Source organism: Roseateles sp. GW821-FHT09B06, from assembly GCF_059418245.1.
The window spans coordinates 55,435-110,181 of sequence record NZ_JBWKPM010000015.1 but is presented as its reverse complement, the minus strand read 5'-3'; the positions used below and the strand labels follow the sequence as shown (position 1 = coordinate 110,181).

At 68.8% G+C, this 54,747-nt stretch carries 55 protein-coding genes and 1 pseudogene (2 of these 56 cut by a window edge); 34 read left to right on the top strand and 22 right to left on the bottom strand.

The genetic code is table 11. From position 1 onward, the window contains the following. The 12 genes in view from AC07OQ_RS14725 to AC07OQ_RS14670 are tightly spaced (at most 30 nt apart) and all read left to right on the top strand, a layout consistent with a single transcriptional unit that may run on beyond the window. A protein-coding gene (locus AC07OQ_RS14725) for a CoA transferase subunit A (protein ID WP_495053876.1) crosses the window boundary here: on the top strand, positions 1-654 show its 3' portion. It extends 225 nt beyond the left edge of the window; 654 of the gene's 879 nt are visible here — the last part of the coding sequence; the start codon falls outside the window, past its left edge; it ends in the stop codon at positions 652-654. Between the two features lie 12 nt (positions 655-666). Next, positions 667-1,437 carry a CoA-transferase subunit beta gene (locus tag AC07OQ_RS14720; RefSeq protein WP_495053875.1) on the top strand — a complete coding sequence of 257 codons (771 nt, stop codon included), beginning with the start codon at positions 667-669 and terminating at the stop codon, positions 1,435-1,437. A 2-nt stretch (positions 1,438-1,439) separates the two neighbouring features. Next, positions 1,440-2,333, top strand: a complete 894-nt coding sequence (locus AC07OQ_RS14715; protein ID WP_495053874.1) for an enoyl-CoA hydratase — start codon at positions 1,440-1,442, stop codon at positions 2,331-2,333. Continuing rightward, the gene (locus AC07OQ_RS14710; RefSeq protein ID WP_495053873.1) at positions 2,330-3,409 is read left to right on the top strand and encodes an NAD(P)H-dependent flavin oxidoreductase; all 1,080 of its coding nucleotides are present in this window, start codon (positions 2,330-2,332) and stop codon (positions 3,407-3,409) included. Before AC07OQ_RS14715 ends, AC07OQ_RS14710 begins: the two co-directional genes overlap by 4 nt. Before the next feature lie 20 nt (positions 3,410-3,429). Beyond that, positions 3,430-4,185, top strand: coding sequence for an enoyl-CoA hydratase family protein (locus tag AC07OQ_RS14705; RefSeq protein WP_495053872.1), 756 nt, complete (start codon positions 3,430-3,432; stop codon positions 4,183-4,185). 13 nt (positions 4,186-4,198) lie between these two features. Next, a complete protein-coding gene (locus AC07OQ_RS14700) occupies positions 4,199-5,374 on the top strand; it encodes an acyl-CoA dehydrogenase family protein (RefSeq protein WP_495053871.1) in 1,176 nt (391 codons plus the stop codon). Positions 5,375-5,389: 15 nt separating this feature from the next. Then, on the top strand, positions 5,390-6,460 hold the full coding sequence (locus AC07OQ_RS14695; RefSeq protein ID WP_495053870.1) for an acyl-CoA dehydrogenase family protein: 1,071 nt from the start codon (positions 5,390-5,392) through the stop codon (positions 6,458-6,460). Positions 6,461-6,479: 19 nt separating this feature from the next. Continuing rightward, positions 6,480-7,643 (top strand): acetyl-CoA C-acetyltransferase, encoded by a 1,164-nt coding sequence (locus tag AC07OQ_RS14690; protein WP_495053869.1) that lies wholly within the window; start codon positions 6,480-6,482, stop codon positions 7,641-7,643. Position 7,644: 1 nt separating this feature from the next. Beyond that, entirely contained in the window at positions 7,645-8,520 is an 876-nt protein-coding gene (locus AC07OQ_RS14685; protein ID WP_495053868.1) for an SDR family oxidoreductase, read from the top strand. 30 nt (positions 8,521-8,550) lie between these two features. After that, positions 8,551-9,336, top strand: coding sequence for an SDR family oxidoreductase (locus tag AC07OQ_RS14680; RefSeq protein WP_495053886.1), 786 nt, complete (start codon positions 8,551-8,553; stop codon positions 9,334-9,336). Between the two features lie 7 nt (positions 9,337-9,343). Beyond that, the gene (locus AC07OQ_RS14675) at positions 9,344-9,817 is read left to right on the top strand and encodes a MaoC family dehydratase (protein ID WP_495053867.1); all 474 of its coding nucleotides are present in this window, start codon (positions 9,344-9,346) and stop codon (positions 9,815-9,817) included. A 20-nt stretch (positions 9,818-9,837) separates the two neighbouring features. Further along, the gene (locus tag AC07OQ_RS14670) at positions 9,838-11,040 is read left to right on the top strand and encodes an acetyl-CoA C-acyltransferase (RefSeq protein WP_495053866.1); all 1,203 of its coding nucleotides are present in this window, start codon (positions 9,838-9,840) and stop codon (positions 11,038-11,040) included. Between the two features lie 355 nt (positions 11,041-11,395). On the opposite strand, the gene AC07OQ_RS14665 is transcribed toward AC07OQ_RS14670, so the two are convergent. From AC07OQ_RS14665 to hydA (AC07OQ_RS14630), 8 genes are all read right to left on the bottom strand, one after another. Then, positions 11,396-12,166 (bottom strand): fumarylacetoacetate hydrolase family protein, encoded by a 771-nt coding sequence (locus AC07OQ_RS14665; RefSeq protein WP_495053865.1) that lies wholly within the window; start codon positions 12,164-12,166, stop codon positions 11,396-11,398. Positions 12,167-12,179: 13 nt separating this feature from the next. Then, the gene (locus AC07OQ_RS14660; protein WP_495053864.1) at positions 12,180-13,592 is read right to left on the bottom strand and encodes an amidase; all 1,413 of its coding nucleotides are present in this window, start codon (positions 13,590-13,592) and stop codon (positions 12,180-12,182) included. A gap of 10 nt (positions 13,593-13,602) precedes the next feature. Then, positions 13,603-14,895, bottom strand: a complete 1,293-nt coding sequence (locus tag AC07OQ_RS14655) for a TRAP transporter large permease (RefSeq protein ID WP_495053863.1) — start codon at positions 14,893-14,895, stop codon at positions 13,603-13,605. Further along, positions 14,892-15,557, bottom strand: a complete 666-nt coding sequence (locus tag AC07OQ_RS14650; protein WP_495053862.1) for a TRAP transporter small permease subunit — start codon at positions 15,555-15,557, stop codon at positions 14,892-14,894. Before AC07OQ_RS14650 ends, AC07OQ_RS14655 begins: the two co-directional genes overlap by 4 nt. Positions 15,558-15,607: 50 nt before the next feature. Beyond that, on the bottom strand, positions 15,608-16,657 hold the full coding sequence (locus tag AC07OQ_RS14645; protein WP_495053861.1) for a TRAP transporter substrate-binding protein: 1,050 nt from the start codon (positions 16,655-16,657) through the stop codon (positions 15,608-15,610). Between the two features lie 46 nt (positions 16,658-16,703). Next, complete coding sequence (locus AC07OQ_RS14640) at positions 16,704-16,859, bottom strand: hypothetical protein (RefSeq protein ID WP_495053860.1); 156 nt, start codon at positions 16,857-16,859, stop codon at positions 16,704-16,706. Positions 16,860-17,014: 155 nt separating this feature from the next. Next, the gene (locus AC07OQ_RS14635; RefSeq protein WP_495053859.1) at positions 17,015-17,764 is read right to left on the bottom strand and encodes an aspartate/glutamate racemase family protein; all 750 of its coding nucleotides are present in this window, start codon (positions 17,762-17,764) and stop codon (positions 17,015-17,017) included. Continuing rightward, on the bottom strand, positions 17,761-19,191 hold the full coding sequence (hydA, locus tag AC07OQ_RS14630) for a dihydropyrimidinase (protein WP_495053858.1): 1,431 nt from the start codon (positions 19,189-19,191) through the stop codon (positions 17,761-17,763). Before hydA (AC07OQ_RS14630) ends, AC07OQ_RS14635 begins: the two co-directional genes overlap by 4 nt. A 259-nt stretch (positions 19,192-19,450) precedes the next feature. Between hydA (AC07OQ_RS14630) and AC07OQ_RS14625 the strand changes: the two genes are divergently transcribed. The 6 genes and pseudogenes from AC07OQ_RS14625 (at position 19,451) to AC07OQ_RS14600 (ending at position 24,543) form a co-directional block, all read left to right on the top strand. Next, positions 19,451-20,179, top strand: coding sequence for a maleate cis-trans isomerase family protein (locus AC07OQ_RS14625; protein ID WP_495053857.1), 729 nt, complete (start codon positions 19,451-19,453; stop codon positions 20,177-20,179). A 152-nt stretch (positions 20,180-20,331) separates the two neighbouring features. Beyond that, a complete protein-coding gene (locus tag AC07OQ_RS14620; RefSeq protein ID WP_495053885.1) occupies positions 20,332-21,048 on the top strand; it encodes a GntR family transcriptional regulator in 717 nt (238 codons plus the stop codon). 186 nt (positions 21,049-21,234) lie between these two features. Continuing rightward, positions 21,235-21,379, top strand: a pseudogene (locus AC07OQ_RS14615) (IS481 family transposase); the annotation flags it as partial. Between the two features lie 167 nt (positions 21,380-21,546). Then, positions 21,547-22,587 (top strand): efflux RND transporter periplasmic adaptor subunit, encoded by a 1,041-nt coding sequence (locus tag AC07OQ_RS14610; RefSeq protein WP_495053856.1) that lies wholly within the window; start codon positions 21,547-21,549, stop codon positions 22,585-22,587. 4 nt (positions 22,588-22,591) lie between these two features. Continuing rightward, entirely contained in the window at positions 22,592-23,836 is a 1,245-nt protein-coding gene (locus AC07OQ_RS14605; RefSeq protein ID WP_495053855.1) for an ABC transporter permease, read from the top strand. Further along, positions 23,833-24,543 (top strand): ABC transporter ATP-binding protein, encoded by a 711-nt coding sequence (locus AC07OQ_RS14600; protein WP_495053854.1) that lies wholly within the window; start codon positions 23,833-23,835, stop codon positions 24,541-24,543. Before AC07OQ_RS14605 ends, AC07OQ_RS14600 begins: the two co-directional genes overlap by 4 nt. A gap of 87 nt (positions 24,544-24,630) precedes the next feature. Here AC07OQ_RS14600 and AC07OQ_RS14595 read toward each other — a convergent pair whose 3' ends face one another. The 3 genes from AC07OQ_RS14595 to AC07OQ_RS14585 are packed head-to-tail and all read right to left on the bottom strand — an operon-like array spanning position 24,631 to position 29,085. Beyond that, positions 24,631-26,595, bottom strand: a complete 1,965-nt coding sequence (locus tag AC07OQ_RS14595) for a sensor histidine kinase, YfiR-like protein-associated (protein ID WP_495053853.1) — start codon at positions 26,593-26,595, stop codon at positions 24,631-24,633. Position 26,596: 1 nt separating this feature from the next. Then, positions 26,597-27,115: a TOL_0243 family YfiR-like periplasmic protein gene (locus AC07OQ_RS14590; RefSeq protein WP_495053852.1), complete on the bottom strand. Its 519-nt coding sequence runs from the start codon at positions 27,113-27,115 to the stop codon at positions 26,597-26,599. A 32-nt stretch (positions 27,116-27,147) separates the two neighbouring features. Continuing rightward, positions 27,148-29,085: a TOL_0244 family TonB-dependent receptor gene (locus AC07OQ_RS14585; protein WP_495053851.1), complete on the bottom strand. Its 1,938-nt coding sequence runs from the start codon at positions 29,083-29,085 to the stop codon at positions 27,148-27,150. 436 nt (positions 29,086-29,521) lie between these two features. On the opposite strand from AC07OQ_RS14585, the gene AC07OQ_RS14580 reads away from it, so the two are divergent. Beyond that, a complete protein-coding gene (locus AC07OQ_RS14580; protein ID WP_495053850.1) occupies positions 29,522-29,728 on the top strand; it encodes a hypothetical protein in 207 nt (68 codons plus the stop codon). A gap of 12 nt (positions 29,729-29,740) precedes the next feature. Then, the gene (locus AC07OQ_RS14575; protein WP_495053849.1) at positions 29,741-30,478 is read left to right on the top strand and encodes an NUDIX hydrolase; all 738 of its coding nucleotides are present in this window, start codon (positions 29,741-29,743) and stop codon (positions 30,476-30,478) included. Here AC07OQ_RS14575 and AC07OQ_RS14570 read toward each other — a convergent pair. Beyond that, positions 30,464-30,943 carry a hypothetical protein gene (locus AC07OQ_RS14570; RefSeq protein ID WP_495053848.1) on the bottom strand — a complete coding sequence of 160 codons (480 nt, stop codon included), beginning with the start codon at positions 30,941-30,943 and terminating at the stop codon, positions 30,464-30,466. The two genes, AC07OQ_RS14575 and AC07OQ_RS14570, sit on opposite strands and share 15 nt — an antisense overlap. A 226-nt stretch (positions 30,944-31,169) precedes the next feature. On the opposite strand from AC07OQ_RS14570, the gene AC07OQ_RS14565 reads away from it, so the two are divergent. Next, entirely contained in the window at positions 31,170-32,300 is a 1,131-nt protein-coding gene (locus AC07OQ_RS14565; RefSeq protein ID WP_495053847.1) for an NAD(P)/FAD-dependent oxidoreductase, read from the top strand. On the opposite strand, the gene AC07OQ_RS14560 is transcribed toward AC07OQ_RS14565, so the two are convergent. Continuing rightward, positions 32,288-33,028 (bottom strand): arginyltransferase, encoded by a 741-nt coding sequence (locus AC07OQ_RS14560; protein ID WP_495053846.1) that lies wholly within the window; start codon positions 33,026-33,028, stop codon positions 32,288-32,290. The two genes, AC07OQ_RS14565 and AC07OQ_RS14560, sit on opposite strands and share 13 nt — an antisense overlap. Before the next feature lie 41 nt (positions 33,029-33,069). Then, complete coding sequence (gene aat / locus AC07OQ_RS14555) at positions 33,070-33,819, bottom strand: leucyl/phenylalanyl-tRNA--protein transferase (protein ID WP_495053884.1); 750 nt, start codon at positions 33,817-33,819, stop codon at positions 33,070-33,072. 37 nt (positions 33,820-33,856) lie between these two features. Here aat and AC07OQ_RS14550 point away from each other — a divergent pair, with 37 nt between their 5' ends. Beyond that, positions 33,857-34,213 (top strand): ArsC family reductase, encoded by a 357-nt coding sequence (locus AC07OQ_RS14550; RefSeq protein ID WP_495053845.1) that lies wholly within the window; start codon positions 33,857-33,859, stop codon positions 34,211-34,213. Further along, on the top strand, positions 34,213-34,926 hold the full coding sequence (locus AC07OQ_RS14545) for a riboflavin synthase subunit alpha (RefSeq protein WP_495053844.1): 714 nt from the start codon (positions 34,213-34,215) through the stop codon (positions 34,924-34,926). Before AC07OQ_RS14550 ends, AC07OQ_RS14545 begins: the two co-directional genes overlap by 1 nt. 11 nt (positions 34,927-34,937) lie before the next feature. Here the strand turns inward: AC07OQ_RS14545 and AC07OQ_RS14540 are convergent, their stop codons facing one another. Both AC07OQ_RS14540 and acnA read right to left on the bottom strand, forming a co-directional pair. Next, entirely contained in the window at positions 34,938-35,591 is a 654-nt protein-coding gene (locus AC07OQ_RS14540) for a sensor histidine kinase (RefSeq protein WP_495053843.1), read from the bottom strand. A 143-nt stretch (positions 35,592-35,734) separates the two neighbouring features. Then, entirely contained in the window at positions 35,735-38,590 is a 2,856-nt protein-coding gene (acnA, locus tag AC07OQ_RS14535) for an aconitate hydratase AcnA (protein ID WP_495053842.1), read from the bottom strand. Between the two features lie 234 nt (positions 38,591-38,824). Between acnA and AC07OQ_RS14530 the strand changes: the two genes are divergently transcribed. Beyond that, on the top strand, positions 38,825-39,286 hold the full coding sequence (locus AC07OQ_RS14530) for a hypothetical protein (RefSeq protein ID WP_495053841.1): 462 nt from the start codon (positions 38,825-38,827) through the stop codon (positions 39,284-39,286). 40 nt (positions 39,287-39,326) lie between these two features. Here AC07OQ_RS14530 and AC07OQ_RS14525 read toward each other — a convergent pair whose 3' ends face one another. From AC07OQ_RS14525 to AC07OQ_RS14505, 5 genes are all read right to left on the bottom strand, one after another. Further along, complete coding sequence (locus AC07OQ_RS14525) at positions 39,327-40,583, bottom strand: Zn-dependent hydrolase (RefSeq protein WP_495053840.1); 1,257 nt, start codon at positions 40,581-40,583, stop codon at positions 39,327-39,329. A gap of 11 nt (positions 40,584-40,594) precedes the next feature. After that, the gene (gene hydA, locus AC07OQ_RS14520) at positions 40,595-42,055 is read right to left on the bottom strand and encodes a dihydropyrimidinase (protein WP_495053839.1); all 1,461 of its coding nucleotides are present in this window, start codon (positions 42,053-42,055) and stop codon (positions 40,595-40,597) included. A gap of 17 nt (positions 42,056-42,072) precedes the next feature. Next, the gene (locus tag AC07OQ_RS14515; protein WP_495053838.1) at positions 42,073-43,551 is read right to left on the bottom strand and encodes an NCS1 family nucleobase:cation symporter-1; all 1,479 of its coding nucleotides are present in this window, start codon (positions 43,549-43,551) and stop codon (positions 42,073-42,075) included. Between the two features lie 70 nt (positions 43,552-43,621). Continuing rightward, complete coding sequence (gene preA, locus AC07OQ_RS14510) at positions 43,622-44,929, bottom strand: NAD-dependent dihydropyrimidine dehydrogenase subunit PreA (RefSeq protein WP_495053837.1); 1,308 nt, start codon at positions 44,927-44,929, stop codon at positions 43,622-43,624. A 3-nt stretch (positions 44,930-44,932) separates the two neighbouring features. Continuing rightward, the gene (locus AC07OQ_RS14505) at positions 44,933-46,279 is read right to left on the bottom strand and encodes an NAD(P)-dependent oxidoreductase (protein WP_495053836.1); all 1,347 of its coding nucleotides are present in this window, start codon (positions 46,277-46,279) and stop codon (positions 44,933-44,935) included. 143 nt (positions 46,280-46,422) lie between these two features. On the opposite strand from AC07OQ_RS14505, the gene AC07OQ_RS14500 reads away from it, so the two are divergent. The 10 genes from AC07OQ_RS14500 to AC07OQ_RS14455 all read left to right on the top strand — a co-directional run bounded on the left by AC07OQ_RS14500 (position 46,423) and on the right by AC07OQ_RS14455 (position 54,503). Further along, the gene (locus AC07OQ_RS14500) at positions 46,423-47,130 is read left to right on the top strand and encodes a TetR/AcrR family transcriptional regulator (protein ID WP_495053835.1); all 708 of its coding nucleotides are present in this window, start codon (positions 46,423-46,425) and stop codon (positions 47,128-47,130) included. Between the two features lie 92 nt (positions 47,131-47,222). Next, positions 47,223-47,813 (top strand): LysE family translocator, encoded by a 591-nt coding sequence (locus tag AC07OQ_RS14495; RefSeq protein WP_495053834.1) that lies wholly within the window; start codon positions 47,223-47,225, stop codon positions 47,811-47,813. Between the two features lie 12 nt (positions 47,814-47,825). Further along, positions 47,826-49,289, top strand: a complete 1,464-nt coding sequence (locus AC07OQ_RS14490; protein WP_495053833.1) for an aminotransferase-like domain-containing protein — start codon at positions 47,826-47,828, stop codon at positions 49,287-49,289. Positions 49,290-49,411: 122 nt separating this feature from the next. Continuing rightward, positions 49,412-49,864, top strand: coding sequence for a SixA phosphatase family protein (locus AC07OQ_RS14485; protein ID WP_495053832.1), 453 nt, complete (start codon positions 49,412-49,414; stop codon positions 49,862-49,864). 102 nt (positions 49,865-49,966) lie between these two features. Then, on the top strand, positions 49,967-50,551 hold the full coding sequence (locus tag AC07OQ_RS14480; protein ID WP_495053831.1) for a YbaK/EbsC family protein: 585 nt from the start codon (positions 49,967-49,969) through the stop codon (positions 50,549-50,551). After that, positions 50,548-50,778, top strand: a complete 231-nt coding sequence (locus AC07OQ_RS14475) for a DUF1289 domain-containing protein (RefSeq protein WP_495053830.1) — start codon at positions 50,548-50,550, stop codon at positions 50,776-50,778. The genes AC07OQ_RS14480 and AC07OQ_RS14475 overlap by 4 nt, the downstream gene beginning before the upstream one ends. Then, positions 50,778-51,428 carry a 2-hydroxychromene-2-carboxylate isomerase gene (locus AC07OQ_RS14470; RefSeq protein ID WP_495053883.1) on the top strand — a complete coding sequence of 217 codons (651 nt, stop codon included), beginning with the start codon at positions 50,778-50,780 and terminating at the stop codon, positions 51,426-51,428. The genes AC07OQ_RS14475 and AC07OQ_RS14470 overlap by 1 nt, the downstream gene beginning before the upstream one ends. Before the next feature lie 215 nt (positions 51,429-51,643). Then, positions 51,644-53,314: an MFS transporter gene (locus AC07OQ_RS14465; RefSeq protein WP_495053829.1), complete on the top strand. Its 1,671-nt coding sequence runs from the start codon at positions 51,644-51,646 to the stop codon at positions 53,312-53,314. Positions 53,315-53,375: 61 nt separating this feature from the next. Beyond that, a complete protein-coding gene (locus tag AC07OQ_RS14460; RefSeq protein ID WP_495053828.1) occupies positions 53,376-54,299 on the top strand; it encodes a PfkB family carbohydrate kinase in 924 nt (307 codons plus the stop codon). Between the two features lie 39 nt (positions 54,300-54,338). Beyond that, the gene (locus tag AC07OQ_RS14455; protein WP_495053827.1) at positions 54,339-54,503 is read left to right on the top strand and encodes a hypothetical protein; all 165 of its coding nucleotides are present in this window, start codon (positions 54,339-54,341) and stop codon (positions 54,501-54,503) included. 82 nt (positions 54,504-54,585) lie between these two features. On the opposite strand, the gene AC07OQ_RS14450 is transcribed toward AC07OQ_RS14455, so the two are convergent. Next, on the bottom strand, positions 54,586-54,747 hold the end of the coding sequence (locus tag AC07OQ_RS14450; protein ID WP_495053826.1) for a sensor histidine kinase. Its footprint extends 1,413 nt past the window's final position; only the last 162 of its 1,575 coding nucleotides appear in the window; its start codon lies off the right edge, out of view; it ends in the stop codon at positions 54,586-54,588.

The following is a 54,747-nucleotide window of genomic DNA, read 5'->3' as shown; positions in this document are numbered from 1 at the left end:
CTCGACTTCATCCCGCTGGAGCCCTATTTCCGCCTCGCGCGCCAGAGCGGTGCCCTCGAGGTGATGGAGGTCGACGAGGGCCTGTTCATGCTGGGGCTGAAGGCCGCCGGCATGCGTGTGCCCTATATCCCGACGCGCGTCGGCCTCGGCACCGACGTGCTCAAGCAGAACCCGGCGATCCGCCTGGTCGATTCGCCCTACGACGGCAAGCAATGGGTCGCGATGCCGGCGCTGCCGCTCGACGCGGCGCTGCTGCATGTGGACCGGGCCGACGAGCGCGGCGTCTGCCAGGTCAAGGGCCCCGATCTCTATATGGACGACCTGTTCGCACGCGCGGCCAGGAAGACCTTTGTCAGCTGCGACGAGCTGGTCGACGGCAGCCATTTCGAGCAGGACGACGAGGCCCGCTATGTGCACTGGGAACGCGCCCAGACCAGCGGCGTCGTGCACCTGCCCTGCGGTGCCCATCCGAGTTCCTGTGCGCCGCTGTACGGCTTCGACGTCGGGCATTTCAAGGCCTACGCCGCCAGCGCCAGGGAGCCGGGCGGCTGGCAACAGTATTTCGAGCGCTACGTGGCCTGCACCGAGCAGGAATACCTCGAGCGCGTCGGCGGCGAGGCCGCGGTGCGCGAGCTGCCGCTGCCGGTGTTCTGAAGGAGCGCGACGATGACGACTGAAACAACGCTGGTCGACCGCGTGATCTGCGCCGCCGCGCAGGCCTGGAAGGACGACGGCGAGGTGCTCGCCACCGGCATCGGCATCGTGCCGCGGCTGGCCGCCTCGCTGTGCATGGCCTCGATCAACCGCGATCTGATGATGACCGACTCCGAGGCCTGGATCGTGCGCGAGCCGGTTCCCGTCGGGCCGCGTGGCGACTACCGGGTCAGGCGCGAGAGCCATATGGGCTTCGCGCGCATCTTCGACAACGTCTGGAGCGGCAGGCGCCATGCGATGGTCGGGCCGACCCAGATCGACCGCTGGGGCCAGGCCAATATCTCGATGATCGGCGGCGACTATGCGCGCCCCAGGTCGATGATGCTGGGCGTGCGCGGCTTCCCGGGCAATTCGATCAACCACGCGAACTCCTTCTTCGTGCCCAACCACGGCCCCAAGGTCTTCGTCGCCGGCGAGGTCGACATGGTGGCCTCGGTCGGCTACAAGCCCGAGCGCCTGGCGCGCGGCTGGAGCCTCGACGAGATCGACATCCGCTGCATCTTCACCAACCTCGCGGTGCTGGACTTCGGCGGCCCCGGACGCCAGGCGCGCCTGCTGGCGCTGCACCCGGGCGTGACGGCGCAGCAGGTCCGGGACGCGACCGGCTTTGCGCTGCATGTCCCGGCCGAGGTGGCGACGACGCCCGATCCGACGCCCGAGCAGCTCGCGCTGCTGGCGCGCCTCGACCCGCACAACTTGCGCGCCACCGCGCTGGGGGCCTGAGCATGAGCGAGGAGTTCGTCCAGCGCGAGGACCGCTCGGTCTACGAGACCGACGCGCCGGTGCTCTACGAGGTTCGCGACGGCATCGCGACCGTCACGATGAACCGCCCGGCGTTCAACAATGCGCAGAACTCGCAGATGACCTATGCGCTCGACGCCGCCTTCCGGCGCGCGGTCGACGACGACGCGGTCAAGGTCGTCGTGCTGCGCGGCGCCGGCAAGCATTTCAGCGCCGGCCACGACATCGGCACGCCGGGGCGCGACATCGACAAGCCCTTCGAGCGCACCCATCTCTGGTGGGACCACACCAACAAGCCCGGCGCCGAGCAGCTCTATGCGCGCGAGCAGGAGGTCTACCTCGGCATGTGCCGGCGCTGGCACGACCTGCCCAAGCCGACCATCGCGATGGTGCAGGGCGCCTGCGTCGCCGGCGGCCTGATGCTGGCCTGGGTCTGCGACCTGATCGTCGCCAGCGACGATGCCTTCTTCCAGGACCCGGTCGTGCGCATGGGCATCCCCGGCGTCGAGTATTTCGCCCATGTGCACGAGCTGAACCCGCGCATCGCCAAGGAGTTCCTGTTCCTCGGCGAGCGCATGAGCGCCGCGCGCGCCGCGCAGCTCGGCATGGTCAACCGCGTCGTGCCGCGCGACGGGCTCGAGGCCGAGGCCCACGCGATGGCCGCGAAGATCGCCGCCCAGCCGCGCCTGGGCCTGTCGCTGACCAAGACCGTGATCAACCGCATCGAGGAGATGCAGGGTCTGCGCGGCGCGATGGACCTGGCCTTCGGCTACCACCATTTCGCGCATGCGCAGAGCCAGCTGCTCGGCGCCGGCGCGCTCGGCGGGCATGACGCGAAGTCGATGGTCCAGGCCAACAAGCAGGAGTCGGCGCGATGAGCGCGAATGCCCTGCACACGCCGCTGTGCGATCTGCTCGGCTGCGAACTGCCGGTGATCCAGACCGCGATGGGTTATGTGGCCGGTTCCTCGCTGGTGGCGGCCACCTGCAATGCCGGCGGCTTCGGCTTCCTGGCCGGCGCGACGATCGCGGCCGAGCGCATCGAGGCCGAGATCCTGCGCGTCAAGGCGCTGACCGGCGACAAGCCCTTCGGCCTGAACTTCCACATGTTCCAGCCGAACGCCCAGCAGTTGCTGGACCTGGCGGTCAAGCACCGGCTGCGCGCCGTCAGCTATGGCCGCGGCCCCGACAGATCGGTCATCGGCCGGTTGCGCGACGCCGGCATCGTCTGCATGCCGACCGTGGGCGCGCTCAAGCATGCGCTGAAGGCCATCGAGATGGGCGCCAACGTCATCACGGTGCAGGGCGGCGAGGGCGGCGGCCATACCGGCAGCGTGCCGACGACGGTGCTGCTGCCCCAGGTCGTCGACGCGGTGCGGGTGCCGGTCGTCGCGGCCGGCGGCTTCTACGACGGCCGCGGCCTGCTGGCGGCGCTGGCCTACGGTGCCCAGGGCATCGCGATGGGCACGCGCTTCCTGATGACGCGCGATTCGGGCGTGCCCGAGACGACGTTGGCGCGCTATCTGGCGGCCCGCGACGCCGAGAAGATCGCCGTCTCCCATCTGGTCGACGGCATGCCGCAGCGCATGATCCCGAACGAATACCTGGCGATGCTGGAAAAGGCCTCGCCGCTGAAGCGGCTGCGCATCGCGCTGGGCCTGGCGCTGCAATGGAAGGCCCAGACCGGCATGACCAGCGCCCATGCGCTGAAGGTGCTGTGGCAGGGCCTGCGCAGTGGTTCCGACGGCGCCGGCGGCATCGCCGAGACCGTGATGGCCGCCAACGCGCCGATGCTGCTGCAGCGCTCGATGGTCGAGGGCCGGCCCGCCGACGGCGTGATGTCGGCCGGCCAGGTGGCCGCGCTGATCGGCCGCCTCGACTCCTGCGAGGACGTCATCGCCGGCATCGCGGCGCAGGCCACCGAAAGGCTGCGCGCGCTGGCGCCGGCCGCTTGAAGAAGAAAGTCATCAATCCCATGTCAGAACAATTCACGACCCAGCTGCACGACAACGGCGTTGCCGAGGTGGCGCTGAACCGCCCGCCCGTCAATGCGCTCAACGCCGCCGGCTGGCAGGCCCTGGCGGCCGAGATCGCGGCGCTGGGCGAGAACCCCGCGGTGCGCGTAATCGTCGTCCGCGCCGAGGGGCGCGGCTTCTGCGCCGGCGTCGACATCAAGGAGCTCGCGGCCGACTCCGGCCTGATCGTCGCCGTCAATGCCGGCAACTACGCCACCTTCAAGGCCGTGCACCTGAACCGGGTGCCGGTGATCGCGGCCGTGCAGGGCTTCGTGCTGGGCGGCGGCATCGGCATCTGCGGCGCCGCCGACATCGTCATCGCGGCCGAGGACGCCAGCTTCGGCCTGCCCGAGGTGGACCGCGGCGCGATGGGCGGCGCGGCCCATCTGCAGCGCATGTTCGGCGTGCAGAAGACGCGCTACCTGTTCTTCACCGGCGAGATGATCGGCGCGGCCGAGGCGCTGCGCCTGGGCGCCGTCGAGCGCGTCGTGCCGCGCGGCGAGCTGCGCGACACGGCGCTGGCCATCGCCGCGAAGATCGCCGCCAAGAGCCCGACCATGATCCGCATCGCCAAGGAGGCGCTGACCGGCATCGAGGACGGCAATCTCGAGAGCAAGTACCGCTGGGAACAGGGCTTCACGCTGCAGGCCTATATGAGCCCGGATTCGGCGGAAACGCGGCAGGCCTTCGTCGACAAGCGCGAGGCCAGGTTCTGAGCGGAGCGCGACGATGGAGCTGAACTACACCCCCCAGCAGCGGGCCTTCCGCGCCGAGCTGCGCGACTGGCTGGCCCGCCATGTGCCGCGCGAGGCCTTCGCGAGCTATGACACGCGCGCCGGCTTCGAGCAGCACCGCCGCTGGGAGGCCGAGCTGGCCGCCAGCGGCTACAGCAGCGTCACCTGGCCCCAGGCGCTCGGCGGCCGTGGCTGCGACCTGATCGAGTGGCTGATCTTCGAGGAGGAGTACTGGGCCGCCGACGCGCCGCAGCGCGTCAACCAGAACGGCATCCTGCTGCTCGGGCCGACGCTGATGGAGTTCGGCACGCCGGAGCAGCAGGCGCGCTTCCTGCCGCGCATGGCGCGCTGCGACGATATGTGGGCCCAGGGCTGGAGCGAGCCCAACGCCGGCTCGGACATGGCCGCGATCGCCAGCCGCGCGGTGCCGAGCAGCGATGCGTCGGGCGACCATTACGTCGTCAACGGCCAGAAGACCTGGTCGACGCGCGCGCTGTTCGCGAACTGGATGTTCGGCCTGTTCCGCAGCGACCCGAAGTCGAGCCGCCACCATGGCCTCAGCTACCTGCTGCTGCCGCTCGATGCGCCGGGCGTGACGATCCGGCCGATCCAGGCGCTCAACGGCAAGCAGGCCTTCGCCGAGGTGTTCTTCGACAATGTGCGCGTGCCGGTCGAAAACCGCATCGGCGCCGAGGGCCAGGGCTGGCAGGTCGCGATGGCCACGGCCGGCTTCGAGCGCGGCCTGCTGCTGCGCTCGCCGGCGCGCTTCCAGCGCACCGCGCAGAAGCTGGTGACGCTCTATCGCAAGCACCAGGCCAGCGCCGACCGCGACCCGGCGATCCGCGAGGCGGTGGCGCGCGCCTGGATGGGCGCCGAGGCCTACACGCTGGCCTCCTACCACACGGTCAGCCGCCTGCAGCAGGGCGCCAGCATCGGCGCCGAGTCGAGCACCAACAAGATCTTCTGGTCGGAGCTCGACCTCGAGATGCACGAGACCGCGATGCGCATCCTCGGGCCGCGCGCCGAATACCTGCCCGAGGCGCCCGATGCCGAGGCGGCCGAATGGCTGGAGGGCTTTCTGTTCGCGCAGGCCGGGCCGATCTACGCCGGCAGCAACGAGATCCAGCGCAACATCATCGCCGAGCGGATGCTCGGCCTGCCTAAAGGCTAAGGAAGGTTGAGCAGCATGGACTTTTCATTCACCGCCGACCAGCAGGCCTTCCGCGACTCGATCGCGCGCTTCCTGATGATCGAAGCCGCGCCCGAGAAACTGCGCGAGCAGTGGCAGACCGACGCCGGCCGCTCGCCGGAGCTGCGCGCCAAGTTCACCGAGCTGGGCCTGACGGCCCTGTCGGTGCCCGAGGCCGAGGGCGGCCTGGGCCTGGGCGATCTCGACTGGTCGCTGATGACGCAGCAGCTCGGCTATTTCGCGATCCCAGATTCGCTGCCCGACACCGCCTATCTCGCCGCCGGCCTGCTGGCGGCGCTGCCGCCGGAGCATCCGCTGCGCGCGGCCTGGCTGCCGCGCATCGCCGACGGCAGCGCCCGCATCGCGGTCGGCCACCCGGTCAACCCCTGGGTCGCCGATGCGCACCTGGCCGACCTGCTGCTGCTGGCAAGGCCGGCGCCACAGGGGATCGAATGGCATGCGCTGGAGCCGGCCCGGGTGCAGATCGCGAGCTGCCCCAGCATCGATGCGTCGCGCCGGCTGGCGCAGCTGGCCTGGAGCGGCACGCCGGCCAGCCGCTTCGCCGAGGCGGCGGCCGGGCAGCAGCTGGCCGACGCCGCGCTGGACCGCGGCGCGCTCAGCGTGGCCGGGCAACTGCTGGGCCTGGCCCAGCGCATGCTCGACCTCGGCGTCGACTACGCGGCCCAGCGCAAGCAGTTCGGCCGGCCGATCGGTTCCTTCCAGGCGGTCAAGCACCACCTGGCCGACGTCGTCACCAGGATCGAGTTCGCCAAGCCGGTGCTGTACCGCGCGGCCGTCGCGCTGGCCGAGCAGCAGCCGCAGCGCGCGCTGCGCGTCTCGCATGCCAAGCTGGCCTGCGCCGAGGCGGCGTGGAGCGCCGCGCGCAAGAGCATCCAGGTGCATGGCGCGATGGGCTATACCTGGGAGGTCGATCTGCAGATGTTCATGAAGCGCGCCTGGGCCCTCGATGCGGCCTGGGGCGACCGTGCCTTCCACAAGGCCAGGCTGGCCGACGCGCTGCTGGCCGACGGCGCGCCGCTGGGCCCCGGCGCGACCTTCAACCCCTGAATCTCAACGGAATCTCATCATGGCAGAAGCCTATATCGTGGACGCCCTGCGCTCGCCGACCGGCAAGCGCAAGGGCTCGCTGGCCGCCGTGCATGGCGCCGACCTCGGTGCCCATGTGATCAAGGCCATCGTCGAACGCAATGCGATCCCGGCCGAGGACTACGACGACGTGATCTTCGGCTGCGTCGACACGATCGGCGCGCTGGCCGGCGACATCGCGCGCACCGCCTGGCTGGCCGCCGGCCAGCCGCTGGGCGTGCCCGGCACCACCGTCGACCGCCAATGCGGCAGTTCGCAGCAGGCCGTGCATTTCGCGGCCCAGGCGGTGATGAGCGGCACCCAGGACGTGGTGCTGGCCGGCGGCGTGCAGACCATGAGCAGCATCCCGATCTCCTCGGCCATGCTGGCCGGCCAGCCGCTGGGCTTCACGACGCCCTTCGCCGAGAGCCGGGGCTGGCGCGCGCGCTTCGGCGACGCGCCGGTCAACCAGTTCTATGCCGCTCAGCGCATCGCCGACCATTGGGACCTGTCGCGCGAGGCGATGGAGCTGTTCGCCAAGGAGAGCCACGACCGCGCGCTGCGCGCGATTCGCGAGGGCCGTTTCGACCGCGAGGTGCTTCCTTATCCGTTGGCAGGGGGCGATTTCCGCATGGACGAGACGGCGCGCGACAGCACGCTGGAGAAGATGGCGACGCTGGAGCCGGTCGACCCCAGCTATCCGAAGATCACGGCCGCCGTCTCCAGCTCGACCTGCGATGCCGCGGCCGCGCTGCTGGTCGTGTCCGAGGCGGCGCTGAAGCGCTACGGCCTGAAGCCGCGCGCCCGCATCCACCATCTGAGCGTGCGCGCCGACGACCCGATCTGGCATCTGACCGCGCCGATCCCGGCGACCGAGCGGGCGCTGCAGAAGGCCGGCATGCAGCTGGCGGACATCGATCTGGTCGAGATCAACGAGGCCTTCGCCTCGGTCGTGATGGCCTGGCTCAAGGAGACCGGCTATCCGCACGAGCGCACCAATGTCAACGGCGGCGCGATCGCGCTGGGCCATCCGCTGGGCGCCTCGGGCGCCAAGCTGATGACGACGCTGCTGCACGAGCTGGAGCGCCGTGGCGGCCGCTACGGGCTGCAGACCATGTGCGAGGGCGGCGGCCAGGCCAATGTGACCATCATCGAAAGACTTTGACATGGGAATTTGCGAGCAACGCACCGTCATCATCACCGGCGCCGGCGCCGGCCTGGGCCGCGCCTATGCGCTGGCCTTCGCGGCCGAGGGCGCCAGCGTCGTCGTCAACGACATCCGCCTCGAGGCTGCGCAGGGCGTCGCCGACGAGATCGGGCGCGCCGGCGGGCGCGCGATCGCCAATGCCGGCGACATCACGACGATGGCCGGCGCCCAGGCCATCGTCGACGCCGCGCTGGCGGCCTTCGGCGAGGTCCATGTGCTGGTCAACAACGCCGGCATCCTGCGCGACAAGATGTTCGTCTCGCTGAGCGAGGACGACTGGGACGCGGTGATGCGCGTGCACCTGAAGGGCCATTTCTGCCTGGCCAACCTGCTGGGCCGGCGCTGGCGCGATGCGGCCAAGGCCGGCAGGGCGGTCGACGCGCGCATCATCAACACCAGCTCGGGCGCCGGCCTGCAGGGCTCGATCGGCCAGTCCAACTACGCGGCCGCGAAGGCCGGGATCGCCGGCCTGACCCTGGTGCAGGCCGCCGAGATGGCGCGCTACGGCGTCACCGTCAACTGCCTGGCGCCGGCCGCGCGCACCGCGATGACCGAGGGCGCGATGCCCGGCCTCGTGAAGAAACCCGAGTCCGGCTTCGATGCCTGGGACCCGCTGAACGTGGCCAGCATCGTCGTCTGGCTCGGCAGCCCCCTGTCGGCCCATGTGAGCGGCCGCTGCTTCGAGGCCAAGGGCGGCGAACTGTCGGTCGCCGACGGCTGGCATACCGGCCGCATCGTCGACAAGGGCGTGCGCTGGTCCCCGGCCGAGCTGACGTCGGTGGTGGACCGGCTGATCGCCGAGGGCCGGCCGCCGCAGCAGGTCTACGGCAGCTGAGCTATTTCCAAAGAGAACCCCGTCATGGCAATGAAACCCGCTCCCGATTACGTCCCGGCCCATGGCCTCATGCGCGGCAAGTCCGTGCTCGTCACCGCCGCGGCCGGCGCCGGCATCGGCTATGCCGTCGCCAGGCGCGCGGCCGAGGAGGGCTGCCGCGCGCTGTATGTCTCCGACGTGCACGAGCGCCGGCTTAACGAGGCGGTCGAGACGCTGCGGCAGGAGACCGGCCTGGCCGCCGTCTACGGCCGGCTCTGCGACGTCAGCCGGCAGGAGCAGGTCGACGCGCTGGTGGCCGCGGCCGAGGACCGGCTCGGCGGCGTCGACGTGCTGATCAACAACGCCGGCCTGGGCACCTCCCGTCGCGTCGTCGAGATGCCCGACGACGAATGGCACAAGGTGATCGACATCACGCTGACCGGCACCTTCCGGATGACGCGCGCGATGCTGCAGCGCATGCAGCCGCGCGGGCGCGGGGTGATCGTCAACAACGCCTCGGTGCTGGGCTGGCGCGCCCAGGTGGAGCAGGCCCATTACGCCGCCGCCAAGGCCGGCGTGATGGCGCTGACGCGCTGCGCCGCGATGGAGGCAGCCGAGTTCGGCGTGCGCATCAATGCGGTCGCGCCGTCGATCGCGATCCATGCCTTCCTGAAGAAGTCGGCCAGCGAGGAGCTGCTCGACCAGCTCGCCGCCAAGGAGGCCTTCGGCCGCGGCGCCGAGCCCTGGGAGGTGGCCAATGTGATGGTCTTCCTGGCCAGCGACTATTCGAGCTATATGACCGGCGAGATCGTCTCGGTCAGCTCGCAGCGCGCCTGAGTTCGCGATGAGCGCACGATTCGATTCCATCGCCGCGGTGCTGGGCGCCGTCGGCCGGGACCTGGGCGCGACCGACTGGATCATGATGACGCAGCCGCGCATCGACACCTTCGCCGACGCGACCGGCGACCACCAGTGGATCCATGTCGACCCGGTGCGCGCCCAGGACGGCCCCTTCGGCGCCTGCGTCGCCCATGGCTATCTGACGCTGGCCCTGGCCAATTTCTTCCTGCCCCAGCTTGTCGCCTACGACCGGCTGAAGATGGGCGTCAATGTCGGCTGCGAGCGCGTGCGCTTCCCGGCGCCGGTCAAGGTCGGCGCGCGCATCCGCGGCCGCGGCACCGTGATCTCGGCCGAGCCGGTAGCGCTGGCCGGCGCCGACGGCGTGCAGGTCGTCGTGCGCATCAGCGTCGAGATCGAGGGCGCCGACAAGCCCGGCTGCGTGGTCGACACGATCAGCCGCCTCTCCTTCCATTCCTGATTCCCAACGAACCCGCCTTTATGAACGAAGCCGTCATCGTCTCCACCGCCCGCACGCCGATCGGCAAGGCCTATCGCGGCGCCTTCAACGACACCGAGGCCCCGGTGCTGGGCGGGCATGTGATCCGCGCCGCGCTGGCCAGGGCCGGCGTCGAGGGCGGCGAGGTCGGCGACGTGATCCTCGGCATCGCCGCGCAGCAGGGCACGCAGGGCTACAACCTGGGCCGGCTGTGCGCCTACACCGCGGGCCTGCCCGACAGCGTCGGCGGCATGGCGATCGACCGCATGTGCGCCTCCGGCCTGATGAGCATCGCCAGCGCGGCCAGGAGCATCATGGTCGGCGAGCATGAGATCGCCGTCGCCGGCGGGCTGGAGTCGATCTCGCTGGTGCAGAACCAGCACAAGAACGGCTACCGCGCTCAGTCCAGGGCGGTGCTGGAGGCGATGCCGACGGCCTATATCCAGATGATCGAGACGGCCGAGATCGTCAGCGAGCGCTATGGCGTCTCGCGCGCGGCCCAGGACGAGTATGCGCTGCGCAGCCAGCAGCGCACGGCCGCCGCGCAGCGCGCGGGGCTGTTCGCCGACGAGATCGTGCCGCTGGCGACGAGCAAGCAGCTGTTCGACAAGGAGGGCCAGGTCGCCGGCACGCAGCCGGTGATGCTGGCGCAGGACGAGGGCAACCGCGCCGACACGACGCTGGACAGCCTGGCCGCGCTGAAGCCGGTCTGGAAGAAGGGCCAGTGGGTGCCCGAGGGCCGCTGCATCACGGCCGGCAATGCCTCGCAGCTGTCCGACGGCGCCTCGGCCTCGGTGCTGATGAGCGCGGCCGAGGCGCGGCGCCGCGGCCTGAAGCCGCTGGGCATATATCGCGGCGTCGCCGTCGCTGGCTGCGCGGCCGACGAGATGGGCATCGGCCCGGTGTTCGCGATCCCCAAGCTGCTGCGGCGCCATGGCCTGACGGTGGCCGACATCGGCCTGTGGGAGCTCAACGAGGCCTTTGCCTGCCAGGTGATCCATTGCCGCGACCAGCTGGGCATCCCCGACGAGCGGCTCAATGTCAACGGCGGCGCGATCGCGATCGGCCACCCCTTCGGCATGTCGGGCGCACGCCTCGTCGGCCATGCGCTGCTCGAAGGCCGGCGCCGCGGCGTCCGCTATGTCGTCGTCAGCATGTGCATCGGCGGCGGCATGGGGGCGGCCGGCCTGTTCGAGCTGAACTGAACTGCCGAGCAATCAACCGCGCCTTGTCCGGGAACACTGCACGGTCATCGGTACCGCGGACTCGGGTACGGCGGCGGCGAAGGTTGGACCAAAAAAGCTCGTGCTGCAATGGCCTCCGTGTTCGCCGAGGTGGTGTCCATCGGGTGCTGCGTCTGGAACAACTGCCGCATGCCCATCGCCACCTTCTTGGTCGGCATGCCGCACTCGGGGTCGCGATGGTCGATTGCGGGCAGGCCGACGGTCCGCGCGGTGCGGTCGAGCCCCAGGCGCGGCCCGGGACATGTGGGCAATGGCGGCTACCGGGACGCTGGTCGAGCGAAATCGTCGTCTTGCCTCCCTGCCGTTGCCGACCGTCCTACAGCTGGACTTCGGCCCGGCCGATGCCGGGGAACTCGGCACTCACATGCTCGCCCTCGGCGGCGAGCGGCAGGCCGCACCAGGTGCCGGTCGTGAGCACCGTGCCCGCTCGCACCGTCCTGCCGCCCCGGGCGGCATGGCGCAGCCAGGCGGGCAGCAGCCAGGCGGGGTCGCCCATGGAATGGGTACCCTTGAATTCCAGTGGCGGCCGCGTGCCGATGGTGACGCGGCAGATTTGCGCAGCCCAGTCGCGCGCTTGTTCAAAGGGCCGCCAGGCGCCCAGCACCAGCGCGCCATGCGATTGCAGATCGGCCAGCTTGGCCAGCGCTGGCGCCTCCAGGGCTTCGCTCCAGCGGGAGTCGACCAGTTCGATCGAGACGCACATGGCGTCGATCAGGAGCGCGGCCGATGCCTGGTCGAGTGCAGATGCGTGCGCGGCAGTCACGTCGCGGCCGATGCGCAGCGCGATCTCGGCTTCGATGCCGCGCAGATGGAAATGCCGGTGGCGCGCGTCGGCCGGGCTGGCCCAGACGCCGGCCGGTGGCAGCGGTGCATGGGTCACCGGCGCGTCGCGCGAGGGGCCGCCCGATTTCCAGTGGCGCGGGGCGCTGCCTTGCCTTTCGTCGTCGTCGAACCAGCGCAGCGCTCGTGCCACGCCGTCTTGCACCGCATAGGCGCTGGCGGTGTCCGGCAAGGTCGGGGCGGCGGCGCTGCGCTGGCTTCGGCGCGACCGCACCAGGGCCTGCACGGCTTGATCGAGGGTCGTCATCAAGGTCTCGCTTTCACAGTTGCGGCCAGCGCTCGGCCCAGGGCGCGGCCTCTTCGTAGGCGCTGCCGAGGTCCAGCAGCAAGTCATCGCCGCCGTAGGGTCCGATCAATTGCAGTCCGATCGGCAGACCTTCGCGCGAAGGCGCGGTCGGCAGCGCCAGGCCGGGCAGGCCCGCGGCGTTGACCCAGCCGGTGTAGGCGGCGTGGCCGCGCGGCCCGACCTCCTGGCCGTCGATGTGGGTCGGGTAGGCCTCGTGCGCCGGCCAGGGAAGGGCAGCGGCAGCCGGCATGGCAATCACATCGACGCGCTCGAACATGGCCGCGCATTCGCGGCGCAACCGCGTCACCCGCTCCATGATCTGCCAAACGCGTGCGCCCGAGACGCGGCGTCCGGCGTCGGCCGCCACGCGGTACTTGAGGCTGGCCCGTTCCTCCCAATCCGGGTGTTGCTCGAACATCGCTGCCAGCCCCACCTGACCGATCTCCGGCCATGCCTGCATGAGGAAGCTGACGTCCAATGGCAAGGCGCCGTCCTCCACCCGGTGGCCGAGGGCGGCGAGCGCCCGCAGGGCGGTGCGGCAGTTGGCCGCGATCTGCGGGTCCAGCGGATTGGCGTTGAGATGCTCGACGTACAGCACCCGCAGCGGCCCGGCCGGGCGCGGCCACCGAGTCGCCGCCCAGGCCGCGGCCTGCGAGGAGCGGTCCTGCGGCGCCGGACCACGGAGGGCATCGAACAAGAGGCGGACGTCGGCCACCGTGCGGCCCACCGGCCCGATGCAGTCGAAGTCCAGCAGCAGGCCGGGCAAGGCATGGTGGCGCGGCCAGGCGCTGAGCGAAGGCTTGAGCCCCACCAGCCCGGTGTGCGAGGCCGGGCGGCGGATCGAACCGCCACCGTCCTGCGCGATGGCCAACGGGCCCATGCCGGCCGCAACTGCCGCTACCGCGCCGCCACTGGAGCCGCCCGGCGTCAACTCGGGTGCCCATGGGTTGCCGGTCACGCCGAACAGCGGGTTGGCGGTGTAGCCATCGTTGGCGAACTCGGGCACGTTGGTCTTGCCCAGGATCAGCGCGCCGCCGGCGCGTGCGCGCGCCACCGCCAGTTCGTCGAAGCCGGGGCGGTGCTCGGCCAGGGCCGCGGTGCCGCAGGTGGTGGGCAGGTCGGCCAGGTACAGGCTGTCCTTCACCGTCAGCGGGATGCCGTCCAGCGCCGATAGCGGCCGGCCTTGGGCAAAGCGCCGGGCGCTGGCCTCGGCCTCGGCCAGCACCGCAGCGTCGCGCCGCGACACGACGGCATTGAGGCGCGGGTTGACCGCGTCGATGCGCGCCTGGATGGCCTGCACCACCGCCACCGGACTCAGGCTGCCATCGCGATAGCGGCGCTGCAGGGTGGTGGCGGACAGGGCCCAGAGTGCTGTTGGCTCGTTCATCGGCATGGTTCTACATCTTCCCTGGCAGCCAGATGGCCAGGCCGGGAACGGCCAGCAGCAGCAGGGTGAACAGAATCATGATCAGCGCGTAAGGCAGGGCGCCCCAGATCGCATCTTCCAGCCCGCCCTTGTCGGGTCGGATGCCGTGCACCACGAACAGGTTCATCCCCACGGGCGGCGTGATCAGGCCAAGTTCGCACATCAGCACGATGAAGATGCCGAACCAGATCGGATCCACCCCAAGCGCCACCGCGATCGGGTAGGTGATCGGGATGGTCGCCACCTGCATCGACAGGACGTCCATGAACATGCCCAGGATCAGGTAGAACACGATCAGCGCCAGGATCAGGCCGGTCGCCGACAGGCCTTGGCCGGCCACCCACTTGGTCATCGCCTCCGCCACGCCGGTCAGGCTGATGGTCAGATTGAGGATGAAGGCCGCGGTGATGATCAGGAGGATCATGCCGCTCACCCGTGCGGTGGAGATGAAGCAGGTGCGCAGCACCTCCCAGCTCAACTTGCCCGACTGCCAGACGAACAACAGCGCGGCGATCACGCCCAGCGCCGCGCTCTCGGTCGTGGTGGCGATGCCGAAGTACAGGCTGCCCATCACGATGCCGAACACGACCAGCGGTGGCACCAGGTAGCGCAGCACGCGAATGCGCTCGTCCAGCGGCACCTTCTCCTCGCGCTTGACCTCGCCGCTCATCACGCTGGAGATCCAGATCCACAGCATGAAGCAGCAGGTGAGCAGGATCCCCGGGATGATGCCGGCGATGAAAAGCTTGCCGATCGAGTTGTTGGTGAGCGAGCCGTAGACGATCATGTTCACGCTCGGCGGGATCAGGATGCCCAGCGTGCCACCCGCGGCCAGCGAGCCGAGCGAGGCACGCATCGAGTAGCCGCGCTTGTGCAGCGAGGGGAGCGCCACCGTGCCGACCGTGGCCGCGGTGGCCACCGAGGAGCCCGATGTCGCGGCGAACAGCGCACAGCTGCCGATGTTGGTGTGCAGCAAGCCGCCCGGCAGCCGGCCCAGCCAGGCCGACAGCGCGATGTACATCCGGTCGGCAATGCCTGAGCGCAGCAACAGTTCGCCCAGCAGCACGAACAGTGGAATGGAGGTCAGCAGGTTCTCGTTCTGCACACCCCAGACCACGGGCGCGATCGAGTCCATGAAGGGCACGCCGTAGGCGGCGATACCACCGACGATACCCACGAGCGCCATCGAGACGGCGATCGGGATGCCCACCAGCATCAGGCCGATCATGGCCAGGAAGGCGAAGCTGATCATGGCGACGTTCATGGCTGCACTCCTTGTTGTGCGCCGCCTTGGCGCACGGCGAGATCTTCCAGCTCTTCCTTGAGTTCTTCCTTCGCACTCTTGGGGTGGAAGTCGCGGTTCAGGAAGTCGAGTCGACGGTTCAGCAGCAGCATGGTGGCGCGCACCGCGTAGCCGATGGCCACCAGCGCGAAGATCACCAGGCCCGCATACCAGACGGCCTGCGGATAGATCAGCGGCGTGGCCCAGGGCGTCTGCGCGGTGCTGCGATACTGGAGCGTGTCGCCGATCACCTTGAAGGAGATCCAGGCGATGAAGGCGCCCAGGGCCGCCAGCGCCACGATCGACAGCCAGTTGAGCAGGGCCTGCGTGCCGCGTGAGAATTTCTCGTGGAACACGTCGACGCGGATGTGGTTGCGCCCCATCAGCGCCAGGCTGAAGGCGATGGTGGAGCCGACGGCCAGTGCGTAGCCGCCCAGTTCGTCGGCGCCTTGCAGCGAGACATTGAACAGCTTGCGGCTGATCGTCTCGACCGCGACCACCACCGACAGCAGCAGAAAGATGCCGCCGAAGACGGTGGCCAGCAGGGTTTCGATGCGGTCCTTCATATTGATGCTCTTCTCGATGGCCGGGGCTGGCTGGGCCGGGGCGGCGCCCGGCGTGTGCAGTGAGGGTGCGGCGCTCATGTCGGGTTCTCCTTTGAGGCTGTGCCGGGGGGGCGGCATCTATCGGGTCCTTATTTCAGGCCGATGACCGGCGCGACGGTGGCGTACCACTTCTGCGAGCAGCCCGGATTCGACTTGTCGCACACCTCGGCCCAGGCCGGCAGCGAGACCTTGCTCACCGCGCTGCGCACCAGATCGCCGTCGGCCGGCGTCACCGCCACGCTGGTGAGCTTGAACTTCTTGCCGGTGCTGCAGGGGTCCTTGCCGGCATTGCAGCTGAGCGCGTCCTGGAAGAGCTCTTCCGAGTATTTCCAGATATCGTCGGTCAGGGCGGTGAAAGCGGCCTGCAGCTTGGCCTGCTGGTCGGGCTTCAGGCTGTTCCAGGCCTTCATCGAAATGGCATAGCCGTTGAGTGCCATCTGGAAGCCCAACGGCAACTGGTGCGTCGTCACCTCGGGCCAGCCGGCCGAGTTGGCGCTCGAGGGCCCGGTGATGGCGCAATCGACCACGCCCAGCGACAGCGACTGGTGCGTGTCGGCAAAGGACACCGGCACCGGCGTGCCGCCGGCCAGCTCGATGAACTTGGCCAGGTTCTGGTCATAGACGCGCACCTTCATGCCCTTGATGTCGGCCAGCTTGCTGATCGGCTTCTTGCAGAACAGGATCTGCGGGCCGAAGGGCCACACGCCCAGCAGCTTCACGTTGAACTGCTGCTGCAGGCGGGCATCGACGGTGTCGAAATAGGCCCTGGAGACCTTGCGGCCGGTCGCGTAGTCGGGGCTGGCGCCCACCAGGTCGAGACCCAGCAGGGTGGGCTCGTCGCGCGAGTTCTGCGAGACGCGCAGCGAGACGATGTCGAACAGGCCGGCCTTCATCACGCGCAGCTGCTCGGTGTCCTTGATGCCCAGGGTGTCGATCGGCTTGTAGTCGGCGTCGATCGGCAAGCCGGTCCTGGCGGCGAACTGCTCGAAGAAAGGCTGCTCCTTGTTCTTCTGGATCAGGCCGGTGGCCAGCGGCTGCCCGATGACCTTGAGTTTGATGCGATCCTGCGCCTGGGCGGGCAGGGCCAGGGCAGCGGCGACCGCCAGGGCCGGGAAGAGGTGGATGAGTTTCTTCGTCATGATGGACGGCTCCGTGAGGGTTGGGAAGGGACGGACGGCGGGGGAATCAGTATCCGAGCGTGCGCGGCAGAGCCGTCACGATCGAGGGGAAGAACATGCAGACCACGAGCACCGCATACATCAGCGCGATGAAGGGCCAGGCACTCTTGACCGGTTCGCGCATCGAGACCTGGGTGACACCGCAGACCAGGAACAGCACCACGCCGACTTCTTGAATACCTGGTCCACCGCGAAGTTGCCGGCGATCTGCAGCTTCTGCTGGGCGACGCTGGGGAGGGTGACGCTGGCCAGGGCGGCGGTGAGGGCGCGAAGGATTCTGGGGCGACGCATGGAAGTTCTCGCGAAAGATTGAATGCTTCAGGAATGGTGTTTGAGCAGCGCGGCGATGGCCGGCGGCAGTCCTTGATGGGCCTTGGCCGGCGGCGGCGCGAAGCCGCCCAGGCATGCGCGCCCGGCCTGCAGCGCGACCAGGCTTTGCGCATGGCGCACGGCGCTGGACACGCCATCGACCGCCGGCACCGGCAGCCTGCCCCGCAGGCTGCGTGCCAGGCCCGCCAGGGGGGCACCGGCCAGCACGATGACGTCGGCGCCATCCTCGCGCACGCAGCGTTCGGCCAGCGCCACCAGGCGATCGCCCTGGTCGTCCTGTACGCGGCCGATGTCCGCCAGCGGCTCGTCCAGCGCCCGGATGCTGGCCAGGCGACCGGCCAGGCCATAGGCCTGCACGGTCTCGCGGTACCAGGCTCGAATGCGCTGCGAGATGGCCACGATGGAAAAGCGCTGGCCCAGCAGGCAGGCGCTGGCCAGCGCCGCTTCGGTGAGGCCGGTGACAGGGCAGGGCAGCACCTCGCGCAGACCCATGAGCCCGGGGTCGCCGAAGGCGGCAACGATCACCGCGTCGAAGCTTGCGTGGTGCTCGGCCGCCAGTTGCGCAGCGGCATAGGCGCCGATCAGTGCCTCGAAGCGGGTCTCGATGTAGGCCACGCCGAAGGGCGCCGTCAGCACCTCCACGCTGTCGCCGGGCGCCATGCTGCGCTCGGCCTCGGCGCGGATCAGCGCCGAGACGCTGTCCGAGATGTTGGGGTTGATGAGCAGCAAGCGCGTCATGCCGCTGCTCCGTTGGAACGTCTCGGCATCAGGCTGGGTGCGCCGCAAGCCAGGAAGCGGCCGCGGCCGGGACGGGCGTGGAAGGCGCGGCCATCCCACACCACATCCCCGCCGGCCAGGGTGAGGGCCGGCCACGCGCGCAGACGCTGGCCGGCGTAGGGCGTGTAGTCGACCGCATGGTGCAGGTGCTCGTTGGAAAGCACGAACTCGCGCTCTTCCCAGATCACGAGGTCGGCATCGCTGCCCACGGCGATGGTGCCCTTGCGCGGATGCAGCCCGTAGGCCTTGGCCGGGTTGGTGGCGGTGAGTTCGACAAAACGGTTGAGCGTCATGCGTCCACCCAGCACGCCCTCCGAGTACAGCAGCGGCATGCGCGTCTCGATGCCGGGGATGCCGTTGGGAATGTGGCGAAAGGGCATCTCCTCGCCGCCCGGCTTCTTGCCCTCCGGAGCGTCGTACTTGAAGGGCGCGTGGTCGGAGCTGAAGACGGTGAACAGGCCGTCGTTGAGTCCGGCCCAGATCACGTCCTGGTTCGCCTTGTCGCGCGGCGGCGGGCTGCACACGCATTTGGCGCCGTGGTAGCTGTCGTCGATGCCGAGGTCGGCCGCCGTGAGGAACAGGTACTGGGGGCAGGTCTCGGCAAACACCGACAGGCCATGCGCGCGTGCCCAGCGGATCTGTTCCACCGCCTCGCGGCCCGACACATGCACGATCAGGATCGGCACGTCCACCAGCTCGGCCAGCGCGATGGCGCGGTGCGTGGCCTCGCGCTCCACCAGCATCGGCCGCGCCTGCGCATGAAAGCGCGGCGCGGTGCGGCCGGCGGCTTCGAGCCGCTTGGTCAACCATTCGATGCAGTCGGCGTTCTCGGCATGGATCATCGCCATCGCGCCGTGCTGGCGCGCCACCGACAGCAGGTCCAGGATCTGGCCGTCGTCCAGCTTGAGATCGTCATAGGTCATGTAGATCTTGAAGGAGGTGTAGCCTTCGCGGATCAGCGCGGGAAGCTCCTCGTTCAGCACCTGCGGCGTGGGGTCGCTCACGATCAGGTGGAAGGCGTAGTCCACATGCGCCTTGCCTTCGGCGCGTTGGTGGTAGTCCTGGACCGCGGCGCGCAGCGACCGACCCTTTTGCTGTGCGGCGAACGGGATCACGGTGGTGGTGCCGCCGCAGGCGGCGGCGCGGGTGCCGCTGTCGAAATCGTCGGCCATCTTCACCGGCGGCGCCATCGGCTGGTCGAGGTGGCAATGCGCGTCGACGCCGCCCGGCGTGACCACGCGGCCGGCGACGTCGATGTCGCGCTTGCCGGCCGGCAAGCCCTGGCCGAGTTGCACGATGCGGCCGCCCCGGATGCCGATGTCGGCCTCGAAGGTGTCGGACGCGGTGGCCACGCGGGCGCGCCGGAGAAGCAGATCGAAGCTGCTCATGAGAAGGTGCTCTTGGCACCATTTGCGTGCGATATGTTCGACATTGATGTTGACATCATGTTTGGCTTCACTGCTTCTGGCCCCTGCTTGGTGCGTGTTGGGCTGTTTCCCCAGGGATGCGCTCCGTCACGCAAGCTTCGCGCCAGTGTTGGATGCCTGGATGAATTGGGTGTCAACATAATCGTCAACAAAATAAATGAAGGTAATGGTGTTAACACCATTGTCGACAAAAAATTGGACCCAGGGCAGAATGCCGCCCATGAACAAGACCGCCCGGCTCGGCGTGCTCACGCCGTCCTCCAATACCGCGCTGGAACCGCTCACCAGCGCGCTGGCCGCCGCCGTGCCTGGCGGCTGCAGCGCCCATTTCTCGCGCTTCAAGGTGACCGAGATCGCACTGTCCGAGCAGGCCCTGGGGCAGTTCGACGACAGCAAGATCCTGGCAGCGGCCGAATTGCTGGCCGATGCCAAGGTCGACGTGATCGGCTGGAGCGGCACCTCTTCGGGTTGGCTCGGCTTCGAGGCCGATCGGCGCCTGGTCGATCGCATCCGCGAGCGCACCGGTATCGCCGCCACGACCGCCGTGCTGGCATTGAACGAGCTTCTGGCGCTGCGCGGCATCACGCGCATCGCTCTGGTCACGCCCTACACGGCCGATGTGCAACAGCGCATCGTCGAGAACTACGCCCGGCTGGGCATCGAGGTGGTCGCCGAGCGGCACCTGGGCATCCGCGTCAACCACGACTTCGCGCTGGTCGGGCCCGAGCGCCTGCGCGAACTGATGCGCGAGGTCGCCGCGGCGCGGCCGCAGGCCATCACCACCTTCTGCACCAACCTGCGCGCGGCCGCCTTGGCCGAGTCGGTCGAGGCCGAACTCGGCATCCCTCTGCTCGATACCGTCAGCACCACGGTCTGGGGCCAGTTGCGTGCGGCCGGTGCCGACCCGGCCACTGTTCGCGGCTGGGGTGAGCTCTTCTCATGGCGATGAGCGACGATGACTCGCTGCGCGCCGCCCTCGAAGACGGTGGCGGCTCGGTCCGTACAATGGCCGGCAGCTCCGCGCGCGCCGGGCGTTCTTCCTTGTCCTCGGCGCGGGCGCGGCCTTCCGCCAACCATCACACGCACGACGATCACGCGCACATGCCGCCGACCCGAACCGCCCGCCGCGGTGCTTCGCAAGCCCGACTGCAGCGCGAGAACGCGCACGACGAGATCTACGAGAAGATCTACGTGGCCATCCTGGAACACCGACTGCACCCCGGCACCAAGCTGGTGGAGGAGCGGCTGGCCGAGATCTTCAATGTCAGCAGGGCGCGCATTCGCGAAGTGCTGGCCCGGCTCGCGCATGAGCAGATCGTCGAGATCTATCCGCAGCGCGGTGCCTTCGTGGCGCGTCCGACCATTGAGCAGACGCTCGACGTCTTCGAGGCGCGCCGGCTGATCGAGCCGGCCGTGCTGCGCCGGCTGATCGAGACGCTTACGCCGGAGAAGCTGGCCAAGCTGCGCCAGCACCAGGAACTGGAGCTGGACGCGCGCCGGCGCGACGACAAGCGTGCGGTGATCCGCTTGTCGGGCGAGTTCCACTCGTTGGCGGCCGATCTGGCCGGCAACACCGCGCTGGCGCGCAACATGCGCGAGCTGTCGGTGCTGACCTGCCTGATGATCTTCCTCTACGACGCGCCTACCGCCACCAGCTGTCGCGCCGACGAGCACTCGCAGATCATCGATGCGATCGCCAAGCGCGACGTGGCGCGCGCGGAGCGGCTGATGCTGGAGCACCTGGACCACATCGAGGGCAGCATGAAGCTGGAGTCCAACGAAGAGCAGGTCGACCTGGAAGCGATCTTCAAGGCCTGATTCGTCGTCGCTGGCTGGCTCGCTCGCGAGCGTCTTTTGCCAGGCTGGCGGTGCCATGCTGTCGCTTGACGCCACCGCCATGCCGCCCCGATGTTTCGGGGCTTTGAACATGGGGCAGATCTCGTAGCGCACGCACCGACGAAGTACATCAACGGGCAGCAAGACGCGGCGGCGCATGGTGTCGGCGGCCGCCGCATCGCTGGCGACCCGCACCAAGAACCACAGCCGCGGCATCGGCTGGGACGCGGTGCACCTGGCCATCGACGGTCACTCGCGCGTCGCCTTCGCCAGGCTCAAGCCGGATGAGGGCGTGCAAGGCTGCGCCGAGTTCCACGGCCGTGGCAAACTGCAGATATCGTGCGAGCGCCGGGACCGCTTGCCGGAAGTTGAACGTCTTCTGGCGCGGGCAACCGGCGCATTCTGGAAGGCTGCCGCGCTGATGGCGATGGCGCTTGAGCCATCAACACCGCCGGTGAACCCAGTGACCAAGGATTTGTCTTGGAGCGGAAAACGGGAATCGGCCTCGCCCTGACCACCCTGGCGGTGGCGTCGGCCGGCATTGCCTGGTTTCAGTGGCCGGTGCGCGTCGAGACCGCGCGTTCGGTGCGTGGGCCCGCGATCGAGGCCGTGTATGCCACGGGCATCGTCGAGCCCACGGTGATGGTACCCGTGGCGCCGCGCAGCGGCGGTCGACTGGCGGCAGTCAACGTCGAAGAAGGGGAGCAGGTGCAGCGCGGGCAGATCCTCGCGCGGATCGAATCGGCCGACCTGGAGCATACGGTGCGGGAAATGCTGGCGCGCGAGGAGTTGGCGCGGACACAGTACAAACGCACCCGCGACCTGGTGGCTCGGAACTTCATCTCGGCAGCGGAACTCGACCGCACGCGCATGGAGTACCAGGCGGCGCAAGCCGCCGTGCTGCGTGCCCGGGCCCAACGCGACTACAACATGCTGGTGGCACCCGCCGACGGCACCGTGCTGCGCCGCGACGGCGAACTCGGTCAGTTCATCGCGGCCGGCCAGACCGTGCTCACGCTGGCCTGCTGTGCGCCGCTGCGCGTGAGCGCCGAGGTGGACGAGGAGGACATTGCCCGCGTTGCCGTCGGTCAGAAGGTGGTCATGCACACCGACGCGCTTCCGCAGCGCTTGTTCGACGGCGAGGTGGCGGAGATCACGCCCAAGGGCGACCCCGTGTCGCGCAGCTACCGCGTGCGCATTCGCTTCGCCGATGCGGCCGCCGGCAGCGCCGCGCCGCTGCGCGCCGGCATGACGATGGACGCCAACCTGGTCGTGGCGCGGCGTGAAGCCGCCTTGCTCGTTCCCAACCGGGCGCTCAAGGGCAATCTCTTGTGGGTGGTGGAGCAAGACCGGCTGCGCCGCCGGGAGGTGAGCAAGGGCGTGAGCGGCACCGAGCGCACCGAGATCGTGAGCGGGCTCGGGGAAGGCGAAGCGGTGGTGCTCTCGCCCGCAGACGGCTTGCGCGAGGGGCAGCGCGCGCATGCCGCGCCGGCGTCGGCCGCCGCGTCCGCGACGCGCTGAGGCCATGGCAATCGCCCTCGACGTCGCGTTGGCTCACCTGACGAGCCGCAAGCGGCAGACGCTGGTGTCGCTGACAGGGGTGGTGCTGGGGGTCGCGTTCTTTCTGGCCGTATCGTCGCTGATGCGCGGCTCGGAAAAGGACTTCATCAAGCGCCTGGTTGACAACAGTCCGCATATCACCGTGTACGACGAGGTGCGCCAGGGTCGCGAGCAGCCGGCGCAACTGCGCTGGCCCGAGGCCGCGGTGGCCGTGCACAACGTGAGGCCCCTGATCGAGACGCGCGGCATCCGTGGCTGGCCACAACGGCTGGCCTTGATCGAGGCGCTGCCCGGTCTGCGTGCCGCACCGGTGCTCACCGGCGCGGCCGTGCTCACGTTTGCGGGCCGCCAGCAGGGCGTCGCATTGTCCGGCGCGGTGCCCGAGAAGATGAAGCAGGTGACAACCATCGAGGAGAAGATGAGCGAGGGCTCACTGGATGCGCTGGCGGCAAACCCCAACGGCGTCGTCGTCGGCCAGGGGCTGGTCGACAAGTTCAGCCTGCATCTGGGCAGCACGGTGAGCGCGCTCGGCGCCGATGGGACGAGCCATGCCTTGCGCGTGGTGGGCATCTTTCGGACCGGCAATGCCGCCTACGACGAGGCTCAGGCCTTCGTGCTGCTCAAGCGCGCACAGGCACTGCTCGGCCGGGAGAACCGCGTCAACCGCGTGATCATCCAGCTCGAGGACCCCTACGCGGCGCAAAGGGTGGCGCAGACGATCGAAGCCGCCACGGGCTACAAGTCGGTGTCGTGGATCGAGGCGTCGGAAGACATCCTGAGCCTGCTGTTGGTGCGCAACATCATCATGTACAGCGTGGTCTCGGCCATCCTGGTGGTGGCCGCCTTCGGTATCTACAACACGATCTCGACCATCGTGATGGAGAAGACGCGCGACATCGCGATCATGAAATCGATGGGCTTCCATGCCCGCGACCTGCGGAACATATTCCTGCTCGAGGGCCTGATCGTCGGGCTCCTGGGCAGTGGGATGGGCGTCCTGCTGGGCGTGCTGCTGATGGAGGTGCTGGGCCGGGTGGAGATCCGCCCGCCGGGTATTTCCGAGGTGGTGCACCTGCCGCTGTGGCGGGGGGCCGAGCAGTATGCGCTGGCCGCCCTGTTCGCCCTGCTGTCGTGTCTGGCGGCGTCCTACCTGCCGGCTAGGCGTGCCGGACGCGTGCATCCGGTGGACATCCTTCGAGGTGCGGCATGAGTGGCGGCGCATCGATCTCGGGCCCGGTGATTCGCGTCGAACATGTCACGCGCACGCTCGCCGGCGAGCTGCCTGTCACGCTGGTGGAGGAGGTCAACCTCGAAATCGAGCGCGGCGAGTTCGTCTGCGTCATGGGGCCTTCGGGTTCGGGCAAGTCTTCGCTGCTCTATCTGCTGGGGCTGCTCGACATGCCCACGCGCGGGCGCATCTGGATCGACGGCGAGAACACCACCGCCTTCGGTGACGACCGGCTCACGGACTTCCGCCTGGCAAAGCTGGGCTATGTGTTTCAGTTCCACTTTCTGCTGGCCGAATTCAGCGCGCTGGACAATGTGTCGCTGCCGATTCGCAAGCTCGGGCGATGTTCGGCCGAGGCGGCTCGCGAGCGCGCCGCGCGGCTGCTTGATCGTCTGGGCCTGGAAGGCCAGCACCGGAAGCGCCCGAGCCAGTTGTCGGGCGGTCAGCGCCAGCGCGTTGCGATCGCCCGCGCGCTGGCGAATGATCCGCTTGTCATCCTGGCCGACGAACCGACCGGCAACCTCGACTCCGCCTCCAGCGCCAACGTGCGCGACATCCTGCGCGAGCTGACGCATGAACTGAACAAGACGGTGGTCGCAGTCACGCACGACAGCAGCTTCGCGTCGGCCGCGGATCGGCGCATCGGCATTGTCGATGGCCGCATTGACCTCGCGTGGCGGCCGGGCTGACTTGATCTGATCGAAAGCCGGAACCTGGCGCTTGAGCTTGCCGCTCGTCGGGTCGAGGTCGGCTCAACAAAAGCGAGACGTGCGAGCTCAGCGGTCTCGGGGTTGCCGCCTGGCCTCCACGAGCGCGCTGTCGAGAGCTTCGAGGAGCTGAGCCACGTCAACAGGCTTGGTCAGATAGCGAAAGAATCCTGCGGCCAGGCCCGCCGCGGCGGCGTCCGGCATGGCGTTGGCGGTCAGGGCGATCACCGGAATCTGGGCCGTCCGAGGGTCATCGCGCAGGATGGCCTGCGCTTCGCGCCCACTCATCGCCGGCATGTTGTTGTCCATCAGGATCACGTCGGGCCGGCGCTCGCGCGCCAGTTGCACGCCGCTAAGTCCATCGGTAGCCGTGAGAAGCCGTACGCCTGCGCGCGCCCCCAGGACCACTTCGACGAGCTTTCGACTCGCCTCGTTGTCTTCGACGTAGAGGACGGTGGCCCAGGGGCGGTTGCCGTTCGGCGAGATCGGCGCGGCATTCTCCGCCGGCGAGGTCCCGGTGGCGTCAGCAAGCGCGGCGGCAGCCTGCGCTTCGGCCATGGGAAGATCGAACCAGAATGTGCTGCCGACCGCGGGCGTGCTTTTCACCCCGATACTGCCGCCCATCAGTTCCACGAGGCGCTTCGTCACCACCAGGCCGATGCCCGTCCCCTGCTCCGTTCCCGCCTCCTGCCCGAGCCGATTGAAGGGCTGGAAAAGCGCTTCCAGCTGGGAGGGCTGAAGGCCGAACCCCGTGTCTCGCACCGAGACGCGCACATGTCCCGGAAAGGGCGTCTCGCACTCGACATAGACCGCGCCTCCGGGGCGGTTGTACTTGATGGCGTTGGAGACCAAGTTCAACAAGACCTGCTTGACCCGCACTCGGTCCGCCAGCGCCGCGAACTTCGCGCCGGCGGCGTAGCGAACGACGATGCCATGCTCGCCTGCCATGCTCTCGGTGAGCGTCCGGCAGTCTTCCAGCACGTCGGCAAGCGGCACGGGTTCCGTGGCCAGGGCCACGCGCCCGCTTTCGATCTTCGCGAGATTCAGTATCTCGTCGATCAGGACCAGCAGGTGCCGCCCGGCTTTCACCACATGCGATGCGAACTCCTGGCGGCGCTCGGGCTGGATTGCCACGACCTCGCCTTCCAATAGCTGACCGAAGCCGATGATGGCGTTGAGCGGCGTGCGAAGCTCATGGCTCATGCTCGACAGGAATTCCGACTTCGCGCGATTTGCCTTCTCCGCACTCTCGGTGGCGCGCTGCAACTCCTCGTTCGAGGTCTCAAGCTGTGTCGTGCGCTCGCGGACACGGGATTCCAGTTCCTCGTTGAGTCGCATCACCTCACTCGTGCGTCGCTCCATCTCGCTCAGCATCCCATTGAACGAGTCGGCCAGCACTCCCACCTCGTCGTCGCTCAAGCGCGGCGCGCGGCGCGAGTAATCCTGACGATGCATCACGTCGCGAGCGACCTCGCTGATCGAGAGGATCGGCCTTGTGACCGCACGATGAAGTCGCGAGGACAGCAGCAGCGCTACCCCCATTCCGACGAATGCCACCGCAGCGGCGATGCCCAGGTAACTGAGGATCCGGTCATACAACTCATACCGGGCGCGCAGGTAGACGGTGCCGATCTCACGCCAGCCTCCCGCCACCATGGGCACGACCACCACAAGATGGCGGGCCTCGATGCGTACGCCGGGCGGTTCTGCCCGGGGCGGGATCCGGTCGATCTCGCCATCGGCCACATAGGAGGCGAACACACCATCCGGAACCCGATAGATCGCCGCCATCTGCACCTTGGGCTGCAGGCGCAGCAGGGCGAGGTTCTCGCTTGCCACTTTGGCGTCGTCAAATTCCAACGCCGCCGCGGATGAGCGGCCCAGCAGTTCGGCCTGGGATCGCAGATCTGCGACCCACCCTCGGTGGTAGGCATGGAGGTCGTAAGCCACCATCGCGCCCAATGCCACAAGCAGCGCCGCCAGTGTCGTGATGACGGCGACACCAAGCAATCGAGCTTGCAGCTTCTTGACCATGCTACGACCTGCCTTCGACACGACGGGCCACCCCCAGCAGGCGGGAGCTTATCTTGAGCCCGCTGGGGACCACCAGCGGCAAGGCGATGTCAAAGCGAACCTTGTCGTCGACGACCACGAAGTTGATCATGCCTGCTGCCCCTTCCTGCTCATGCTCCGTGATGGTCAGGACGGGCCGCCCGCGCGCGGCCGCCATGGCCGCCGCCGCGACTTGCGCGGCCGCGCCGCGAGCAATGAAGAGAGCATGCAGGTTCGCCGGGGAATTCCCCTGGGCCAGGTCCAGTACTTCCACCGCACGTCCCGATACCAGGATCGATGCGGTGGTGCGGCGGAACTCGTCCACCACCGGATCCGGGCCGACCAGGCCCACCCGAAACGCCTCGCCGGCCGACCGAGCCTCCGCGGGCCATTCGATGTAGTCGCCAAACTTGCAGACGAAGGCGGCCTTCACCTGGTACTCGGCCGCGCGCATATCGCCCGCAGCGTCGACGGGGCCGGCGACGGTCAAGGCGGCCAGCATGAAGTGACGGCGGGCAACGCACGGTGCGGCCATCAGAATCGCGTGCGCACATGCAGGAACAGGCTGCGACCCAAACTCGAGCGCGTCGCGGCCGACGTGAACTCACCATGGCCCCGGTCGAAGAGATTGCGCCCGGTCACCGACAGTTCCGTGCGGGCGCCCATTTGCCAGCCCCAGCGGAGGTCCACGGCGGTATAGGCGTCGACCTCCGGCGCCGACAGCGCGGAGACATAGCGCAGCATCACATCGAGTTCGCTGTCGCTGGGGAGGTCGAACGAAGCGCGGAACCTCCATTGCCGACGCGGCATGGCGCCTTCGGTGGCTTCTACAGACATGGCCGTGTCGGAGCTTCCCTGGGCCAGGCGCAACTCGGGCCACAGGAATGTGGCGCCGGCATGCAGCCGCAGCGAGGTCGCGGCTTGCACGCTGGTCCAGGCTTCGATGCCGCTGACCTTGCCGCGCATGCCGTTGCCGAAGAACACCGCGGTGCGGCTGGGCGCTAGCTCCTGCGTTCGTAGATGTTCATACTCGGCGTGAAATGCTGTCGCCGACAGCGAAACCGTTTCGGCGGGCTGACCACGGTAGCCGAGCTCGAGGACATTCGCGGTCTCGGCCCGGAAATCGGGGCCGCCTCCCAGCAGGAACGGCGGCCGGGCCGGTATATAGGCATCGCGGTCCAGACGAGAGGGCGCGCGCACCGTCCGGGCGGCGGACATCCACCACAGCTGCCTGGGCGAAGGCTTCCACGCCAGGCGCAGATTGGGCAGAAACTCCAGACCCGTGTAGTTGTTGCGCTCGGCGCGGACGCCCAAGGTGAGTTGCCAGTCCTCGCTGAGCCGGATCTCGTCCTGCGCGAACAGGCTCGACCAGCTCAATCCCTTGCGCGTGGGCAGGAAGGCGAAGAACGGCGTGCTGCTTTCGACTCGATCTCTTGCATGCCGGTAGTTCGCGCCCAGTACCAGCGTATGCACGTCAGACCGGCGGGATGTGTACTGAACGGCCAGATCGGCCACGTTCAAGGTTTCATCAAAGGTGGGGGGCACATCGCGGACCGTGCGGTCGAGGTAGCCCTGGACGCTCAGCTCACCATCGCGCCACCGCCGCTCCCACCGCGCCAGCAGATTCGCGCCGGACACATGGATGGTCCCCAGCTCGAGGGGAACGCCGGTGATCATGATCGAGCCCGGCAGCGGCTGCCCCCGATGCCCTTGATAGGCATTCCCGAGCAGGGTGAAGCGATCGTCGCCGCCCCAGTCCGCGCGGAATCCTGCAAGCGTGGTGTGAGCGGCATCATCGACGAAGGTGCCGTTCTCGGTTTCGGTGTGGCGCTGGTCCTCACGCTTGGCGTAGAACCGCAAGTCGCCGCCTCCCGGCGCCGCCGAGCCCAGGCGTGCGGACACCTGTCGCTCGGTATTGCCGGCACCGCCGGACACGAGCACGCCGCGGGTCTGCGACGCGCTGCGGGTGATGATGTTGATGACGCCATTGACCGCATTGACGCCCCAGAGCGTACTGCCCGGGCCGCTGATCACCTCGATGCGCTCCACGTCCTCAAGCAGCAGGTTCTGTACATCCCAGAAGACGCCGGCGAAAAGTGGGGCGTACACCGAACGTCCATCGATCAGGACCAGCAGCTTGTTCGCCGAGCTGCTGTTGAACCCCCGGGCACTGATCGCAAAACCGGTCGCGCTGGCGCGGGCCACATGCAGATTCGGTGCGAGCCGAAGCGCGTCGGGCAGGCTGGTGGCGCCGCTGCGGCGCAGGTCGTCCGCCGTGATCACAAACGCCGAGGCCGGGGCATCTGCCAGGCGCTGCTCTCGCTTGGATGCCGATGTGATCAGCACGTTGCCAAGCTCTTCAAGGCTGAGATCAATAAGATTGGACCGCGCGGCGGCGGTCAGCGGGCTTGCCAGCAATACGCTGAGCACCGCTGCCGCGGTGCAGTGCAGTCGGCTGGGTGTCAAGCCCATGCGCGCTCCCTACCGGTTCCCCTACCGCGATCTACGATAGCGCACCGCTTGGCCGGTGGCAACGCGGTGTGCCGAGCAGTATGCAACAGAACGGACCGCTGTAAGCACAGGGGATGCATCGGGCAGGCATGACGGGAGTCGGCGGCCCGAGCACCGTCGACATGCGCAAGGAATCGCGCGCGTCACGCAGGACGCGCGGACTCCCGATGGGGCACAGCATCGACGATGTTGCGCATCGCGCAGCCGACCCGCGGGATGAAGCGTCGCAAGCCTGGCCTGGGTCTTGGAGGAATCGGCGGATGCCCATTGGCTCGGGCGGGCAGGGATTTTTCTTGGCGGCGCCGACCCAGGCATGGGAGGCCGCGTCCGCGACAGTTTGTGCGATTGATGAATCGATGGCTCGCGACCGCGCCGGGCCACGGCGCAGAATCGATCCATGCCGCAACCGCCGAATCTGCTGAATCTGCCGGCCGCTATCGTGTTGCCGATCACCTTCTTCGTCGGCCAGGGCGGCCAGGGCTTCCTGCCCACGGCCGCTGCGCTGCTGGTGACGCCGGGGGGCGATGCCGACTCGACCGGCGGAGCCGGATCGGCGGCACCTGCTGGATCCGGGAGGGCTCTGGACGGACCTGTGGACTGTTGAATGATGGACTGGATGAACTGGCCCGCTCTGGTGCTGGACGATCTGCCGATCGGCCGGCTGGCGCCGGGCCATCGGGAGCTGGCCCTGCCGCTGCTCGCGCCGCATGCCCGGCTGCGCGACGGCGATCTGCACTGGACGCCGCCGCCCACGGAGCGTTCGGCGCTGATCCAGACCGCGGCCGAGGCGCTGCGCGAGCGCGGCGCGATCCCCGGCTGGCGCGGCGAGGCCTATGCCTGCGAAATGCCGGTGGCCGACCCCTGCCGGGAGCGCGGCGCGGAGCTGTTCCGCCTGGAGCGCGCGGCGTTCCGCTTCTTCGGCCTGATGAGCCGCGCGGTGCACATCAACGGCTGGTGGCCCGACGGTCGCATGCTGTGCGGCCGCCGCGCCCTGCACAAGCCCACCGACCCGGGCCGGCTCGACAACCTCGCGGCAGGTGGCCTGGCGGCCGGCGAGGACCTGCTGGCCTGCGCGCGCCGCGAGCTGTGGGAGGAGGCCGGCGTGCCGGCCGCATTGAGCGCGCCGTTGGCGAGCGCCGGCGCGCTGCGCAGCCGGCGGGCCGAGCCCGAGGGCCTGCACGACGAGGTGCTGCATGTCTATGCGCTGCGGCTGCCCGCCGATTTCTTTCCCGCCAACCAGGACGGCGAGGTGGCCGAGTTCCTGGCGCTGGCGCCTGACGAGTTGCGCGCGCGCTTGGCGGGTGGCGAGTTCAGCCCCGACGCCACCCTGGTCGCGGCCTCAGCCCTCGGCTGAGGCCATCGCGCGTTCGCCGCCGGATTGCGCCGGGGCGACGCTGGCCTGTCCGCGGCGTATCGATTGCAGCCGGCTGGCTTCCACGACCTGCAGCAGCTGGCGGCGCTGGCGCAGCAGCCGCGCCAGTTCCACCTGATGCTGGCGCCGCCATTCCATGTAGTCGGCGGGCGGCGCTGCGGGGGGGCTGAGGCGTTCGAAGTCGAAGTCCGGCATGCTTGCGACAGCGGGTTCGCGGGCGGGGGCGGGCGGCTGGCGGGCGCCGTCCTGCTCCAGCTGGCGGCGCAGCTCGCGGGTCACGGCCAGCAGTTGCAGGCCGGCCTCGCGGTGCTCGTGCAAGGCATGGCTGAGATAGCGCAGGCGCCGCTCCTCGTGGCCGTTCATGCGCAGATAGACGGCGACCGCCAGTATCACGAAGATGGCATTGGCCGCGAGCACCCCCAGGCCGGCCAGGCTTTGCAGGTCCATCGGGTTCATCCCCGGCGAAGAATCGGGCTGGACATGATGGCGACTGCTTTCCCTCGACGTGATGTGCTGTTGTGTGCCGGCTTGGCCGGTTGTTGCGCTCAGTATGCGTGGCCGCATGATGGCCGCGCCAGGGGAAAAGCCCGGATGAGCCATGTCCGCCATGGCGCCCTGTGAATTAGTGGACACCGCAACGGCGCCCAGCGCTGCGGCCGGCACAATCGCCCGCATGGACAAGGTGGATGCAGTGGTGGTCGGGGCCGGCGTCGTCGGCCTGGCGGTGGGGCGGGCGCTGGCGCGCAGCGGGCGCGAGACCCTGGTGCTGGAGCGCGAGACGGCGATCGGCCAGGGCGTGAGCTCGCGCAACAGCGAGGTCATCCATGCCGGGCTGTACTACCCCGAGGGCTCGCTGAAGGCGCGGCTGTGCGTGGCCGGCAGGCACCTGCTCTACGACTTCTGCGCCAGCCATGGCGTGGCGCACAGCCGTTGCGGCAAGCTGGTGGTGGCCACCGAGGCCGCGCAGCTGCCGGGCCTGCAGGCCCTGGCCGCCAAGGCCGCGGCCAACGGCGTGGACGATCTGCGCTGGCTGAGCCAGGCCGAGGCCCGGGCGCTGGAGCCCGCCCTGCGCTGCGAGGCGGCGCTGCTGTCGCCCTCCACCGGCATCGTCGACAGCCATGGCCTGATGCTGGCGCTGCAGGGCGATCTGGAACGCGCCGGCGGCGCCCTCGGCCTGGGCTCCGAGGTGCGCGGCCTGCGCGCGACCCCCGAGGGCCAGGTCTTGCGGGTGGCGGTGGAGGGCGAGGACGAGATGGAGCTGCTGGCCGGCGTGGTGGTCAATGCCGCGGGCCTATGGGCGCCCTGGCTGGCCGCGCGCAGCGAGGGCCTGCCGGCCGCCCAGGTGCCGGCCGCGCATTACAGCAAGGGCTGCTATTTCGCGCTGGCCGGGCGCTCGCCCTTCAGCCGCCTGATCTACCCCCTGCCGCAGGATGCCTGGCTGGGCGTGCACCTGACCCTGGACCTGGGCGGCCAGGCGCGCTTCGGGCCGGATGCCCAGTGGCTGGAGGGCGTGGACAGCCCGGACGCGCTGGACTACCGGGTCGACCCGGCGCGCGCCGAAGGCTTCTATGCCGATGTGCGGCGCTACTGGCCGGCCCTGCGGGACGGCGCGCTGCAGCCGGCCTACAGCGGCGTGCGGCCCAAGATCCATGCGCCGGGCACGCCCGCGCCGGATTTCCGCATCGACGGGCCGGCCCAGCATGGCGTGCCGGGGCTGGTGAACCTGCTGGGCATCGAATCGCCCGGGCTGACCAGCAGTCTGGCGATCGCGGACGAGGTGCTGGGCCGGCTTCAGTCGGCCTGAGCCCAGACGCCGTCCCGCAGCAGCTGGTGCGGGCGGAAGCGCGCCTTGTAGGCCATCTTGGGGCTCTCGGCGATCCAGTAACCCAGGTAGAGATGGGCCAGGCCCAGGCGGCGGGTCTGCTCGATCTGCCACAGCACGTTGTAGCTGCCGTAGCTCGCGCCGGCCTCGGGCGCATAGAAGGTGTAGACGGCCGACAGGCCGTCGTTCAGCACGTCGAGGATGGACACCATCTTCAGCTGGCCTTCGCCGCCCGGCTCGGCCGGCGGTGCGCGGAACTCCACCAGGCGGGAGTTGATGCGGCTCTGCAGCAGGAACTGGGTGTACTGGTCGACGCTGTCGTGATCCATGCCGCCGCCGCTGTGCCGGCCGGCCTGGTAGCGCAGGTAGAGCTGGTAATGCTCCTCGCTGTAGGAGAGCCGCATCACGCGGGCCTCCAGGTCCGCGTGCTGCTTCCAGGCGCGGCGCTGGCTGCGCGAGGGCCGGAACTCGGCCACCGGGATGCGCATCGGCACGCAGGATTTGCAGCCGTCGCAATAGGGCCGGTAGGTGAACAGCCCGCTGCGCCGAAAGCCCGCCTCGACCAGATTGGAATAGGCGTCCGCATGGATCAGATGGCTGGGCGTGGCCACCTGCGAGCGCGCCTGGCGCTCGGGCAGGTAGCTGCAGGGGTAGGGGGCAGTGGCGTAGAACTGCAGCTGGGAGAGCGGTAGTTCCTTGGGATGGGTCACGGCGTCGGGTCCTCGCTGGCCGGCGGGCTTGGCGTTGATGATTATTTTGCGTCAAGCCAGGCCCACAGGCCGGGCTCGAAAACCCAGGCCGACGCCGGCAAGGGTGAAGATTGCCCGATTGCCGCGGCCAGATGCGTCTCGAAGCGCTCGCGCGGCAGCTCGGTGGCGCCCAGCGAGGCCAGGTGGCGGGTGTTCTGCTGGCAGTCGATCCAGGGGATGGCGTTGCGCCGGCACAGGCAGATCAGGGCCGCCAGCGCGATCTTGGAGGCGTCGGTGCGATGCATGAACATCGACTCGCCGAAGAACATGCGCCCGATATTGACGCCATAGAGTCCGCCGACCAGCTCGCCGTCGATCCAGGTCTCGACGCTGTGCACCGCGCCCTGTTCGCGCGCCCAGCGCAGATAGGCGGCGCGCATCTCCGGCAGGATCCAGGTGCCGTTCTGGCCCTCGCGCGGGGTCTGGGCACAGGCCTGCAGCACCTGGGGCAGGGCGCTGTCGACGCGCACTTCGCAGCCGGGCGTGGTGCGGAAGCGCGCGATGGTCTTCTTCAGCGAGCGGCTGAGCTTGAAATGGCGCGTCTGCAGCACCATGCGGGGATCGGGCGACCACCAGAGGATGGGCTGGCCGGGGCCGTACCAGGGGAAGATGCCGCGGCTGTAGGCGGCGCGCAGCCGCTCGGGGCTGAGGTCGCCGCCGGCGGCCAGCAGCCCCGGCGCCTCGGAGTCCGGGCCGAGGGCCTCGGCGGCGGGGGGGAAATCCAGCGAAGTCTCGTGCAGCCAGTCGATCATCGGCTTCATGGTAGCGGTTCGTGATAGCGTCCTGGCCATGATTACTGTTTACGGCATTCCCAACTGCGATACCGTCAAGCGCGCGCGCGCCTGGCTGGACGAACAAGGCCTGGCCTACCGGTTCCACGACTACAAGAAAGCCGGCGTGCCCGCCACCGAGCTGCAGCGCTGGATCGCCCAGTTCGGCTGGGACAAGGTCATCAACCGCGCCGGCACCACCTGGCGCAAACTGGACGAGAGCGTCAAGGCCGGCGTCGGCGATGCGGCCAGCGCCGCGGCGCTGGCGCTGCAGCAGCCCAGCGTGATCAAGCGCCCGATCGTGCAATGGTCGGACGAGGCCGACGGACGCCTGAGCCTGGGCTTCACGCCCGAACTGTTCAAGGAGCATGCCTGATGTTCACCGGCATTGTGCAAGGCTTGGCCAAGGTGGCGGCCATCACCGAGAAGCCCGGCCTGACCAGCTTCACGCTGGCCTTTCCGGTCGGCTTCTGCGAGGGCCTGGAGATCGGCGCCAGCGTCGCCTGCGACGGCGTGTGTCTGACCGTGACGGCCTTGCAGGGCGCGAACGCGGCCGATTTCGACGTGATGCAGCAGAGCCTGAGCCTGACCACGCTGGCCGGGCTGAGGCAGGGCGGCACGATCAATGTGGAGCGCGCCGCCAAGGAGGGCGCCGAGATCGGCGGCCATCCGCTGTCGGGCCATGTGGACTTCATGGCCACCTTGGAGAGCGTGCGCAAGCCCGAGAACAACCATGTGATGCGCATCCGGGTGCCGGCACCCTGGATGCGCTACATCTTCGCCAAGGGCTATGTCGCGATCAACGGCGCCAGCCTGACGGTGGCCGAGGCGGGCCGCGAGCCCGGCGGCGCCGGCTGGTTCGAGGTCTGGCTGATCCCTGAGACCTTGCGGATGACCACCTTCGGTGACAAGCAGCCGGGTGCGCCGCTGAACATCGAGATCGAACGCCAGACCCAGGTCTTTGTCGACACGGTCAGGGATGCACTGGATGAACGGCTGGGCGTCCTGCTGCCGGTCCTGGAGCGCTTGCTGCAGGAGCGCGGCCTGAGCCTGGACGAACTGAGCGAGCCGCCGCGCCCGGGAGGCTGAAGGCCGTCACCTCACGGCCGGCCGGATTCCGGCACGCCGGCCGGCCAGGCGATCCGTGCCCGCACACCCTGCCGGGGGGCGCTGTGCAGCTCCAGGCTGGCACCTATCAGAGCCAGGCGGGCCGGCATCTGCGCCAGGCCATGGCCGCCGGCCCTGTGCGTCGCCAGACCGGGGTCAAAACCCGTCCCCGTGTCGGTCACCCGTAGGCTCAGGCCATGCGCCGCCGGTTTCAGCTCCACGGTGATGGCCGCTTCGCCGGCATGCTTGCAGGCATTCATCACCAGCTCACGCGTGGCGCTCAGCAAGGTGCGGGCCACCAGGCGCGGCACATCGGCCAGTTGACCCTGCTGGCTGAAGCCGATGTCCCGCCCGCATTGGCTGGCCAGCTGACTGATTGCGCGACGCAGCGCCGCCGAGAGGTCATGGTCGGGCTCGGGCGCGTGCAGGCCGTCGATCATCGACCGCGTGGTCTGCAAGGCATCCTTGACCAGGGCGCGTGCGCGCTCCCGGGCGGCCCCGGCCTGCTGGCTATCGCCTTGCTGCGCCTGCTCCAACTGCTGCAGGGCCAGGGTCAGGCCCGGTGCCAGCTCATCAAGCAAGCGCTGCTCGAGACTATGAGCCTCGCCATGCTCGGCGGGGACAGGCGTGCAAGGCTCGATCGGCATGGTGCGGCTCCTCACTGTGGCCGACGGGGCGCGAGGCATGGGGTCTGTCGCCCTCTGGCTTGCGCAGGTTGGGCATGCTAGGGAACGCACTTGCGTCTTGTCAAGACGTCGACCCCGGCGCGCGGCCGAGGCCGAGGCCAAACTCAGGCCGCCAGCAACTGCCGCAGCACGAAGGGCAGGATGCCGCCGTGGCGGTAGTAGTCCACCTCGATCGGCGTGTCGATGCGCAGGATCAGCGCGCGCTCGAGGCGGCTGCCGTCGGGGCGGGTGAGCACCAGCTTGGCGTCGCGCTGCGGGGCCAGCTCGCCCTCGATCTGGATGTCGACCAACTCGTCGCCCTTCAGGCCCAGGCCTTCCCAGCTGTCGCCGCTCTTGAACTGCAGCGGCAGCACGCCCATGCCCACCAGGTTGGAGCGGTGGATGCGCTCGAAGCTCTTGGCCACCACGGCCTTGATGCCCAGCAGCTGGGTGCCCTTGGCGGCCCAGTCGCGGCTGGAGCCGGTGCCGTATTCCTCGCCGCCGAAGATCACCGTGGGGGTGCCGGCGGCGATGTACTGCATCGCGGCGTCGTAGATGAACATCTGCTCGCCCTGGCGTTCACCCGGCTGCTGGAACAAGGTCAGGCCGCCTTCCTCGCGGCCGCCGTCGGCCTTGGGCGGGATCATCAGGTTCTTGATGCGCACATTGGCGAAGGTGCCGCGCATCATCACCTCGTGGTGGCCGCGGCGCGAGCCGTAGCTGTTGAAGTCGGCCTTCTGGATGCCCTGGCCGCGCAGGTACTGGCCGGCCGGCGAGCTTTCCTTGATCGAGCCGGCCGGCGAGATATGGTCGGTGGTGATCGAGTCGCCGAACAGCGCCATGATGCGCGCGCCCTTGACCCCTTCCGCGCCGGCGGCGGCGAACCGAGGCACCTGGGTGAAACCCTCGAAGAAGGGCGGCTGGGCGATGTAGCTGCTCTTGGGCCAGTCGTAGACCTGGCCATCGACCCCCTTGATCGCCTGCCAGAGCTTGCCGGGCTTCCTGTCCACCTGCTCGTAGTTGTCGCGGAAGGCCTTGGGGTTCATCGCGTGCTTCATCAGCGCGTAGACCTCGTCGCTGCTCGGCCAGATGTCGCCCAGATAGACCGGCTTGCCCTTCTTGCCCAGGCCCACCGGCTGGGTCATCAGGTCCACCATCACATTGCCGGCGATCGCATAGGCCACGACCAGCGGCGGCGAGGCCAGGAAGTTGGCCTTCAGGTTCGGATGGATGCGGGCCTCGAAATTGCGGTTGCCCGACAGCACGGCGGCGCAGACCAGGTCGTTGCCGGTGATGGCCTCGTTCAGTTCCGGCGTCAGGTCGCCGGCATTGCCGATGCAGGTGGTGCAGCCGTAGGCCGCCAGGTTGAAGCCCAGCTTTTCCAGATAGGGCAGCAGGCCGGCCTTCTCCAGGTATTCGGTGACGATGCGCGAGCCCGGCGCCAGCGAAGTCTTGATATGCGGCTGCACCTTCAGCCCGGCCTCCACCGCCTTCTTGGCCAAGAGGCCGGCGGCCAGCAGCACGCCGGGGTTGGAGGTGTTGGTGCAGGAGGTGATGGCGGCGATCAGCACGTCGCCATTGCCGATCTGCAGGCCGGGCTCGCCGCCCTTGCTGCTGGCCAGGGTGGGGCGGTTGCTCACCATCTCGACCACCTGGCGCGGCGCACCGGCGGCCACCGGAGGGGCGGCCGGCGCGCTGGCGCCGACCGCGAAGCGCAGGTGCAGGCGCTCGGCCGGCTGGTTGAAGCCGTTCTCGGCCGCCGGCTTGCTGAACAGTTCGGCAAACTTGGAAGAGAGGTTGGTGATCTCGATGCGGTCCTGCGGGCGCTTGGGGCCGGCCAGCGAGGGCACGACCGTGCCCAGATCCAGGCTGACGACCGAGCTGAAATCGATCTCGCCGGCCTTGGGGATGCCGAACATGCCCTGGGCCTTGAAGTAGGCCTCGAAGGCCTCGATCTCGGCCTTGCTACGGCCGGTGCCGCGGAAATAGTCCAGGGTCTTGTCGTCCACCGGGAAGAAGCCCATCGTGGCGCCGTACTCGGGCGCCATATTGGCGATGGTGGCGCGGTCGGGCACCGACAGGCTCTCGGTGCCGGGGCCGAAGAACTCGACGAACTTGCCGACCACCTTTGTCTTGCGCAGGATCTCGGTGACGGTCAGCACCAGATCGGTGGCGGTGACGCCCTCGCGCAGCCGGCCGGTCAGCTCGAAGCCGACCACGTCGGGTGTCAGGAAATAGACCGGCTGGCCCAGCATGCCGGCCTCGGCCTCGATGCCGCCGACGCCCCAGCCGACCACGCCGATGCCGTTGATCATCGTCGTGTGGCTGTCGGTGCCGACCAGGCTGTCGGGGTAGTAGACCTTGGCGCCCTTGGCCCCGGCTTTGTGCACGCCGCGCGCCAGGTATTCCAGGTTCACCTGGTGCACGATGCCGAAGCCCGGAGGCACGACGCCGAAGGTGTCGAAGGCCTGCATGCCCCATTTCATGAACTCGTAGCGCTCGCGGTTGCGCTCGAACTCCAGCTTCATGTTCAGGTCCAGGGCCTTCTTCGTGCCGTAATGGTCGATCATCACCGAGTGGTCGACGACCAGGTCCACCGGCACCAGGGGCTCGATGGCCTTCGGGTTCTTGCCGGCGGCGGCGGCCACATTGCGCATCGCGGCCAGATCGGCCAGCAGGGGCACGCCGGTGAAATCCTGCAGCACCACGCGGGCGACGACGAAGGGGATCTCGTCGGTTCTTGCCGCGCTCGGCTTCCAGTTCGCCAGTTGCTCCACATGGGCGAGGCTCACCTTCTGGCCGTCGCAGTTGCGCAGCACCGACTCCAGCACCACGCGCAATGAGATCGGCAGGCGCTTGACATTGGGGAACTGCTTGGCCAGCTTGGGCAGCGAGTAGTAGCGGCCGCGGCGCCCTGACGGCGTCTCGAATTCGGCCACGGTGCTGTCGAAGGCATGGCGGGGGGCTTTGCTGGCAGGCATCTCTCACTCCTTTGCAATGCTGTGCATTGTGGCCATATTGAGCGGGTTTTGCGATGGAGGAGGGGCGCTACGATATGTCCTGCGGCGACGTCGCCACGCATCCTGGTCCAAAGGGGGCGGTGGTTACCGCCCGATGGAACCGGTAATTCGGGTATCCAAAAGTATCGATGGTCCACCGCGGACCGAGGTTTCGCGTTCTATCGTTCAGAATGCCGCAGCCCGAAAGGAGTCAAGATGATGATGAAACACCTAGTCCTCGCCGCTGGCCTGGCCCTCACGGCCATGGCCTCCCAAGCCACCGATGTAGGCGTTTCCGTGAGCGTGGGGCAGCCCGGCTTCTATGGACGCATCGATATCGGCAATGTCCGGCCTCAGCTGATCTATGCGGAGCCGGTCTATATCCATCGCCAGCCGCGGGTGGTGTACGAGCCGATCTATCTGCGCGTGCCGCCCGGCCATGAAAAGAACTGGGGCAAGCATTGCGGGCGCTACAACGCCTGCGGCCGCCCGGTCTACTTCGTGCGCGACAACTGGTACCGCGAGGTGTATGCGCCGCAGTACCGCCGCGACCATGGCGACCGGCGCGACTGGGATGAGCGCCGCGATGATCGCCGGGACGACCGCCGCGGCGATGACGACCGCGGCCACGGACATGGCAAGAGCCACGGCAAGGGCCATGGCCACGGCAAGGACTGAAGTCACGGCGCCCTCCCGGGCGCCTTGCTCCTTTTCTTCTTCAGGTGCCGGCCCGCTCCAGCATCGTGTGCAGCAGCACATTGCAGCCCGCGGTGATGTGTTCGGGCTTGGCGTCCTCGATCTCGTTGTGGCTGATGCCATCCTTGCAAGGGATGAAGATCATCCCGGCCGGCGCCAGCCGCGCCATGTAGACGGCGTCATGGCCGGCGCCTGAGACGGCCGGCATGTTCGAGTAGCCCAGCGCCTCGGCCGCCCTGGCCACCGCGGCCACGCAGTCCGGATGGAAGGGCGCGGCCGGGTAGTGCGAAACCAGCTCGATCTGGATGGCCAGCCCGGTTTTCTTGCTCAAGTCGTTCGCGTATTTGCGGATCTCGGCATCCATTGCGTCGACCAGCGCATCCGAGCTGTTGCGCATGTCCATGCTGAACTTGACCCGTCCCGGGATCACGTTGCGGCTGTTCGGATGCACCTGCACCATGCCCACGGTGCCGCGCCCATGCGGGCCGTGGCGCAGCGCCGTGGCCACGACCTCCTGCATCAGTTTCGTCGCCACCTGCAGCGCATCCTTGCGCAAGGCCATCGGCGTCGGGCCGGCATGGGCCTCCATGCCGGTGACCGTGCAGTCGTACCACTTGATGCCCAGCACGCCGGTCACGACGCCGATGGTCTTGTCGTGATCCTCCAGCACCGGGCCCTGCTCGATATGGGTCTCGAAATAGCTGCCAATCGGGTGGTCGCCCGGCTCCTCGGGGCCGATATAGCCGATGCGCTCCAGTTCCTCCTTGACAGTCCTGCCCTCGGTGTCGGCGGCCGCATAGGCATGTTCCAGGCTGAAGGCCTTGGCGAACACGCCCGAGCCCATCATCACCGGCACGAAGCGCGAGCCTTCCTCGTTGGTCCAGAAGGCCACCTCGATCGGCGCCTCGGTCTCGATGCCATGGTCGTTCAGCGTGCGCACCACCTCGATGCCGGCCAGCACGCCGTAGTTGCCGTCGAACTTGCCGCCGGTCGGCTGAGTGTCGATATGGCTGCCGGTCATCACCGGGAGCAGGGCCTTGTTGCGCCCCGGCCGGCGCATGAAGGCATTGCCGATCTTGTCGACCGTGACCGTCATGCCGGCGTCCTTCGCCCACTGGATGACCAGATCTCGGCCCTGCTGGTCCAGCGAGGTCAGCGCCAGGCGGCAGACGCCGCCCTTCTCGGTGGCGCCGATTTTCGCCAGCTCCATCAGCGAGGCCCACAGGCGCTCGCCGTTGACGCGTAGTTCTGCAAGGGCGGGCTTGGTCTTCATGTCCATCTCGGTACTCCTTAACGTGACACGGCCGTGGGGGCCAGGTCTTGCGCCCTGGCCTTGACCGCCTGGAAATTCGGACCGAAGGCCGGGCGCTTCAGATAGCGGCCCGCCCCCTGGACCGCGCGCAGCTCGCCCTGGGCGTAGACCAGCCTGCCTTGGCTGATCGTGTGGCTGGGGATGCCGCGCACCCGGCGGCCCTCGAAGATATTGAAGTCGCCCTTGGAATGTTGGGTATTGGCCGAGATCGTCTTCGTGCCCTGCGGGTCCCACAGCACCAGGTCGGCATCGGCGCCTTCGCTGACCGAGCCTTTCTGCGGATAGAGGTTGAACAGCTTGGCGGTGTTGCTGGAGGTGATCGCGACGAACTCGCTGGGCGTCAGCCGGCCCGTGTTGACGCCGGCATCCCAGATCACGGTCATGCGCTCCTCGATGCCACCGCAGCCGTTCGGGATCTTCGCGAAGTTTTCGATGCCGGCGGCTTTCTGCTGGGCGCAGAAGGTGCAATGGTCGGTGGCCGTGGTGTGCAGCTGGCCGCTCTGCAGCCCGCGCCACAGGAACTCCTGGTGGATCTTGGGGCGGAAGGGCGGGCTCATCACATGGGCCGCGGCCGTGGCGAAATCGGGGTGGCGGTAGACGCTGTCGTCGATCAAGAGGTGGCCGGCCAGCACCTCGCCATAGACGCGCTGGCCGCGCGCGCGGGCGCGGGCAATGGCCTCGGCGGCCTCGATGCAGCTCACATGCACGATGTAGATCGGCACGCCCAGCACATCGGCGATCGCGATCGCGCGATTCGCGGCCTCGCCCTCGACCATCGGCGGGCGCGACAGCGGGTGGCCCTCCGGGCCGGTGATGCCCATCTTTGTTGCGACCTCCTGCTGCAGCAGGTAGACCAGCTCGCCGTTCTCGGCATGCACGGTGGGCATCGCACCCAGCTCCAGCGCGCGCTTGAAGCTGTTCACCAGGGTCTCGTCGTCGCACATGATGGCGTTCTTGTAGGCCATGAAATGCTTGAAGCTGTTGACGCCTTCCTCCTTGACCAGGCGTCCCATGTCGGCGTGCACCGACTCGCCCCACCAGGTGACGGCGACATGGAAGCCATAGTCGGCCGCCGACTTCTCGGCCCAGCCGCGCCAGGTCTGGTAGGCCTCCATCAACGGCTGTTGCGGGTTCGGAATCACGAAGTCGATGATCGAGGTGGTCCCGCCGGCCAGGCCCGCGGCCGTGCCGGTGAAGAAGTCGTCCATCGTTACCGTGCCCATGAAGGGCAGCTGCATATGGGTGTGCGGGTCGATGCCGCCCGGCAGCACATACTGGCCGGCGGCGTCCAGCGTCTGGCAGCCGGCCGGCGCTTCGGCGATGGCGCGCGCGCCCACGGCGGCGATGCGGCCGTCCACGCACAGCACATCGGCCGCGAACTGGCGGTCCGCATTGACGACGATGCCGCCGCGGATCAGGAGGGCTGCTGGGCTGCTCATGGGGTTCTCCTCGGAGGCTAAGCCTGCTTCAGGGCCACGGTGCCGACCTTGCCGGCCATGGCCAGGCGGTAGACCAGGGCCGCAACGCCCAAGCCGATGAACCAGGCATAGGTATAGATCAGCTTGAAGACCTCGGCGACCTCGGGGAAGGCCGCGGGGAAGGCGGCGTTGAGGAAGCCGGGCACATTGGGCGCCACGCCCAGCACGAAGGCTGCCACCGCCGCCCAGTTCCAGCCGCCGCGGTAGCTGTAGGCACCCTGCTCGCGGTAGAGCTCGTCAACATTCAGCCGGGTCTTGCGCAGCAGGTAGTAGTCGACGATCAGGATGCCGGCCACCGGACCGAGCAGGGCCGAGTAGCCGATCAGCCAGGTGAAGATATAGCCTTGGGTCGACTCGAGGATCTTCCAGGGCATCATCAGGATCGCGATGCCGGCGGTGATGTAGCCGCCGGTCTTGTAGCTGATGGCCTTGGGGTTCAGGGCCGAGAAGTCGTAGGCAGGACCGACCAGATTGGCGGCCAGGTTGACGCTGACCGTATCGATCAAGAGGATGATCAGCGCGATCAGCACGGCAGCGCCGGTCATGCGGCTCGCCAGATCCACCGGGTCCCAGATCGCCTTGCCGTAGATCACGACGGTGGCCGAGGTCACGATCACCGCCAGGCCGGCCAGCAGTCCCATCGGCGCCGGCAGGCCGATCGCCTGGCCGACGATCTGGTCGCGCTGGCTCTTCGCAAAGCGGGTGAAGTCGGGGATGTTCAGCGCCAGGGTGGCCCAGAAGCCGACCATCGCGGTGAGGGACGGCCAGAACACCGCCGCGAACTGGCCGGCCTTCTTGCCGCCGTCGACAAAAGCGGAGGGCTGGCTGAGGATCGGCCCCAATCCTCCAGCAACAGCGCCGGCCTTGTCATAGGCCCACCACAAGAGCACGAAGCAGATGATGATCTTGATCGGCGCGGTATAGGTCTCCAGCTTGCGGATCGCGTCGATGCCATGGATCACGTAATAGAACTGGACGGCCCAGAACAGCAGGAAGCAGGCGAGCTGGCCCAGGTTGATGCCGAGAAACGGCAGCTTCTCACCCTCCAGCGGATGACCGATCAGCACGCCGGCCAGGGTGTAGATCATCATGCCGCCGAACCAGGTCTGGATGCCGTACCAGCCGCAGGCGACCAGTGCGCGCAGCAGGGCCGGCAGGCGCGCGCCGCGCGTGCCGAAGGAGGCGCGCGCCAGCACCGCATAGGGGATGCCGTACTTGGCGCCGGCATGGCCGATCAGGAGCATCGGCACCAGCACGATCAGATTGCCGAGGAACACGGTCAGCACCGCCTGGCCGGCCGACATGCCCGACTCGATCAGGCTGGCCGCCAGGGTGTAGGCAGGGATGCACATCACCATGCCGACCCAGAGGGCGGCGAAGTGGTACCAGCGCCAGGTCCGCTGGGCCGCGCTGGTGGGCGCGAGATCCTCGTTCCAAAGCTCTTGGCTTCTCGTCATGCCTGCTCTCCTTGTTGCGGTGCTGAAACGCTGCAATGTTTGTGCCTGTGAGCCCCGCGCGCCATGAGGATTACCCCGCCGTCACCCGCATCGGGTTGTTGGCATGGCTGGTCCAGTTCGCGTACTCGGCGCTGACGGCCAGGCCGGTGCGCCGGTCGATCTCGCCGGGCATCACGCGGCGCATCGTGATCGTGTCCGGCACCGGGCAGATCGAGACGCAGAGATTGCAGCCCACGCACTCGGCCTCGTTGATCTCGAAATGGCGCTTGCCGTCCTTCGTCGCGAAGATCGCCTGGTGCGAGGTGTCCTCGCAGACCACATGGCAGCGGCCGCACTGGATGCAGCTGTCCTGATTGATGACCGCCTTCTCCACGTAGTTGAGGTTCAGCTGGTTCCAGTTCTTCACGGTCGGTACGGCCAGGCCGCGCAGCGCGTCGAGCGTGGCGTATCCCTTCTCGTCCATGAAATTCTCGAGGCCCGAGCAGAGGTCCTGCAAGATCTTGAAGCCATAGACCATCGCGGCGGTGCAGACCTGCACCGTGCCGCAGCCCAGCGCGATGTACTCGGCCGCATCGCGCCAGGTGGTGATGCCGCCGATGCCCGAGATCGGCAGGCCGGCGGTCTGCGGATCTCGCGCGATCTCGGCCACCATGTTCTGCGCGATCGGCTTGACCGCCGGGCCGCAGTAGCCGCCATGCGAGCCCCAGCCGTCGGTGCTGGGGTTCATCGTCATGCGGTCCAGGTCCACGCCCATCACCGAGTTGATCGTGTTGATCAGCGACACCGCGTCGGCGCCGCCGGCATGCGCGGCGCGGGCCGGATGGCGCACATCGGTGATATTGGGCGTCAGCTTCACGATCACCGGCAGCTTCGAGTACTGCTTGCACCAGGCCGTCACCATCTGGATGTACTCGGGCACCTGGCCCACGGCCGAACCCATGCCGCGCTCGCTCATGCCATGCGGGCAGCCGAAGTTCAGCTCGATGCCGTCGGCGCCGCTGTCCTCGACCATGGGCAGGATGTTCTTCCAGCTCTGCTCGGTGCAGGGCACCATCAGCGAGACGATCATCGCGCGGTCCGGCCAGGCGCGCTTGACTCTTGCGATCTCCTCCAGATTCGTGCGCAGCGGCCGGTCGGTGATCAGCTCGATATTGTTCAGGCCGATGACGCGGCGGTCCTGGCCCAGCAGGGTCGCGTAGCGCGGGCCGCTGACATTGACGACCGGCGGGTCCTCGCCCAGGGTCTTCCAGACCACGCCGCCCCAGCCGGCCTCGAAGGCGCGGGTGACGTTGATCTCCTTGTCGGTCGGTGGGGCGGAGGCCAGCCAGAAGGGGTTCGGGCTCTTGATTCCCAGGAAGTTGCTGCGGATATCGGCCATGGCTCAGCTCCCGTTCGTCAGGAAGGCATCGATCGAAATGGCGGCCTGCTTGCCATGCTCGACGGCCTCGACCGTCAGGTCGCGCCCGCCAAAGCGGCAGTCGCCGCCGGCCCAGACCTTGGCATGGCCGGTCCTGCCGGCCGCATCGGTGGCGATGCGGCCGCTCTTCAGCTCGATTTCCGGCACCTCGGCGGCGCTGAAGGTCTGGCCGATGGCCTTCAAGACCATATCGGCTTCGATCGTGAACCGCTCGCCGGTCTCCACCAGCCTGCCGTCTTCCTGCTCGGCCGTGACGGCAAACTCGACGCCTGTGACCTTGCCGCCCTCGGCCAGGACCTGCTTCGGCGCGGCCCAGGTACGCAGGGCCACGCCGTTCTTCTGTGCCCATTCCTGCTCGTAGCCCGAGGCGCTCAGGCCCTCGACGCCGCGGCGGTAGACCATCGTGACCTCGCGCGCGCCCAGCTTCCGGCTTTGCACCGAGGCGTCCACCGCGGTCATGCCGCCGCCGATCACGACGACCTTGCGGCCCACCGGCACCGTATCCGGCTTGGACTGGCGCAGCTCCGCGATGAAGTCCACGGCAGCACGCAGGCCCTCGCATTGCGGCTCTGCGATGCCCAGCGCGTTGACGCCGGTCAGGCCCAGCCCGAGGAACACCGCATCAAACTCGGCCACCAGCTGGTTCAAGGTGATGTCGCGGCCCAGCTGCTTGCCGGTCTTCACCGCGATGCCGCCGATGGACAGCAGCCACTGCACCTCGCGCTGCGCGAAGCCGCCGGTGGTCTTGTAGCTGGCGAGGCCATATTCGTTCAGGCCACCGAGCTTGGGCCGGGCCTCGAACAGCACGACCTCATGACCGCGCCGCGCCAGCCCATGCGCCGCCGCCAGGCCCGCCGGGCCGGCGCCGACCACCGCGACCTTCTTGCCGGTCGCGGTGGCGCGCGTGAACAGCGGCCTGGCGTCGGCCTTGGCAAAAAAGGCGTCGGTGGCGTAGCGCTGCAGCAGGCCGATCTCGACCGGCTTGCTCTCGTTCGTGTTCCTGACGCATCCCTGCTCGCACAGCATCTCGGTCGGGCAGACCCGGGCGCAGATGCCGCCCAGCGGATTGGCATCCAGGATGGTCTGGGCCGCGCCGCGATGGTTGTCCTGCGCGATGCGCTGGATGAAGCTGGGGATGTCGATGCCGGTGGGGCAGGCCGTGGTGCAGGGCGCGTCGAAGCAGTAGTAGCAGCGCTCGGCCTCGATCAGGGCCTGGCTGCGGTTCAGCGGGGCATGCGAGTCGCTGAAGTTGCGCGCATAGTCCGCCTCGGCAAGGCGGCCGGCGGCGATGCCTGGCGTGTTGGTGTCCATTGCGGGCTCCGGTTCGCTGGGTGTGCGGGTCCGTGAATAATTTACTTATCAGTAAAAAATCACCAGTTGGTAAATTCCCTTGGTCGGCACCGGCGCGCCTGTGTTGAGATGGGCGGCTCCCAGCCGGCCTCGATAATTCCGCCATGTCCGAACTGAGCGCAACCCCTTCCGGCCGCACCAAGACGGCGCGATCCTCACCAGCGCACGGCGCGGCCGCACCGGCGGCGGCCGCCGTGCCCCAGCCGCGTGCGGCCCGGCTGCGCAAGGAGGCCGCCATCTGTGCCGAAGCGGAACGCCAGTTCGCGCAATACGGCTTCGAGGGGGCGTCGCTTGAAAACATCGCCGCGGCGGCGGGCCTGAGTCGCCACAACCTGCTGTATTACTACCCGAGCAAGGAGGCGCTGTACCGCAAGGTGCTGGACGATGTGCTGGCCGAATGGCTGGCCCGCATGGCCGGCATCGTCTCGGGCGCCGACCCGGAAGGCGCGATGCGCGAGTACATCGCCGCCAAGCTGCGCTTCTCGCGCGAGCGGCCCGCCGGATCCCAGGTCTTTGCCCGCGAGGTGATGGCCGGGGCGCCGCGCTTTCGCGATGCGATCGAGGCCCAGGTGCTGCCGGCGCTGAATGCCGACGTCAAGACCTTCGAGCGTTGGGCGCGGCAGGGACGTGTCGCCAGGCTGGACTTCCGCCACCTGATGTTCACGATCTGGGCCAGCACCCAGGCCTATGCCGACCTGGGCCCGCAGTTCGCCATCCTGCTGGGCAAGCCGGCGCTGGAGCAGGGCGACTACGCGGCGGCCGAGAGGCTGATCGTGCAGCTCGTCTTGGGCGGGCTGCTGAAGCGGACCTAGCGCTGTACCGCTGCCGCGGGCGGTACAGCGTCGCGCTGTGCCGTACCGCCTGTGCCTTGGCGGCGGCGCCGGCGGCTTCTACGCTCGTGGCCATGAACGAACTGCTGCCCCTGATGAGCTACTGCCTGCTGATGTCCAGCACGCCCGGACCGAACAATGTGATGCTGACCAGCTTGGGTGCCAACTTCGGCTACCGCGCCAGCCTGGCGCCGATCCTGGGCATCAATCTGGGCGTGTTCGCGCAGACCTTCCTGGCCTGCCTGGGCCTGGCCAGCCTGTTCCATGCCTACCCCCTGGCGCACCAGCTGCTGCGCATCAGCGGCGTGCTCTACCTGCTGTATCTGGCCTGGCAGCTGTCGGGCAGCAGGGCGGCCGACGGTGCGCCGGCGCGGCCCCTGAGCTTCTGGCAGGCAGTGAGCTTCCAGGCGGTGAACCCGAAAAGCTGGATCAAGGCCATCACGCTGGCCTCGGTCTTCATGCCGGCCGGCCTGGACGCGCTGTCCGGCGCGCTGCTGGTGGGCCTGATCGGCTGGGCCATCGGCTTTCCCTGCAACTCGATGTGGGCCTTGTTCGGCGTGGCGATCCGCGGTTTCCTGAGCAACACGCGCCGGCGCCGCATCTTCAATGCGCTGATGGGCGGCACCCTGGCCCTGCTGGCCCTGTCGCTGCTGCGCCAGGCCTAGACTCGCATCCTGATGTTCTCGATCGACCGCCATGCCACCACGCCCTTGGCCGACCAGGTCGAGACCCGCCTGCGCGAGCTGATCGCCGCCGGCCAACTGCCGCCCGGGGCGCGGCTGATGTCGATCCGCCAACTGGCCCAGCAGCTGGCGGTCAGCCCGCAGACCGTGATCACGGCCTATGACCGCCTGGTGGCGGCCGGCCTGATCGATTCCCGCGGCACGGCCGGCTTCTTCGTCAGCGAAACCCGCGGGGCGGCACCGGACGACGCGGCGCTGCTGGAGGCGGGCGAGGAGCAGGAGCCCGTGTGGCTGGCCCAGCAGGCCAACGACCAGCGCGCCGGCGTGCTGTTGGCCAGCAGCGGCGCCTTGCCGGCCTCCTGGCTGGAGGACGCGGTGCCGGCCGTCACGGTGCAGCGCGCGCTGGCGCGCAGCACGGCCGGCATGGCCTCGCGCTGCCCGCCGCAGGGCCTGCCCGAGCTGCGCGAGCGCATCGCGATGCTGCTGCGCGGCCAGGGGCTGGCGGTGGATGCCGGCCGCGTGCTGACCACCTATGGCGGCACCCATGCGATCGACCTGATCTGCCGCTGCTTTCTGCAGCCGGGCGACACCGTGCTGGTGGAGGACCCGGGCTACTTCCTGATGTTCGGCCGGCTGCGCCAGGCCGGCCTGCGCATCGTGCCGGTGCCGCGCCGGCCCGAGGGCCTGGACCTGGAAGCCCTGGAGGCCGCCTGCCGCACGCACCGGCCGCGCCTGCTCTTCATCCAGAGCGTGCTGCACAACCCGACCGGCTGGGGCAGCAGTCCGGCCAATCTGCACAAGGTGCTGATGCTGGCTGAGGCGCATGGCTTCCTGATTGCCGAGGACGATGTGCAGGGCCATTTCCACCCCAGTCATCCGACCCGCCTGGCCGCGCTGTCGGGCCTGGACCGGGTGATCTACTACTCCAGCTTCTGCAAGGCGCTGAGCCCGGCGCTGCGCCTGGGCTATGTGGCGGCGGCGCCCGAGCTGCTGAAGCCGCTGCTGCGCGAGAAGATCGTCAGCGTGCTGACCACGGCGGCGCTCAACGAGTTCGTGCTGCTGGAACTGCTGGCCGCCGGCCGCTGGCGCAAGCATCTGGAGCGCCTGCAGCGCAAGCTGCTCGTCGCGCGCAACACCACGATACGCCAGCTGGGCGAGGCCGGCATGCGCTTCGACATGCCGGGCGAGGGCGGCCTGTTCCTGTGGGGGCAGGTGCCCGAGGGCGTGGATGCCGGCCTGCTGGCGCATGATGCCTACCGCAACAAGATCCTGCTGGCGCGCGGCGCCACCTTCCGCGCCGGGCCGGCCGTCGACGGCGAGACCGACCGGCACCTGCGCTTCAACGTGGTGTTCAGCCAGCACCCGCGTCTGGCCGACTATCTGCGCGAGCGGTTGCGGGCGCTGGACCAGGCGCGCACGAGCCTGGCCTGTGTCGTCATGGAGCGCCAGCCGCGCTGAGACGCCGGCCGCGGCCGGCGAGCGCGCCGGAGCGCGCGATCTGGTCTATTCTGATCCCGTTCGATCTGATGTCCGCTCCGGTGCCCGGCCTCGGCGTACCGGATCGGGTGAGGAGGGCTCGCATGGACCTGCTCTTGTGGCGACATGCCGACGCGGCGCCCGCACGCGTGGGCGAGGACGATGACGAGCGGGCGCTGACGGCCAAGGGCGAGCGCCAGGCCCGGCGCATGGCCCGCTGGCTGGCCGCGGCCCTGCCGGCCGATGCGCGCATCCTGGTCAGCCCCGCGCGGCGCGCGCAGCAGACGGTCAGGGCGCTCGGTCGGCCCTTCGAGACCTGCGTCGCGCTGGCCACCGAGGCCGACGCCGAGGACCTGCTGGCCGCCGCCGGCTGGCCCCTGTCCGTCCGGCCGGTGCTGGTGGTAGGCCATCAGCCGACGCTCGGGGAGGCGGCGGCCCTGCTGCTGGCGGGCCAGCGCCTGCCCTGGGCGATCAAGAAGGGGGCGCTCTGGTGGCTGCGCGGCAGCGCCATCGAGCCGGTCGATCTGCTGGCGGTGCGTTCGCCCGACAGGGTCTGAGGGAGGAGGCACGGCATGCGCAACGCCCGCGGGCCCCGACCGAGCCGCGGTCGTCATGGCAGGCCCGGACTGGCGACCGGCGCGCTGCGCGACAATGGCCGCATGCAAGAAGCAAACGACGAGATCCGCCCCGAGGGCCTTGATGCAACCCGCCCGGCGGGCTTTGATGAAGCCCGCCCTGCGGGCTTTGATGAAGCCCGCCCTGCGGGCTTTCAGCGTGTCAGCGCAGCCTTGGCGGCCCGGCAGCATCGGCATGCGCCGCTGTGGCTGGAGGTGGCCGCGCGCACCTCGCAGGAGGCCGCCGATGCCCTGGGCGTCAGCCTGGGCCAGATCGCCAAGTCCGTGGTGTTCCGCCGCAAGGCCGACGAGCAGGCGGTGCTGGTGATCGCCTCGGGCGACCGTCGCATCGACGAGAAGAAGCTCAAGGAGCATACCGGGCCGCTGGGCCGGGCCGATGCCGACTATGTGAAGGCGCGCACCGGCTTCTCGATCGGCGGCGTGTCGCCGCTGGGCTTTGCGCCGAGCGAGGGGGCGCCCGCGCCGCTGCTCTTCGTCGACCGCGAGCTGTTCCGCTTCGACGTGATCTGGGCCGCGGCCGGCCACCCCAACGGCGTGTTCAAGATGACGCCGGCCGAGCTGGAGGCGCTGACCGGCGCGCCAGTGATCGACGTGGTACAGCAGTCATGAGCGGCCTCGTGGTCTCGACCGTCAAATCGCCCTGCAGCAATGTCTGCAGGATGCACGAACCGACCGGCTGGTGCCAGGGCTGCGCCCGTACCATCCCGGAGATCGCCGGCTGGTCCAAGGCCGACGATGCCGGCCGGCTCGAGATCCTGGCACGCCTGCCGGCCCGCCGCGCGCTGCTGGTGGCCCAGGGCATCTTCACGGCCGCCGAAGCAACCCAGACCCCATGATGAAGCAACTCACCTTCTATTTCGACCCCGTCTCGCCCTACGCGGCCCTGGCCTTCGACCGCCTGCCCGAGGCCCTGGCGGGCTGCAGCTACGAGGTCGAGTACCGGCCCGTGCTGTTCGCCGCCCTGCTGCATGCGCTGGGCCAGAAGGGCCCGGCCGAGATCGAGAGCAAGCGCCACTGGACCTTCCGCCAGGTGGCGTTCCTGGCGCAGCAGCTGGGCATCCCGCTGGACACGCCGGCCCAGCATCCCTTCAATCCGCTGCCGCTGCTGAGGCTGGCCTGGGCCTGCGGCTCCGGTGCCGCAGGCACGCCGAGCCGGCTGGTGGTGGAGAAGATCTTCCACCATGTGTGGCGCGGCGCCGGCGCCGACGCCAACGACCCGGCCCGCCTGGCCGCGTTGACGCAAGACCTGACCCCGAGCCAGGACCCCGGCAGCGATGCGATCAAGCAGCGCCTGCGCGACAGCACCGAGGCCGCGATCCAGCGCGGCGTGTTCGGCGTGCCCACGATCGAGGTGGATGGCCGCCTGTTCTGGGGTCTGGACGCGCTGCCGATGCTGGCGGCCTACCTGAAGGGCGACCCCTGGTTCGCCAGCGGCGCCTGGGAGGCCGCCGCGGCGCCGCGTCCGGGCGTGCTGCGCAAGCATTGAACAGGGACCACGCGCTGCGCGGGCCACGCGGGTGGCTCGGTGCTTACCCTCGACCCCTCTCAAATTCCACATTGAGAAATGCGGGTCTAGGGTTGTAACGGGTTTTGTCAGCCTCGATTCAGTCTCGCGTCAGAGACGGGTCAGAGGCCGCTCCGATAGTTCGGCGCATGGACCACCGGTCGGTGGTTCTGCGACAAATCAACGGAGACAACACCATGGCGACAGCATCCGCGGTGTCCACCAGCAGCACGCCGATGACGGCCGAGGAGAAGAAGGTCATCTTCGCCTCCTCGCTCGGCACCGTGTTCGAGTGGTACGACTTCTACCTCTACGGTTCCCTGGCGGCCATTATCGCCAAGCAGTTCTTCGCCGGCCTGGACCAGGGCTCGGCCTTCATCTTCGCGCTGCTGGCTTTCGCCGCGGGCTTCATCGTGCGCCCCTTCGGCGCGCTGGTGTTCGGCCGCCTGGGCGACATGATCGGCCGCAAGTACACCTTCCTGGTGACCATCCTGATCATGGGCCTGTCGACCTTCATCGTCGGCATCCTGCCCACCTACGCCTCGATCGGCGTCGCCGCGCCGGTGATCCTGATCGCGCTGCGCCTGCTGCAGGGCCTGGCCCTGGGCGGCGAGTACGGCGGCGCGGCCACCTATGTGGCCGAGCATGCGCCGCACGGCAAGCGCGGTGCCTTCACCTCCTGGATCCAGACCACCGCGACCCTGGGCCTGTTCCTGTCGCTGATGGTGATCCTGGGCACCCGCACCTGGATCGGCGAGGCCGCCTTCGCCGACTGGGGCTGGCGCGTGCCCTTCCTGGTCTCGATCCTGCTGCTGGCCATCAGCGTCTGGATCCGCCTGTCGATGAACGAGTCGCCGGCCTTCCAGAAGATGAAGGCCGAGGGCAAGACCTCGAAGGCCCCGCTGTCCGAGTCCTTCGGCCAGTGGAAGAACCTGAAGATCGTGATCCTGGCCCTGATCGGCCTGACCGCCGGCCAGGCCGTGGTCTGGTACACGGGCCAGTTCTACGCGCTGTTCTTCCTGACCCAGTCGCTCAAGGTTGACGGCCCCACCGCCAACATCCTGATCGCGCTGTCGCTGATCATCGGCACGCCCTTCTTCGTGCTGTTCGGCTCGCTGTCCGACAAGATCGGCCGCAAGCCCATCATCATGGCCGGCTGCCTGCTGGCCGTCGTGACCTACTTCCCGCTGTTCAAGGCGCTGACCAATGCCGCCAACCCGGATCTGGCCGCCGCCCAGGCCAAGTCCCAGGTGGTGGTGACGGCCGATCCGGCCGAGTGCTCGTTCCAGTTCAACCCGACCGGCACGGTCAAGTTCACCAGCTCCTGCGACATCGCGAAGCAGGTGCTGGCCGCCGGCTCGGTGAGCTACGAGAACGCTCCGGCCGCCGCCGGCACGCCGGCCACGATCAAGATCGGCGAGACCGTGATCACCGGCTACAGCGCCAAGGGCCTGCCGGCCGATGAGGCCAAGAAGAAGGACGGCGAGTTCAAGAAGGCCGTCGGCGACGCGCTGAAGGCGGCGGGCTATCCGGCCAAGGCCGACCCGGCCAAGATCAACAAGCCGCTGGTCATCGCCATCCTGACCATCCTGGTGATCTATGTGACCATGGTCTATGGCCCGATCGCCGCGATGCTGGTGGAGATGTTCCCGACCCGCATCCGCTACACCTCGATGAGCCTGCCCTACCACATCGGCAACGGCTGGTTCGGCGGCCTGCTGCCGACCACCGCCTTCGCCATCGTGGCGCAGACCGGCAATATGTACAACGGCCTCTGGTACCCGATCGTCATCGCCGCCATCACCTTCGTGGTCGGCATGATGTTCGTCAAGGAAACCAAGGACGTGGACATCTACGCCAATGACTAAGATGGCCTGAGCGTCATCACTCCGAAAAGGGCGGCTGCGAGCCGCCCTTTTCCATTCCGGCATGCAAGAAGACAAGAGCCGCGACATCCTGGTGCTGGGCGAGGCCCTGGTGGACGAGTTCGCCAGCGGGCCGGTGGCCGGCGGTGCGCCCTTCAACCTGGCGCGCTCGCTCGCCGGGCTGGGCCTGGCGCCGCTGTTCGTCGGACGCATCGGCGCGGCCGACGCCGCGGGCGAGCTGGTGCTGGGCAGCATGCGCCGGCTGGGCATGGACGAGGCCGGTCTGCAGCGCGATGCCCTGCGTCCGACCGGCCGCGTGCGCGTGCTGGAGCAGCAGCCGGGCGGCGGGCACCGCTTCGTGATCGAGCCCGACGCCGCCTGGGACCGGCTGGCGCTGGCGCCCGCCGAGGCCCTGCTGGCCGAGCGCGCCGCGCCGCGCCTGGTCTGCTTCGGCACCCTGGCCCAGCGCGGCGCGACGGCGCGCGCGAGCCTCCAGGCCCTGCTGGCGCGCTTCGAGCGCGGCCCCACGCTGCGCTTCCTGGACCTGAACCTGCGCGAGGGTGCCGACACGCGCGAACTGGCGGCGCACAACCTGACCCTGGCCGACTGGCTCAAGGTCAACGAGGAAGAGCTGGCGCGCCTGCTGGACTGGTTCGCGCCCGATGTGCCGGCGCTGATGGCGCGCTTCGATCTGCAGCGGCTGGTGCTGACGCGCGGCGCCGCCGGCTATGCCTGCTATGACGCCCGTGGGGCGCTGGAGGCGCAAGGGCCGGGGCTGGCGGCGGGTCGGCTGGTGGACACGGTGGGCGCCGGCGACGGCTTCGGCGCGATGCTGCTGGCGGCCTGCTTGCGGGGGCAGCCGCTGGCGCGCGCGCTGGCGCTGGCCAACCGCTATGCGGCGGCGCTGTGCGAGCGGCGCGGGCCGGTGCCCGAGGATCCGGCCTTCTTCGCGGCCTGGCGCTCAGCCTGCCGTCAGCAAAGCGGCTGAGAATCGCCGCAGCAATCAACGATCCAAGGAGACTTCGTCATGTGGAAGATTCTGGTCGGCTTCGCCGTCTTCGCCGCGCTCGCGCTGTTCATCCTGAGCAAGGGCGGCGATATCGACATGAGCGGCGAGAAGCATGGCATCGATCATCCGCCGGAGGCCGCCTCGGCACCCGCAACGGCACCCGCGTCGGCAGCCTCGCACTGAGGGTCTTCCGCTCCAGCGCAAGGCCGGGTCAAGCCGGCCTTTTTTCTATCTTGTCGCGGCGCCGTGCAAGCCGGTGCGGACTTCAGAACGGCGCTTCGGGCGCGCCGCGCTGCGGCGCCACGCGCGGCACGCGGATCAAGGTGCGCGTGCCGGCGCCGGGGCTGGAGATCACCTCGATCTGACCGCCCAGCACATTGGTGACGATGTTGTGCACGATGTGCATGCCCAGGCCCGAGCCGCCGGT

Excerpts from the sequence above, each read along its gene's own strand:
- AC07OQ_RS14540 (WP_495053843.1), bottom strand. The coding sequence starts at position 35,591 with ATGCCGATCGAGCCTTGCACGCCTGTCCCCGCCGAGCATGGCGAGGCT.
- AC07OQ_RS14675 (WP_495053867.1), top strand. The coding sequence starts at position 9,344 with ATGAGCGCACGATTCGATTCCATCGCCGCGGTGCTGGGCGCCGTCGGC.
- AC07OQ_RS14460 (WP_495053828.1), top strand. The coding sequence starts at position 53,376 with ATGCAAGAAGACAAGAGCCGCGACATCCTGGTGCTGGGCGAGGCCCTG.
- AC07OQ_RS14480 (WP_495053831.1), top strand. The coding sequence starts at position 49,967 with ATGCAAGAAGCAAACGACGAGATCCGCCCCGAGGGCCTTGATGCAACC.
- AC07OQ_RS14625 (WP_495053857.1), top strand. The coding sequence starts at position 19,451 with ATGAACAAGACCGCCCGGCTCGGCGTGCTCACGCCGTCCTCCAATACC.
- AC07OQ_RS14715 (WP_495053874.1), top strand. The coding sequence starts at position 1,440 with ATGAGCGAGGAGTTCGTCCAGCGCGAGGACCGCTCGGTCTACGAGACC.
- AC07OQ_RS14665 (WP_495053865.1), bottom strand. The coding sequence starts at position 12,166 with ATGACGACCCTCGATCAAGCCGTGCAGGCCCTGGTGCGGTCGCGCCGA.
- AC07OQ_RS14455 (WP_495053827.1), top strand. The coding sequence starts at position 54,339 with ATGTGGAAGATTCTGGTCGGCTTCGCCGTCTTCGCCGCGCTCGCGCTG.
- AC07OQ_RS14465 (WP_495053829.1), top strand. The coding sequence starts at position 51,644 with ATGGCGACAGCATCCGCGGTGTCCACCAGCAGCACGCCGATGACGGCC.
- AC07OQ_RS14720 (WP_495053875.1), top strand. The coding sequence starts at position 667 with ATGACGACTGAAACAACGCTGGTCGACCGCGTGATCTGCGCCGCCGCG.
- AC07OQ_RS14550 (WP_495053845.1), top strand. The coding sequence starts at position 33,857 with ATGATTACTGTTTACGGCATTCCCAACTGCGATACCGTCAAGCGCGCG.
- AC07OQ_RS14650 (WP_495053862.1), bottom strand. The coding sequence starts at position 15,557 with ATGAGCGCCGCACCCTCACTGCACACGCCGGGCGCCGCCCCGGCCCAG.
- AC07OQ_RS14660 (WP_495053864.1), bottom strand. The coding sequence starts at position 13,592 with ATGAACGAGCCAACAGCACTCTGGGCCCTGTCCGCCACCACCCTGCAG.
- acnA (WP_495053842.1), bottom strand. The coding sequence starts at position 38,590 with ATGCCTGCCAGCAAAGCCCCCCGCCATGCCTTCGACAGCACCGTGGCC.
- AC07OQ_RS14515 (WP_495053838.1), bottom strand. The coding sequence starts at position 43,551 with ATGACGAGAAGCCAAGAGCTTTGGAACGAGGATCTCGCGCCCACCAGC.
- AC07OQ_RS14475 (WP_495053830.1), top strand. The coding sequence starts at position 50,548 with ATGAGCGGCCTCGTGGTCTCGACCGTCAAATCGCCCTGCAGCAATGTC.
- AC07OQ_RS14500 (WP_495053835.1), top strand. The coding sequence starts at position 46,423 with ATGTCCGAACTGAGCGCAACCCCTTCCGGCCGCACCAAGACGGCGCGA.
- AC07OQ_RS14545 (WP_495053844.1), top strand. The coding sequence starts at position 34,213 with ATGTTCACCGGCATTGTGCAAGGCTTGGCCAAGGTGGCGGCCATCACC.
- AC07OQ_RS14585 (WP_495053851.1), bottom strand. The coding sequence starts at position 29,085 with ATGGGCTTGACACCCAGCCGACTGCACTGCACCGCGGCAGCGGTGCTC.
- AC07OQ_RS14565 (WP_495053847.1), top strand. The coding sequence starts at position 31,170 with ATGGACAAGGTGGATGCAGTGGTGGTCGGGGCCGGCGTCGTCGGCCTG.
- AC07OQ_RS14635 (WP_495053859.1), bottom strand. The coding sequence starts at position 17,764 with ATGACGCGCTTGCTGCTCATCAACCCCAACATCTCGGACAGCGTCTCG.
- aat (WP_495053884.1), bottom strand. The coding sequence starts at position 33,819 with ATGATCGACTGGCTGCACGAGACTTCGCTGGATTTCCCCCCCGCCGCC.
- AC07OQ_RS14505 (WP_495053836.1), bottom strand. The coding sequence starts at position 46,279 with ATGGACACCAACACGCCAGGCATCGCCGCCGGCCGCCTTGCCGAGGCG.
- AC07OQ_RS14470 (WP_495053883.1), top strand. The coding sequence starts at position 50,778 with ATGAAGCAACTCACCTTCTATTTCGACCCCGTCTCGCCCTACGCGGCC.
- AC07OQ_RS14710 (WP_495053873.1), top strand. The coding sequence starts at position 2,330 with ATGAGCGCGAATGCCCTGCACACGCCGCTGTGCGATCTGCTCGGCTGC.
- AC07OQ_RS14705 (WP_495053872.1), top strand. The coding sequence starts at position 3,430 with ATGTCAGAACAATTCACGACCCAGCTGCACGACAACGGCGTTGCCGAG.
- AC07OQ_RS14525 (WP_495053840.1), bottom strand. The coding sequence starts at position 40,583 with ATGGACATGAAGACCAAGCCCGCCCTTGCAGAACTACGCGTCAACGGC.
- AC07OQ_RS14600 (WP_495053854.1), top strand. The coding sequence starts at position 23,833 with ATGAGTGGCGGCGCATCGATCTCGGGCCCGGTGATTCGCGTCGAACAT.
- preA (WP_495053837.1), bottom strand. The coding sequence starts at position 44,929 with ATGGCCGATATCCGCAGCAACTTCCTGGGAATCAAGAGCCCGAACCCC.
- AC07OQ_RS14530 (WP_495053841.1), top strand. The coding sequence starts at position 38,825 with ATGATGATGAAACACCTAGTCCTCGCCGCTGGCCTGGCCCTCACGGCC.
- AC07OQ_RS14690 (WP_495053869.1), top strand. The coding sequence starts at position 6,480 with ATGGCAGAAGCCTATATCGTGGACGCCCTGCGCTCGCCGACCGGCAAG.
- AC07OQ_RS14605 (WP_495053855.1), top strand. The coding sequence starts at position 22,592 with ATGGCAATCGCCCTCGACGTCGCGTTGGCTCACCTGACGAGCCGCAAG.
- AC07OQ_RS14655 (WP_495053863.1), bottom strand. The coding sequence starts at position 14,895 with ATGAACGTCGCCATGATCAGCTTCGCCTTCCTGGCCATGATCGGCCTG.
- AC07OQ_RS14495 (WP_495053834.1), top strand. The coding sequence starts at position 47,223 with ATGAACGAACTGCTGCCCCTGATGAGCTACTGCCTGCTGATGTCCAGC.
- AC07OQ_RS14575 (WP_495053849.1), top strand. The coding sequence starts at position 29,741 with ATGAACTGGCCCGCTCTGGTGCTGGACGATCTGCCGATCGGCCGGCTG.
- AC07OQ_RS14595 (WP_495053853.1), bottom strand. The coding sequence starts at position 26,595 with ATGGTCAAGAAGCTGCAAGCTCGATTGCTTGGTGTCGCCGTCATCACG.
- AC07OQ_RS14645 (WP_495053861.1), bottom strand. The coding sequence starts at position 16,657 with ATGACGAAGAAACTCATCCACCTCTTCCCGGCCCTGGCGGTCGCCGCT.
- AC07OQ_RS14700 (WP_495053871.1), top strand. The coding sequence starts at position 4,199 with ATGGAGCTGAACTACACCCCCCAGCAGCGGGCCTTCCGCGCCGAGCTG.
- hydA (WP_495053839.1), bottom strand. The coding sequence starts at position 42,055 with ATGAGCAGCCCAGCAGCCCTCCTGATCCGCGGCGGCATCGTCGTCAAT.
- AC07OQ_RS14680 (WP_495053886.1), top strand. The coding sequence starts at position 8,551 with ATGAAACCCGCTCCCGATTACGTCCCGGCCCATGGCCTCATGCGCGGC.
- AC07OQ_RS14570 (WP_495053848.1), bottom strand. The coding sequence starts at position 30,943 with ATGGACCTGCAAAGCCTGGCCGGCCTGGGGGTGCTCGCGGCCAATGCC.
- AC07OQ_RS14580 (WP_495053850.1), top strand. The coding sequence starts at position 29,522 with ATGCCGCAACCGCCGAATCTGCTGAATCTGCCGGCCGCTATCGTGTTG.
- AC07OQ_RS14590 (WP_495053852.1), bottom strand. The coding sequence starts at position 27,115 with ATGCTGGCCGCCTTGACCGTCGCCGGCCCCGTCGACGCTGCGGGCGAT.
- AC07OQ_RS14620 (WP_495053885.1), top strand. The coding sequence starts at position 20,332 with ATGCCGCCGACCCGAACCGCCCGCCGCGGTGCTTCGCAAGCCCGACTG.
- hydA (WP_495053858.1), bottom strand. The coding sequence starts at position 19,191 with ATGAGCAGCTTCGATCTGCTTCTCCGGCGCGCCCGCGTGGCCACCGCG.
- AC07OQ_RS14685 (WP_495053868.1), top strand. The coding sequence starts at position 7,645 with ATGGGAATTTGCGAGCAACGCACCGTCATCATCACCGGCGCCGGCGCC.
- AC07OQ_RS14490 (WP_495053833.1), top strand. The coding sequence starts at position 47,826 with ATGTTCTCGATCGACCGCCATGCCACCACGCCCTTGGCCGACCAGGTC.
- AC07OQ_RS14695 (WP_495053870.1), top strand. The coding sequence starts at position 5,390 with ATGGACTTTTCATTCACCGCCGACCAGCAGGCCTTCCGCGACTCGATC.
- AC07OQ_RS14485 (WP_495053832.1), top strand. The coding sequence starts at position 49,412 with ATGGACCTGCTCTTGTGGCGACATGCCGACGCGGCGCCCGCACGCGTG.
- AC07OQ_RS14670 (WP_495053866.1), top strand. The coding sequence starts at position 9,838 with ATGAACGAAGCCGTCATCGTCTCCACCGCCCGCACGCCGATCGGCAAG.